General features: G+C 37.6%; 34 protein-coding genes (1 of these 34 running past the window's edge). 12 read left to right on the forward strand and 22 right to left on the reverse strand.

Going from position 1 to position 57671, the window contains the following annotated elements; genetic code table 11:
* Positions 1 to 710: 710 nt before the first annotated feature.
* The 7 genes from G5T77_RS17175 to G5T77_RS08155 all read left to right on the forward strand — a co-directional run bounded on the left by G5T77_RS17175 (position 711) and on the right by G5T77_RS08155 (position 7291).
* Positions 711 to 2240, forward strand: coding sequence for a hypothetical protein (locus G5T77_RS17175; protein ID WP_227557108.1), 1530 nt, complete (start codon positions 711 to 713; stop codon positions 2238 to 2240).
* Between the two features lie 122 nt (positions 2241 to 2362).
* The gene (locus G5T77_RS08130) at positions 2363 to 3268 is read left to right on the forward strand and encodes a hypothetical protein (protein WP_005005870.1); all 906 of its coding nucleotides are present in this window, start codon (positions 2363 to 2365) and stop codon (positions 3266 to 3268) included.
* Between the two features lie 12 nt (positions 3269 to 3280).
* Positions 3281 to 3955, forward strand: a complete 675-nt coding sequence (locus G5T77_RS08135; protein WP_032055049.1) for a hypothetical protein — start codon at positions 3281 to 3283, stop codon at positions 3953 to 3955.
* Between the two features lie 12 nt (positions 3956 to 3967).
* The gene (locus G5T77_RS08140) at positions 3968 to 4537 is read left to right on the forward strand and encodes a hypothetical protein (RefSeq protein ID WP_005005866.1); all 570 of its coding nucleotides are present in this window, start codon (positions 3968 to 3970) and stop codon (positions 4535 to 4537) included.
* Positions 4537 to 5094 carry a hypothetical protein gene (locus tag G5T77_RS08145; RefSeq protein WP_032055050.1) on the forward strand — a complete coding sequence of 186 codons (558 nt, stop codon included), beginning with the start codon at positions 4537 to 4539 and terminating at the stop codon, positions 5092 to 5094. Before G5T77_RS08140 ends, G5T77_RS08145 begins: the two co-directional genes overlap by 1 nt.
* 3 nt (positions 5095 to 5097) lie before the next feature.
* Complete coding sequence (locus tag G5T77_RS08150) at positions 5098 to 6654, forward strand: UvrD-helicase domain-containing protein (RefSeq protein WP_032055052.1); 1557 nt, start codon at positions 5098 to 5100, stop codon at positions 6652 to 6654.
* Complete coding sequence (locus G5T77_RS08155) at positions 6647 to 7291, forward strand: hypothetical protein (protein WP_032055053.1); 645 nt, start codon at positions 6647 to 6649, stop codon at positions 7289 to 7291. Before G5T77_RS08150 ends, G5T77_RS08155 begins: the two co-directional genes overlap by 8 nt.
* Positions 7292 to 7344: 53 nt before the next feature.
* Here the strand turns inward: G5T77_RS08155 and G5T77_RS08160 are convergent, their stop codons facing one another.
* Genes G5T77_RS08160 through G5T77_RS08170 form a run of 3 tightly spaced genes read right to left on the reverse strand, consistent with a single transcriptional unit; the run spans position 7345 to position 10230 of the window.
* The gene (locus G5T77_RS08160) at positions 7345 to 7770 is read right to left on the reverse strand and encodes a hypothetical protein (RefSeq protein WP_005005821.1); all 426 of its coding nucleotides are present in this window, start codon (positions 7768 to 7770) and stop codon (positions 7345 to 7347) included.
* Between the two features lie 14 nt (positions 7771 to 7784).
* Positions 7785 to 8195, reverse strand: a complete 411-nt coding sequence (locus G5T77_RS08165) for a hypothetical protein (RefSeq protein ID WP_005005820.1) — start codon at positions 8193 to 8195, stop codon at positions 7785 to 7787.
* A gap of 22 nt (positions 8196 to 8217) precedes the next feature.
* Positions 8218 to 10230: a peptidoglycan DD-metalloendopeptidase family protein gene (locus tag G5T77_RS08170; protein WP_032055054.1), complete on the reverse strand. Its 2013-nt coding sequence runs from the start codon at positions 10228 to 10230 to the stop codon at positions 8218 to 8220.
* 243 nt (positions 10231 to 10473) lie between these two features.
* Here G5T77_RS08170 and G5T77_RS08175 point away from each other — a divergent pair, with 243 nt between their 5' ends.
* Positions 10474 to 10968, forward strand: coding sequence for a hypothetical protein (locus G5T77_RS08175; protein WP_032055055.1), 495 nt, complete (start codon positions 10474 to 10476; stop codon positions 10966 to 10968).
* A gap of 61 nt (positions 10969 to 11029) precedes the next feature.
* On the opposite strand, the gene G5T77_RS08180 is transcribed toward G5T77_RS08175, so the two are convergent.
* Positions 11030 to 14038, reverse strand: coding sequence for a DotA/TraY family protein (locus G5T77_RS08180; protein WP_043041459.1), 3009 nt, complete (start codon positions 14036 to 14038; stop codon positions 11030 to 11032).
* Between the two features lie 266 nt (positions 14039 to 14304).
* Between G5T77_RS08180 and G5T77_RS08185 the strand changes: the two genes are divergently transcribed.
* Complete coding sequence (locus tag G5T77_RS08185) at positions 14305 to 14718, forward strand: hypothetical protein (protein ID WP_005028668.1); 414 nt, start codon at positions 14305 to 14307, stop codon at positions 14716 to 14718.
* Positions 14719 to 14767: 49 nt separating this feature from the next.
* Positions 14768 to 15169: a hypothetical protein gene (locus G5T77_RS08190; protein ID WP_005005811.1), complete on the forward strand. Its 402-nt coding sequence runs from the start codon at positions 14768 to 14770 to the stop codon at positions 15167 to 15169.
* Positions 15170 to 15217: 48 nt separating this feature from the next.
* Here the strand turns inward: G5T77_RS08190 and G5T77_RS08195 are convergent, their stop codons facing one another.
* The 18 genes from G5T77_RS08195 to G5T77_RS08280 all read right to left on the reverse strand — a co-directional run bounded on the left by G5T77_RS08195 (position 15218) and on the right by G5T77_RS08280 (position 54964).
* On the reverse strand, positions 15218 to 17074 hold the full coding sequence (locus G5T77_RS08195; RefSeq protein ID WP_032055060.1) for a hypothetical protein: 1857 nt from the start codon (positions 17072 to 17074) through the stop codon (positions 15218 to 15220).
* Between the two features lie 97 nt (positions 17075 to 17171).
* Complete coding sequence (locus G5T77_RS08200; protein WP_005005809.1) at positions 17172 to 17654, reverse strand: hypothetical protein; 483 nt, start codon at positions 17652 to 17654, stop codon at positions 17172 to 17174.
* Positions 17655 to 17662: 8 nt separating this feature from the next.
* On the reverse strand, positions 17663 to 18451 hold the full coding sequence (locus tag G5T77_RS08205) for a hypothetical protein (protein WP_043041460.1): 789 nt from the start codon (positions 18449 to 18451) through the stop codon (positions 17663 to 17665).
* Positions 18405 to 18977 carry a hypothetical protein gene (locus tag G5T77_RS08210; RefSeq protein ID WP_166139325.1) on the reverse strand — a complete coding sequence of 191 codons (573 nt, stop codon included), beginning with the start codon at positions 18975 to 18977 and terminating at the stop codon, positions 18405 to 18407. The genes G5T77_RS08205 and G5T77_RS08210 overlap by 47 nt, the downstream gene beginning before the upstream one ends.
* Before the next feature lie 272 nt (positions 18978 to 19249).
* Positions 19250 to 19681, reverse strand: a complete 432-nt coding sequence (locus tag G5T77_RS08215; RefSeq protein WP_005005806.1) for a hypothetical protein — start codon at positions 19679 to 19681, stop codon at positions 19250 to 19252.
* Positions 19682 to 19690: 9 nt separating this feature from the next.
* Complete coding sequence (locus tag G5T77_RS08220; protein ID WP_228731925.1) at positions 19691 to 26917, reverse strand: LPD1 domain-containing protein; 7227 nt, start codon at positions 26915 to 26917, stop codon at positions 19691 to 19693.
* Between the two features lie 265 nt (positions 26918 to 27182).
* Complete coding sequence (locus tag G5T77_RS08225) at positions 27183 to 27842, reverse strand: hypothetical protein (RefSeq protein WP_005028677.1); 660 nt, start codon at positions 27840 to 27842, stop codon at positions 27183 to 27185.
* 83 nt (positions 27843 to 27925) lie between these two features.
* Positions 27926 to 34900: an LPD1 domain-containing protein gene (locus tag G5T77_RS08230; protein ID WP_240904286.1), complete on the reverse strand. Its 6975-nt coding sequence runs from the start codon at positions 34898 to 34900 to the stop codon at positions 27926 to 27928.
* 520 nt (positions 34901 to 35420) lie between these two features.
* Positions 35421 to 36662 (reverse strand): hypothetical protein, encoded by a 1242-nt coding sequence (locus tag G5T77_RS08235; RefSeq protein WP_005028681.1) that lies wholly within the window; start codon positions 36660 to 36662, stop codon positions 35421 to 35423.
* A 12-nt stretch (positions 36663 to 36674) separates the two neighbouring features.
* Positions 36675 to 37865, reverse strand: a complete 1191-nt coding sequence (locus G5T77_RS08240; protein ID WP_005028684.1) for a hypothetical protein — start codon at positions 37863 to 37865, stop codon at positions 36675 to 36677.
* A gap of 5 nt (positions 37866 to 37870) precedes the next feature.
* A complete protein-coding gene (locus G5T77_RS08245) occupies positions 37871 to 38707 on the reverse strand; it encodes a hypothetical protein (RefSeq protein WP_005028686.1) in 837 nt (278 codons plus the stop codon).
* Between the two features lie 12 nt (positions 38708 to 38719).
* Positions 38720 to 39478: a hypothetical protein gene (locus tag G5T77_RS08250; protein WP_240904284.1), complete on the reverse strand. Its 759-nt coding sequence runs from the start codon at positions 39476 to 39478 to the stop codon at positions 38720 to 38722.
* A gap of 229 nt (positions 39479 to 39707) precedes the next feature.
* Positions 39708 to 40508 (reverse strand): hypothetical protein, encoded by an 801-nt coding sequence (locus G5T77_RS08255; protein WP_024160804.1) that lies wholly within the window; start codon positions 40506 to 40508, stop codon positions 39708 to 39710.
* Positions 40509 to 40517: 9 nt separating this feature from the next.
* The gene (locus G5T77_RS08260) at positions 40518 to 40946 is read right to left on the reverse strand and encodes a hypothetical protein (protein ID WP_005028693.1); all 429 of its coding nucleotides are present in this window, start codon (positions 40944 to 40946) and stop codon (positions 40518 to 40520) included.
* Between the two features lie 68 nt (positions 40947 to 41014).
* Positions 41015 to 41908, reverse strand: a complete 894-nt coding sequence (locus G5T77_RS08265) for a hypothetical protein (protein WP_005028694.1) — start codon at positions 41906 to 41908, stop codon at positions 41015 to 41017.
* A gap of 2 nt (positions 41909 to 41910) precedes the next feature.
* Positions 41911 to 46353, reverse strand: coding sequence for a hypothetical protein (locus G5T77_RS08270; RefSeq protein WP_005028696.1), 4443 nt, complete (start codon positions 46351 to 46353; stop codon positions 41911 to 41913).
* 312 nt (positions 46354 to 46665) lie between these two features.
* Complete coding sequence (locus G5T77_RS08275) at positions 46666 to 53298, reverse strand: strawberry notch C-terminal domain-containing protein (protein WP_166139319.1); 6633 nt, start codon at positions 53296 to 53298, stop codon at positions 46666 to 46668.
* A 31-nt stretch (positions 53299 to 53329) separates the two neighbouring features.
* Positions 53330 to 54964, reverse strand: coding sequence for a hypothetical protein (locus G5T77_RS08280; RefSeq protein ID WP_005005782.1), 1635 nt, complete (start codon positions 54962 to 54964; stop codon positions 53330 to 53332).
* A 1692-nt stretch (positions 54965 to 56656) separates the two neighbouring features.
* Here G5T77_RS08280 and G5T77_RS08285 point away from each other — a divergent pair.
* Together G5T77_RS08285 and G5T77_RS08290 are read left to right on the forward strand one after the other, a co-directional pair.
* The gene (locus tag G5T77_RS08285) at positions 56657 to 57133 is read left to right on the forward strand and encodes a hypothetical protein (RefSeq protein WP_005005780.1); all 477 of its coding nucleotides are present in this window, start codon (positions 56657 to 56659) and stop codon (positions 57131 to 57133) included.
* A 167-nt stretch (positions 57134 to 57300) separates the two neighbouring features.
* Positions 57301 to 57671: the 5' portion of a hypothetical protein gene (locus G5T77_RS08290; protein WP_005005779.1), read on the forward strand. 1420 nt of this gene lie beyond the right edge of the window; 371 of the gene's 1791 nt are visible here — the first part of the coding sequence; the start codon lies at positions 57301 to 57303; its stop codon lies beyond the right edge, outside the window.

A 57671-nucleotide genomic window follows, 5' to 3' on the forward strand; every position in this document is an offset into this window, starting at 1 on the left:
TTTTTCATTATCAGACTGATAACGGCTTTCGATTCTTAATCGTTGTTTTTCATTATCAGACTGATAATGGCTTTCGATTCCTAAGCGTGGTTTTTTTCATTATCAGGCTGATAACAGCTTTAGATTCCTTAGCGTGGTTTTTTCATTATCAGGCTGATAACAGCTTTCGATTCTTAATCGTTGATTTTTTCATTATCAGACTGATAACGGCTTTAGATTCTTAATCGTTGGTTTTTTCATTATCAGGCTGATAATGGCTTTCGATTCCTAATCGTGGTTTTTTCATTATCAGACTGATAACAGGGGAGTTGCCAAGAAGAGGGGAGGGCTTACTACTACTTACAGTTAAACAAATGAGTAGACGTAGTGAAATGCACAACTGAAAATGATCTATATTAGCTGAGTAGGGGAGTGCCCTATTCACTAAAAAGACTACCAACAATATTTATAGAGAAATTTATAATATAGGCGATTAATACACTTAAATGTCTAGTAGGGGAGGGCTTCTTATTCATTCTTTTTAGTATTTGACCAAGAATACTGGCTTAGTGTTGAGGTTGACCTGATTTAAGCTTTAAAAGGTATTAAGTGCCACTTTAGTCAACATCTTAAAACCACACTTAAAATCCTTAAAAGGTTTAAGGGGAATTAGATTAAAACCAATATTAACTATATAATACTCAACAATACACATATTAATAGGGTATAAAATGGCAGATCCAAAAGATAAGCTTGTACATGAGAATCATATTTATATATTTACTGTTGTTATGGTTTTAGTGGCTTTTTTGGCTGTATGGTTTGCTTATAAACCTCAAATTGTAGGGTTTTTAGTATACACAAAAGGCATTTTAATTATTCCTCTATGGTGGATACATAGCCTATTCAAAGCTATCGGGCTTAATTACGTACCTTTACTAAGTGAGTTGGTGTATTCAACAGAACACCTATGTAAACCAACAAACAATTGGCTTCCATTATTTTGTCAAAATAAGTTTAGCGAAGTCACTATTTTTCAAATTTCAAAAGCCAGTCAAGCATGGAATTTATTAATATTTTTGCTGGCAACACCTTGGATAAAGAAAGCTTATGACCGCTTCAACAGCGAGCATCCAGCACGGGGCTTTATCAAAAGCATGAACCTAGAAGAGTTCATAGAGGAACAAATTCCAAACCAAAGACACTTACAGGTTTTTGGTCCATTAGACTTGTCAAAATATGATACGAACAATGGTCATTTTAAAGCGCTTGATTCAACTTATGAGTTTGCAAATAGGCATGAGTTAATTACAGGAACAAAAGAGCGCCTTGTGAACATTACAATCAACGGAGTAACGAAAGAATATAATGATAAAAGCGAAACAGTACCTATCATAGATGAAGAGAAGTTTTTAAATGTCTTACGTGCACAACTAGGGGATCTTTGGATAACCCTTGATAGTTCAAAAGAAACAACACCCGATGAATTATCGTATTTATCCGATGTTGATACAATTTTGCTAGCTTTGTATTTACCAGTAGCATGTGCGACTGATGAATCTATGGATGATGAAGAGTTCCGTAAAATCAAAAAAGATTCAACAACATTAATTAATTACTATTGGGATATTTGCACAAAAAATATACCTAGCAACCCATTGTTTACAATTGAAAATCAGTATGTTGAGGGCGATCGTAAGCTTGTAGGGTTTAATTTTGACTTCCTTAGAAAAAGAATTCACAAATACATTAAACATCCCGTTGCTACTAAGATTTTTAATAACCATGCATATGTAAGAACTATTTTGTGTGAGGTTGTATTAACAGCAAGACAGCTAGGTGTAATGCCACCAACAGATATACGCTGGTTAAAACTATACAATCGAACTGCATACGCATTCATACAGAATATTGGTAGACCGTCTTTGTTTAGTGAGGGTTTAGGTCCAATCTCGCATTATCTAATTGAGGTGAAATTAGGGAAGCCATTAGAAGAGCCAGACTTTAACATTGGTCTTGTTGGTTTTGAATACGAATTATTGAGTTTTGCCATGACTGAAGCTAGACAAAAAGCTGCTGAAGATGTAAACAGTATTATTCGAGTAGTAGAGTTTACGGACAAGGAATTAAACAACGGATCTTATAACTCTAAAAACAATTATAAAGATGATTTTAAGTATAGTGATGATCATGTTTTTGATATGGTGAGTGTAGAAATACCACAGGATGAAATACAAAAAAACAAGCAAAAAGGGTTTTAGTCTTATACTTATAAGTTATAATTGACCGGTATTAAAACACCGGTCTTTTTTATTTAACTATTTTTTTAAAACCATATTTTAACTATACTATTAAAACATGGCTTAAAAGGTAATACTCTAAAATGCTTTTAAATAATTTCACTAAAATAGTAGCAAGTTGCGCTATTAGTATTATTACAATCTCTACTTACGCTGCACCATCTCAGGACCTTACTTCTAAGATGCAAAAAATGGGCAAAGTAAAAGAAGTTAAACCCTTTAGTGGAGGTTTAACTTCTTGGATTCTTGAGGCACCTAATGGGAAAAATGCGGTGTTTTTTACAACATCCGATGAAAAAGTCATCTTACATGGTACAGCTTGGGATTCTGCTACTAAAAAAAATATATCTGAGCCTCTTAAATTAACTGCAAAAAAAATGAATGCACCAGCACAACAACCAACAGCTTCCGTTGGGAATTTGGCCAGTGCATACAATCATCCAGTCTTTAAAGCTGTAAAAACGCTTTCAGGGTTTAAAGAGGGAAAAGCGAATGATAACAACACTGTTTACATCATTTACGATCCACGCTGTAAATATTGCCACGAAACATTCAACCTTTCTCGCTCATACGTTAAAAGCGGTGCAACTATTAAATGGATTCCAGCTTTAGTTCTAAACCAAAGTGAAAACGGAAAACAATTAGCTGCTGGAATTCTTCGTAAACCATCTGAAGATACTATTAATAAAACCTTTAATGGAACAGATGAAGAAATTAACTCAATTAAAGTGATTCCTACACCACAGGAACTTGCTGAGTTGGATAAACACTTAGGCGCTCTTCAATCTATCTTCTTCTATCACGAAGATATTGTTGCAATGCCAAAAGAAGATCGTGAACAGCGAGAAGCAATTCGTAGCGCTGGACAAAAGCCACAGCCACTAACTGCTGGTGTACCAGTTGCTATCTTTGTAAATAAAAAGACTGGAAAAGTTGAAGCTCGTAGAGGAACTTCAGAAACAGCCACTCTTGACTATATTTTCAAATAAGAGGGAATTGAGATGAACAAAACTCAATTGAAAGCTTTCCAATCGATTGTCGGTAACTTTTCACCTTATTTCTCTAAGATAAACAATGAGTCTATGTTTTTAGATTCTGACCTTTCTGGAGATACGGATAGAAATCGCCAGGTGAGCATCTTCAATATAGATGCAAAGGCCACAGATCTACTATTAACGATCAAAGGATTTGATCAGGTCGAGAATAATTTGTTTAGAGGACAAGTTTTCTTAAATTCTGACGAAAACACAGAAATTCTTATTAGTGAGCCATGCTATTACTTAAACAAAAGCAAGGTTCGTTTCAGTACAAATGAACTTCAAAGCTACATAAAGGAAGTTTGGCATCAAGCTCTAAATGAATATAAGGCTGATGTTACAGACAGCACTATACGTTCTAATGAAGAAAAATACAGCTTATCTTTAGCAGATAGATTCTCTAGTTTTAAAAAGTCTTGGCCAGCTATGGGCATTGTAGCTGCAGTAGTTGTTTTTGCTGGAGGCGGTTACTTTTTAGGTTCAGGTACTAATGCGAAAAATGCATCTTCAGAAACAAGTTCGCAACAACTAAGCACATCTGATAACCCTGAACTTGACGGTAAAGCCTTGGCTCTTAAAAACATGGGGTTAGATCCTAACTCAATGGCTTTTGATAACTCATGCTTTAAAGAAAAATAAGGTGAATTATCTATGAGAGCTAGACGAATAGAAAACCTTGAAGCATTACAGCTAAAGGCCTCAGAAATAGCACAAATAACCGTTAAAGAGTTGGAAGCACGACACTATTTAGTTTGGTGGTTGAGCTCATATGACCGAAACATGAAACGTGGCTATAACAATGAAACCATTTGTTTAAGCACCTATCAGGTGAATGAGTTTTGTTTTTCATATGCAATCACAAGCGAAGTTGAAAAGTTTTATTTACTAATACAACCCGAAAATTGGTTTTTAAATGATTTAGCTTTCGAGTCTGCTTCTATAGATGAAAAAGGCTTAGTTTTAAATTTAGCTGAAGTAAATGATCAGTTATTCAAGCTGTATATATCGCGAATGCAAATCAGATTTAATCTTGATGAAATTCATGCTGAACGTTTAACACACGCAAAGAAATATGCAAAAGAACTGGTCTTTATTCAATACAACCCACAGAAAAATCAGGTCATGAATGTAGGTGTTTCTATCAATTTAGAAAACAACACAATCAATCGAAAATCATCAAATCAAACGGCAAAAAATAAGCGTTTGAAAGGGGCATTCTAATGAAGAAATCAAACTATTTTAAGGTAATTGGTGCAGTAGCAGTTTCAACAGTTGTTTCACTTGCTTATGCTGGCTTTACTGAAATTAATAGTTCTGGAGACATTGTATCTAAAGACAGTGCAAATGCTTTACGCACCAGTTTTTCAACACCAAATCAAAATATACCAGCGCCATTACGCACATATTCACTATGGGATAAGATCTCAGAGACAACCAAATATAATGGCACAGTAGAACCGAAGCCAACACCTGTTGCAATTGCGAGTACATCTTCTCAAGCACAAAATATTCAAAGCAAAAGCAATATTAATGTGGCTAACATAGAGAGCCAACAGGAAATCAAAAGATTACAGGCAGCACTAAAAGAGAAAGAAACTGAGAATAACAAGCTCAAATATTCAAACCTTGACATGCAAGTGCAAGTAGTTGAACTAAAAAGCGATATAAACGAACTGAAGCAACAAGTTAACTTTTTAGCAAGCCAGATGCAAATTGTTGAAAGCGATGTGCTTGTAATGAAAAACAAAAAACCAAGTTCTTTTCTAGCACGAAATTAAGCAATGGTTGTGAAGAAAATTACTCAAAAACCTACCAGTGAACAGCAACGAGCAATTGATAAAGCAACACGACTAAAAACCAGTTTTAAATTGATTGCTTTTGCTGGTACTGGTAAGACTACGACATTGATCCACTGTAGTAGTGCTTTGCAACAACTAGGTAAGCTTGGACTATATCTATCATTTAATAAAAAGATGGCAGATGAAGCTAATCAAAAATTCGCTGAATATGGATTGAATTCAGTCACATGTTCTACATTCCATTCCCTAGCTTACAGAAATATACCCGGTTGGCTGAAAAATAAGATTAACAAGCCTACGTTACTTCCTAAAGATATTGTTCAAAAGTTTAAACTTGAAAACATTCGATTTCAGTACAACGGGAAAAACCGACAACTCACCGATCTAACATTAGCGCTGATTATCCTTAATACATTACGTTATTTTTGTATGACAGTGGATCAGACTGTTACCAATGATCATGCTTACATAGCATTAAAAGAACAAACATCAATTAAGCGCAATGACGTTCTTGAAGATAAAATCACTTCAATTGCGAAAATGATCTGGAATGATGTAGTTGATCCAAACGGTGATTATGGTATTACACACGATTACTATCTCAAGTGGTGGGTACTGCAAAAACCACAACTTGATTTTGATTACGTGATGGTAGATGAAAGCCAAGATAGTGACCAATTAATACTAGATGTACTCAAACGTCAAAAAGCAAAAGTTATTTTTGTTGGAGATCCATACCAAAGCATTTATGGCTTTAGGGGTGCGAAAGATATTTTACAGAACCTAGATCTTGAAGCATTGTACTTAGAGCAGTCGTTTCGGTTTGGTAATGCAGTTGCAGATATAGCTAATCTACTTCTCAATAAACTTTTTGGTGAAACCCGACAGTTAAAAGGTTTACCAAGTAAAACGTCAAAAGTTACCACTTTCAGTACATCAAGTTATGCACCATCTTCATTGAACGCGATTATTTGTAGAACAAATGCTACGGCTTTTGAATACTTTTTTAAGTTTCATAGCTACCTTAATGGCGAAAAGAAAATACGTCTTGAGGTTGATGGAAAGCGCAGTAAAGATATTTTCAGTGGTATTTTTCAACTGAGAGCAAATAAACGGCCAACGTGTAAAGAGCTTCAAAACTTTTCTTCCTACCAAGAGCTTGTGGACCATATACAAGTGTTTGGAGAAGTGGAGGGGGCAACTACAGAATTAAAAACCTTTCTGGATCTAACAAACCAATACTCATGGCAAGTGATTGAGTGGGCGTTAGAAAATAGTATGGCTGATGATGAAACTGACCCAAAAAACACTTTGGTCATTAGCACATCACACAAGAGTAAAGGTTTAGAGTGGGATAATGTCCTAATCGCAAAAGGGTTTAACTATAAAATTCTCGATAAAAAGCTAATGATTTCTGCAGATGAAAAACGGCTGTTGTATGTGACCGTAACACGAGCCAAAAACATATTATTTACAGATGGCATTAATGATTTATTGGAACACTTAAATTCAAAAAATATGGAGATTTCAAATGCCTAATCAAGTTGAAGTTCTGCAAAATAGAGTGTTTCAGGCATGTCACAATGCTAGTTATATTCGCGGAGAGTTTCATCACGAACCGTATATCATGGAGCTAGTTAAGAAAAAGGGCTCACAGGTCGCAGATATAATCACACCACTTCTTGAAATGTTTCATCTAATTGAAAAGGAAACAAAGTCAAACTTTAGTTTCACAGAAGATTTTAATTTCAAGCAACGCCATTTTGAACCAGGTGTTTTTCTCAAAACTAAAGAGATATTAAATGGTGTAGAAACGTTCGATGGCCTAGCTATCGTTGATATTCCTTCAGGATCTTTTAGAAGCATTGTCATAGATTCAGGCGGTGGAATTGCTTCAAGTAAACATACAATTGAGCAGTTTAAGGAATTAAAGGGGAGATATTTAATTCCATTTTATTTTGATGGAATCTACGTGCACCCTCACTGTTATACATATTTTTTCATCGAAAATGATATTAAGAGGGTGATGCCCCTTGAGGCTTATGATTCAAGCAAAGTAGGAAATGAGCAAAACATGGGCTTGCATTGGGTAGAAGAAGCAATTGAATACGGTAATCTTCACTTTGGGTTTGAAGTTGAAACACCAGATACCGAAACAATTATAGAAAAAGTCTAAAAATCAAACGACAAAAAAGGGCATCTTATAGATGCCCTTTTTATGTTTTGAAATTAATAAGAAAGGTCGATTGCCACTTGTGCTAAAGATGTAAAAGCAGAGGATTCACACATATAAGATTGACGAATAAAAAACGATGGATTGTATGAACTCACCATAGTTTGACTATCACAGTTTTGGCTAAATTTAATATGTTGTATATTGATTGCTTGCCAAGCTGCAGCATTCTTTTGACTTTCCGCACGAACGTCTTTGATGAAACGTGTTAATGATTGGTTGTACGGTGTATTGCACTTAAGTTCTGGTGAACCGTACTCAGAATCACGCGCTTCATTATAATTAAATACGCATTTTTGATACTCGGCTTGTACCTTGTTATAAGCTTGAATAGCTTCAGCTTTGGTCTTATAACCAGCGTTGGCAGATGACGTAATAATGGTAGCAGCACATATCAAAGCTAAACTTAAAAACTTTTTCATAATCTGATCCTTTATTACTTCATTAATGCCGGAATAAACATTGCCCAACCTAATTTGTTGGTCGCTTTACATTGCATGCTTAGTGTTTTGTACTTTGCAGTCTGGCCAGCGTATAACTGATCGCAGTTAGCAAGTAACTGAGTAAAGTTTCGATTGTGATCAGCTAGAACACGCGGAGCTTCTTCATTATTAATATATTTAGAAGCAAGGCTACCAAGCTGACTTGCGCGGTTATAAACATTTGTATAGCAATTTAGGTGTTTTGCATCAAATGGATCGTTAGAAACCGCAGCACATTTAACGTTTACTAAGCGCAGTTTTTCAAGTTCAGCACGAATAGAGTCTGAGCTAGTATTAGCACTAGCATTAAAAGATGCACATGCTAAAAGGCTAAAACCCAATAAAGACAAAAATCTGTTTTTCATAATATTTCCTTTAATTGCTCTATTAAGGGTATTCAGAATAGTAAGGGCATAAACGCATAACAATACCTTCAAATGTAACGGCTTCACCTAAAGTCACAACACCATCACGAGGGTTTCTATCAAGGTTTCTGTTCGCATTATATTCACGACTAGGACTTTTATATGGTCCACCTAAAACTAGAGCATAAAACCCAGCTATTGTTTTATTATTATAGTCGCTTTTACGTTGTCGTGCTTTTACTGCAAGGTATAAATCTAATAATTCGACTTGTTGTTGAGCACTCAGGGTAGTGATTTGCTTAGGGTTTGATTTAATTGAAGCTGGTATTCCTCTCGCTGTTAAATCTGAAGCATTAATATCTGTTATACCAATTTTAGTCCATTGACTTAAACCATATGCACCAGCGTTGTTATCAATTTTAAGATTAAAACCGCCAGATTCAAAACCAAGAATAGCTGCAACGTCATTAGGGTTATAACCATGTTTTAAAGCAACACGCTTAATACCATCTTTAACCGCACCAAAAGCACCTGGTATACCCCAACCACATTTACGATCTGGAGTACCTTGTCCACCTTTTAAGATTTGTGCATCTGAATAAACTTGCCCGTTTCCACCTTCATCAAAAAGCTGTTGCATTTCAACTACTGCTACTTCAGGAATAACAGTTGGTTGTTCAGCTTTCGTATAAAGTTCATCTACACGGCCAGAATAGCGTTGAGTTTCTGACGCTGTATAAGCTGCCAAAAGAGCCTCTAAGCGTTCATTTTGTTTATGGATCTCTTTAGTCAAATAGTTTTGTGCATTGATAATGTTTAGCTTTTCAATCAAAAGCCCCATCATCGACATGGTTGCTAATTCATTAAACCATTTAGAGTTGCCATAACGTCCAGTACCAATGTTTTCAATTAATTCTGCTGGCGTAGAATTAAGTGCACCAATATCAAAACCCACATCATCAGCCGTACCACCAAATATAGTTCTAGGCGGTGCATATTGAGCAACATCATTTGCATAAATGGTACCGCTTGCAGCTGCTTCAGGTGAGATAGTACCGTCAGCAATCATTTGAGCGACTTGCACTTGTGCAGATCCATAAGCATCCATCGAAACATCGCCACTAAATGCAAGTGCTGGAAGCTTTTTGCCTTGTTTTACTGCAATGCCATCTACCGATGAAGAAACGGGGAGGGTGATTCCTGTTGATGATGAATATAAGGCATTCCATTGAGTCCTAATGGTGTTACCCAAGTACGGTGTGTATTTGTTTTCTAATGCTTGTCCTTGTGGCGAGACACTAATCACAACGTCCTGAGGTAAATATGGCGTAGGATCTGTTAACTTATATTCAGAACTACCCACATATGGCGCAGATCCTTTAACGCGTTGCTGAAGTGCAATGGATGGATTTTTAAAAACTTGATCTAAGTTTTTATTCAGCCAAACATCTAGCCCACGTTTTGCCTTTACACCATATTCAATGTGCAAATGCACGGCACATGAACCACAGCCTTTATTTGACATGTGTGCGATGTTTTGACCAGCTTGAATACGTTGACCAGGGTAAGCGTTAAATTTTTTTTGATACGATGGATCAGTATGGCGATACATGATTCGATCGCCAGTATCCATCTGCATAATTAGTGGGTTAGTGGTTGATTGGTTGCTTGAACCAGATGAACGTGTGTCATAAGAGACAATAGAACCTGAACCAATTGCTTTAAGTGTAAGGTCATTAGGATTCGCACGACTAATATCAATACCGTTATGACTACCAGCAGCGCCCCCTCGCAAACGAAATTCACCAAAACGACCAGCACTACGGCGCCCATCATTCGGCATGATCGAATATTTATGGAAAATCATTTTTTGAGCGTTGTTAGGAACTTTTGCCGTATTAGCGTTTGTAGCGGTTACGTTTTCAGAAATAGGATCGGCGTTAGCGGTATAAATAAAAGCCGAGCAAGTCACTAAAATTGCGACTTTAATGCCACAGCTCAAGGGCTTTAATTGAAATGAGGGTCTAAATTTCATAAGTGAATCGCCAGGCTTAAAGGAAGTTCTTAAAATAAATTAACTTCTTATTAAATGTCCCTAATATCTAAGTGGACGGATTAAGTATATACGATTAAATACTTATTTTATACTTTAAAAAAAGTTTTTAGGTTTTGTTTTAAGATAGTATATACATATAGCGTTAATCTTATTGATAGGTTTAAGAATAAGGTTACATGGTTTTAATATTTTAATTTAATAAAAGTAGTGAGGTATCTAAATATGTTAAATCACGCACACGTTTTAAGCGCTACTTTCGACCAAGCGATTGACCGCGCTTCAATGGGATTAGACTTTTTAATCCAAAACAAAGTACACCTGAAGAATGAAAATGCCTTGTTAGCTCACATTGAAATGCTAGAAAACAAAATCAAAGGTATTACAAATCAGTATAACGAATTGGTTGCTGAAGCGAACGCACACATTGATGACGTTACAAGCAAGCACAATGAGCTGGCGAACAAGTACAACAATGTTTGCGCCCAAATGAAAGCAAAAGACATCGAGCTTAATAACAAGCAAATTGAGTTAGAAAAAGAGCGTATCAACAACTTTGACTTACTTGTGCAAAACCGTTCATATAACAATTTGAACCGTGCTTACAGTCATGCAGTTGGTCAGCTAGAGAAAGATCAACAGCAACTTGTTAATATCGGCGTTCGTAGATTTATTTTTAACTCTACAAGCAAAAACAACATTCAGAAAATTAACTTTTAATTATGAATATTTTGATAAAAAAAATGGTGCTTTTTGAGCACCATTTTTTATTGTCTAGATTTTAAGGTTTACCTTTAAACTTAGACAGAGTTGAGCTTAAACCTGAACGCACACGATTAGTCATAGAGCTACGGCCAGAAATATTAGATTTCTTGGTTGCACTAGAACTAGCACCAAAACGTGCATTAGGAGTCGAACCAGTACCATACGTATACCCAGTACTACTTGCAACATTCACACTACCGAAAGTAGAACCAGTCTTAGATGCTGATGCTTTAGCTACACCACGATTAAACGTAGAAGCTGTTTTTCCGTAAGCATTTGCACCATATAGACCACCACCAGTAGTAGGCGTATTATTTGTACCACTTACACTTGTAGCACCCATACCGAATGTAGATTGACCTTGGCTTGGGCTAGGTGATGTTGGTTTAGCACCAAGACCAGTTGTACCACCCGTACCACCACTGACACCACTTGGAGTAATACCACCTGTACCACCAGTTGCAGCGCCAAAAGAAGCGGATCTAGCTGGCATATTTACAGGGCTATATGCAGTCGTACTACCAGTACCGCCTAATGTATTACCACCTGTACCACCATTGCCACCACCACCACCTCCTTTCGGATTGTTTGGACCACCCTTACCACCATCAGGACGTCTACCAGGCGGTAAAGGACGGCGAGATGCTGGAGATGGACCAGACAACGTACTTGCAGCGCCACCAAACTTTTGTATAGCTTCTTTTGAGTTTGTTTCACCCCACTGACCGCCATTCAATCCAGAACCAATCCATTGTTGTACTTGGTCAGCAACACTAAATACCAACCCGTAAATCAGGTAGATCGCTGAAGTCATCAAGAATAGATATAAGAAGAACTTCCAGATAAACGTAATCAGCTCAGTAAAGATAACTGTAAACGTATTAGATGAATAAGCGATGCTCATTGCACCTTGGTAGCTAAAGAACATATCAGTAAGCGTAACGAGAGCTGGCCCGATAATAATTTCAGCCATCCAGAAACCAACAATGATAAATATTGGTCGCATGAACAACGTTAATACCGTGACATAACCTTGTGTTTGGCTACCGACAAAAGTACGCTCAGGGATCATGTGCATTAGCGCCCATAAAGGCAAACCACACACAGCGTATAGGATATGGATGATCCAACCCACACAAGCTAGACCAAAGAAGATCATTGGCATATATGGAATAACAACCGCCATCCACACACCAAGAATCGTCAAATACGTTACTAGCTGACCAAGGATAGGAGCAAAGATATTTTCAACGGCATATTCTAAAGCGTTGGTGCCTTCTTCAGTTACGCCCTTAAGCCCTGGTACCCATTGAACAAGTGCAGAACCAGAACGAGCAGTAAGCACGACTAATTTCATGCCGACAACAGTACCTTGAGCCACAGCTTTATAGACTAAGATTGCTTCACCAGTATCTTGAATATTACGGATAACATTCGTATTGCGGTGCAATGTAGTAGGGCTGATATTTGAGCTAGACGAATTATTATTTAATAATTCCGCATCGCCTTTTTCACCGACCAATATACCCATTACCAATGATTTAGTAATGTTTGTTGCCCAAGCAGAACCATACGCCGAAAACTTTTGATCGATGTTGGATACTTTGTTTGAGTCACCACCATCGGTAGACATTGATATTAAGTTGGTAGAGTCGGCAATATCGCCGTTTGCCACCCAATTATTGTTGGATGTAAGGCTACCAACAGCATTATCCATTGCAACATAAACGGTGTTATAAATTGCTTCACCTTTTGAGTTGCTCATGATTGCTGAATTCAGTGTAGGAGGGGTGAACGTCCACAAAGGTTCAGTAATATACTTCTCAACAATAGCGCGATATTGACCTACTTTAATACGAGCTTCAGGCGTCATCATCCAACCGCGCTGATTTAGCGTATTAACAACAGTTTGAACCGCAGTATAGCCATTTTCAGAAGTCAGAACATTATTCGTTACGGTATGACTCTTATTCACATAATCATCAACTAGCGCATTAAAGGCATCCATTCCAGCTTTACTAATAGGGAATGTGCCTTCTTGCTCAGTAGCATTAGCATTTACTTGATACGCGATATACCACTTTTCTAAATCGATAAAGAATTGACGATATAGATTGTTCTTTTCTTGTTGTAACTTAGCTTGAACATTTGCCAAAGCAACGTTGATCTTGTTTTGATCTGATTGGCGAAGTTTATAAACAGGAATGTCCATTAATTCAGCATTAACCGCAGCTGGATTAACAACGTTCATTGAAGCACCGCCACAAATCGGCTCTTTTTTGCCCCCAACTTCTAAACGGCTGTCAGCGTAAGCGAAGTTATAAGTAACAGATGTCCAGTTACTTGCAGTTTTAGCGGTTTTATCAATGTAGTTTTGCTTTTTCTCTACTGCAGTCATGCTAACACCAGGATTAGCATTCCCCCCATAAGCACCATCACTAAAATAGCGCCCGAATGCTGGTGGTAGAGTATAAAACTCTTGGTTTAAAACGTTAATACAATGCAGCTGGCGAAGCATAACAGGCGCATTTTTCCTAAATCCAAAGATGTCACGCTGATGATCGTGCGTATCTGACAAACTAGCCGAAGCCATTAAGGATTCGCCTAACGTTCTATTATTAATTGTATTGGATACATTATTTGACCATAGCACCATACCTAGCACGACTACTTGAATGAAACAGTAGCCGGACGCCGTAGGTAAAAGTAAAATAATCGAATATAATATTCGGGAAAACATCGTAGTGACTTTTGAATCTTTCCCGAAAGCTTCACCGTCCTGGGCGCTTTTCAAAAGTGCTGTTAAACCAATACCGATCGCAAAAACCAAAACCAACGACATTGCCACACTAGCTACACCGCCTAATAATATATTAGTGAGTAAACCTGATGATGGTACTGTCGAAGCTGGTCCAGACGCATTGATAAACGCATTGATGAAGTCGTGTCCAAAGATAGATGAGAGAAGAGTAACGGCTTGGTCGCCATCACAATTCGGATTTGTCGATTGACAAAATAAACTCATAGCTAACTCACCGTTTTTCTTAATGCTTCTTATACATCGCTTACTTAAGACGACTAAAAGCAAAGTGTTATAAATTACAAGTTAGACGTTTAACTAAAAGGCTTAATACCTTTTAACCAAAGAATCATTAAAACCATTTTATTACAAATAACAATGGTTTTTAAATTAGCAGTAATGTACCACAAAACTATTATTGGTATATACAGAAAGTTTAAACATGACTTGCTAATTGTTTTAATGATTTAGTTTAAATACAAGAGACTATTATGGATAAAGCAAAGTTTACATCTCACTTAATTTTACTGTCGGAAATTAAGAAATCTGTATCTAAAGATATGGGGAAAGATATAACTGTTTTAGAGTTATCCTACATACTCAACCAAAGCATAAACCCTTTAATGGCAATAACTTATAAAGAAAAACTAGATAAAATAAATACTTTTGAATTAGATCCTATTGAAGTTCTCAAAAAACGCAAGAACCTAAAAATATTAAAAGTATTAAACCTCATGCTTACGTTAAATCTAGACAAAACCATTAAAAAAGACGATATAGAAAGTTACAACGAGTATAAAGACAAGTTTTTAGAGAACATCGCAACAATAGGTTTAGACAGATTAGAGCAAGAAGCGTTAAAGGTACAAATTGAAAATTTATTGAAGTATAATTGGGTATCTTAATACATATCTTAATTTTAAGATTCTGACTTTAATAAAGGGTTTAAGCCAAATGGAAAACATTCAGAACGAAGAAGATATACTTCAAGACGCGACCAGAGCCGTTTTTAATTGTGGTGCTAGTTTTAGTGAAGCTAAAGTAGTTTCCCTTACTGACGAGTTTAACCCACAACCCACACTACAAACACAACGAACCAACCTAAAATATATCTACGACAATAAACTACCGAATGAAATTGGTCGTCAATTAGCGCAAGAACCAGAATACCAAGAAGAAACACGTTCATTACTTGTTGGCCACTTTAAAGAAATGGCTCTAGAAGATTTAATTGAGCAGCAAGATTACCAAAACCGCTACAAACAAACAGATCCAGAATTGGACCAAGACAATGAATCTGAAAACAATACGGATAACGAATACACATCACGCCCACCAGAGCCTAGACCTTGGTAAGCCTAACCATTAAAAAGAAAATGCCCGAATGATGGGCATTTTTTATATCTACGTAATATCTAGCTTCAAAAGTTCAGATGGATCTATGCGCTGACGGAATGAACATGCGAGTTCTTTTACAATTTGATTTTGATATTGTTTGCGGTCGAATGTATCAAAAGCTGAAACCTCAATTTCAGGATCAGTGATTGCATTTAGAAGATCCTTGGTTGCATTGAGTGATGCGGTAGGGCAAACATAGATAAGGTTAAGCACTGAAGTACGAAGCAAAATATCTAATAAGTGATATTTGGGCGGTTCCAGTTCCTTATCTACATTAGAAAAGTAGTTCACAAGATAAATGTCATTTGATAAATGCAGATTGATATTGTCAATGAGATCTTTGGTAACACCGTCAAGAATGCCATTCACCTTCAACAAAAGTTCAGTGTTTTCGATGTCTTTAATTTTTTGCGTATCGACACGTTCATTAAATAAGTTTTTTAGATTTCTCAAAAACTTTGGTTGTGGCGCTGTAGTTTCAAAATACATCTGATTTTTGATACGGTCCTTCATGTAAGTTTGGATCATCTTAGCTTCAGAAGAAAGAAACTCAATCTTAAACGTGTCGTATGACACTAGATCAATAAATACTTGCTGGCCAGCACCCGACTTAATATCAAACCAGTTCATAAAAATACTGGCTTTGAGTGATTTCAATTGTTTAAGAATAGCCGTCTTCTCAAAATCATTCATATTGAAGTAGCTACTTGAAAAAGTATCGAGATAAAACTTCCATTTATCTTGCACTATATTCCACGCTTGATTAATAGAAATGATTGGAGCATCTATAATTTCATCTTTGATGGATTTTGACAGCTCATACAATTCATTTAAACGTGCTTGATAGTTGAAGTCTTGAGTAATCACATTCTTTTCTGGTGTTGTGGACTCAGAATCCTCAAGATCCGCACCAACCAATAAATAAGCATCGGTTACTTTTGGTGTTTCCTTATTTGACGGTGCTGGTACTGGAGCACTAGAAAGTTCAGTGGAAAAAGTTTCATCATCTTCCGCTGGCGTATACGGCGGTGTAGTCTCTTCATTAGGAGAACGTGCGTCTGTACGTTCAGCAAAAAAGTAAAACAATTCTTCTTGCGGTGCAACTTTAAACGGCGTCACATTATTATTGATGATTGCTTTTACAACATGCTTTGCCAGTTTTAGCGTGTAGGATAGGGCATGTATATAAAGCTCTAATGTTGCAAAGTCACTGGTATCAACTTCATTAGCACCAAACCAAGATAGGTTACGCAGCTCAAGCCAGCTCGTGAAAGAATCGTGAGAGCTATTAAAACTTAGATCTATGGTCTTGGACAAATAGATAAAAACGCAATACAAAAACCTATTTTTGTACTCATACGTAAATACATCAGAATCGGTCCAGATCTTATTCTCAATGAGAGCAAGAATGTAATTTAAAAGCTCATGGTGTTTAATCGAATCGATTAAGTTGTCTGGGAATACTTTTAGTTGATTAAGGTGTGGTTTTACAGGTGCATCATTGGATGGTTTAAGGAAGTGGTAGAACAAGTTAAATGTTTGCGTATCATCTATATCAATTACAAGTTCATAATCATCTTCATCTACGTTATTTAGATCCTGTTGAATATCGACTATTTGCCCGGTGTGACCTTTTGAACGGTCAATCTCGCAGATACTAAAAAGAATAGGCAAAACCCCGACAATATTACGGTTGTCAATTGTTTGATAGTGGGTATCAAAAAATATCGTATCAGCTAAAAACGTACCTTTATGATAGTTGAGAAAGAAGAATAGTACGTTAATTAAAGAACGGTGATTTTCACCAGAAGAGGTGTTAGAAGTAGCGTTAAAGTCATCGAAAAAAACTAAATTTGTATCCATCTAAAAATACTTTAAACCACACCCTTAAACTATTACTAATAAGCATATAAGTTTTAAGAGAGGGTTTAAAGTTAATTTTAAATATATTTAATGGAGTTTAAGACATCGGGCTTTGTAAGCGCTCTACATTTGATGAAAGGTCAGAAACATCTTGCTCTAAAGTCATTGCCTGGTCTATCGCACGTTTCATTAAATATTCTTGATTAATTTCTTTAGGCTCTTTACGAGTAGCATTCTTTTGTTCTTCTTCTAATTTGAAACGTTCAAAAGCGAAAATAGAACGAATAATACATAAGCTATCTTCAAGTAGGTCTGAATGCACTTTAGGAAAAATTAGATCAGGATCTAAATCAGATGCGACTTGGTTAAACAGCATAAATTGATCGCGATGTTCGATAAGAAATTCATCATATGTACCGAACTCAGATTCGATCATATCTGGAATATTTGCGAGAGTAGAGACTTTCGTATCTTGTGATAACAGAATTGAATCACCTGATGGCGCAACTAAAGCATGAATAGGTTGTTCTGCAATAGGAGCCAACAACACTACAGTAAATGGGCGTGTTTGGTTTTTCATGGTTAGTCCTAATTAATATAAAAAAAGCTTTGGCCAAAAAGTCTATTTTGAAATTTTGGTAGGTTAATGGAATCGAATAGAAGGTCCGTTTCATTAGTACACTTCTGATTAATTAGATAAATGAGATTTTGAAGAAGTGCAATCAATTTAAATGGACTGTTGTATTCATTGAATATGGGTGCAGCAATGCAAAGAGTCTTTTTTCTATCGGTTGATAATGCCCATGGGTTCACCAGGTTAAAGCTCACCTTGGCATTATTATGTTCAATTGGTCGTGCATAAATATCAAGAACATCGGATAAAGTAGATACCTTTAATTCTTTTGAAATGTCAGTAAGAATCTCACTGACTTGAAGCGCTGTTTTATCATGAATATCGCTTATAGTGATGCAAACACCACTATTACTATTCATTAAATTTGCATAAAGAACTTCAATAACCATGGACTCGTCTTTGGATAAATCCTTTAAATTGGCATTGACTAAATCTATGATCCGATCTGATTTTTGTTCAAGTTTAATTTGAAGCAAAAGCGGTTCATTCTTTTTTGAAACAGGGAGTACTTTATAATCGTTAAGATTGTAATTTAACCGCTTCATTTCAGTAATCAGCGTTTCTTTGGCATTATCAAAAAGCTTCTGATCTCTCTTGGTTAAACCAATAACAAAATTTGTGGACATGAGTATATTCATGATCCACAAAGCAGTAGATAAGGATAAAACACTATCCTTAACAACTTCTGAATCTGAATCAGAAAACCCAGATATTTGCTTGATTTTGTCGGTTATCGAAATCATGTGAACCCTTGTTTAATTCGGCATTTTCATCTGAAACTTTGTCAAAAAGATTAGTTTGATTAAGTACGTCTTGGATATTTTTTTGTGGATCATCACTGAGTAAACAGTGGAATAGGGCGCTAATTAAAGTAGCAAGTGATGTGCCATAGTCATTGGTACACTTGATTAATTGGCCAGCATCTAAGCAAATTGGTGTTTCATCATCATAAAGCAAGTGTAATTCTGGTGATTCAGCATAAACCAACTTTACATGAGTATCCGTGATGATTAACTCAACTTCTAAGTACTCATTATTTTCAACAAAATATTTAAAGCGCAACATCAATGCATCATCGCCACGTTCTATATATACAATTTGTCGATCGGTCGTATTGGTATGGCTGACGAATCTATTCTCTTTTGTGATCTGATCAATGTAGTTCAAAAAGATGGTTTTGAGTGACGCACTTAAAATACCTTTGGCAGCGAGTTCACTTTTCAAGTAAGGCAGAAAGTTTTCAAGATTTTCATGCAATGGTTTTTGCATTCGATCATCTCCAATGGGATTAATAAAAGGGCATACACATCAAATGTACAGCGACTCAGTTATGACTATTTCGTTACAACAGTTACTTAAAAGACTGCAGACTGTTTGACTTATAAAACTGATACTTTCGCCACACTTTTAATTCAGAAATATCTAACTTGTTTCTAAATCAATATGGCTTTATTTGATTATAAAGCCACATTGAAAGTTTAAATATTTAAAAATTATTTTTAGTATATACCTAAATCTAAGATTTAAAATGGATCTAACTTTTAACTGGCAAACTTTGTTGCTTTGGTTAAAAGGGTTAAGTCTTCATGGAATTGATTTTTTAAAAACCCATAGTTAAAAACGTAACTAATAAAGGTGAAAAACTCTAATTGGTTCGGTATTTTGTCTTCAAGAATACTGACCTCTAATTGCAATGTTCCTGTTGCACGTTTCTTAGAATGAAACTTAAGACCATCAAATGTTTGACCGTAATAAGTTGATATTTCCAAGAAAACTAAACGGAAAAAATAAGGGAAGATTTGAGAAACAACACGCTCAGGATCATCAATTTGAGTTAAACGTCTACCGTTGTGATATTTAAACTTAATACCATCAGCCATACTTTTTTCTACCAACAGGCGAATATAGGCATGACTACGAGTAATCATGCTTTTAAGTGGCGTTTTTGCTTCATGAATATTTTCGTATTGCATTTAGTTATCTCACATCTCAAGTCTTAATTGGTCAGCTTCATTTTCTTTTTCAATCGAAACTTCAGCAATAATTTTTTGGGTATTTTCGTTTTGCAGATCTTGATCAAATATTTCATTCACACAAGTTTCGACTAATTGTTCAGTCAAGTTTCTGCAGATCTCAAACTCTAAACCTTTAGGTTGTACGGTAGGGTAGCCGTCAATTAAAAATGAGTTTTTCATTTCATTTTCATTTGAAACTTTAGAGTACAAATAAGTCTCAAAATAACGAGCAAACATTTCGGTACTGGTCGCGTAATACGGCGTTGCACGATTTTCAGCACTGTCGATATTTAAACAGTCCTTTTTATAACGCGATAGATTGTCACTAAAACGAATATCACCTACGTTAACTTCAACGTCTTGCGACTTATCAAAGAAGTTTTGCATTTGAGTATGAGGATTTTTAACTCCCTCAGGCATGTACTTCTCTACCAGGTTATAGAACTTGTATTTAGATGACTCTATCAAGTATTCAGATAGGTTTTGCGATAGTGTTTTTAAATCCACATTCGCTGCGTTCGCAACACCTGTAATTTTTTCTTCCAAACCGGTTGTAGGTAAATGATGTTCTGGCTGGCGCATATCATTAAGTTTTTGCTGATAGCGCTCAAACGACTTAAAGCTTATAGCATTAATGTCAGTGTTAATTTTAGAGACAATGACATCCACCTTGTCTTGAACTGTACTGAAGAAAGATAGGTTTGTATCAGCTTTATATTCACGCTCATACTTCTTCAAGTACTCTTCAATTTTCTCAAACTGACGGCGAATGAGATCTTCATAGTGCTTTTGGTGCCAGTCAAAGAAGCTGTTTAAGGTTTTGCGCGTAGAATTAGGATAATTCTCTTTATTCTTAATCACTTCATCATGCATTGAATCAGCAACAGTGTGGTACGCCTTGATTGCAGTCTCAGCATTCTCATGAAGTACTTGACCGTAATTTTTCATTGGCTGAACTGGCTCATTCATCATCGCACGATGTACCTTTTCAAAAGCACGACCGGACTCAGTAACAGGGGAGTATCCAGCATCCAACATATTTGATAAGAAGTGTCGTGCACCTGGTATCTCAAAATTAGGGATGTCTTCATAATAGTCCTGAAGTACAGAACGATTCATTTGAGCGTGATTTTTATATACTTCCGCTTTTTCCAACATTCCCAAGTGTGCATCTAGCGCATGGCCATACTCATGAGCCAAACTTCCAGATCCGCTATCACGAGTTAAGTTAACCACGTTCTTAGACAGTTCAAAATGCGCTGCAGATCCTTTAATTCCGCGTGAAGCCAAAGCAACACCCAAGTTCAATAAACCATTGTTTGATTTAAAGCCCATGAGTTGTTTTAAGTCAGCCAATGAGTCATACACGGCATTAACCAACTGTTGAGCCACAGGACTAACTTTATTGCCTACTTCAACACCACGGATAGAAAAGTCATCTTTAAGCTTGAATGAATCCACATCGGCACCTTGGCGATGATCAGGACCAGTACGAGAGTAATTTAACAATCCGTAAATACTTGATTGGACTTTTTCAGTCACAAAGCCATTTTCAAGTTTTTTCACTTCACTGGTAAATGACGGCAAACGTGGTGCTTTAGGTGTATTCACAGCTTCAGTCGTTGCTTCTATAACTGGTGCAACAGGATCTTTAACATAAATAGGTGCAGATTCAGCTTTAACTAAACCACTTTCAATCGCACTTTTCAGAACGTATGGTTCAAGCACAGTTGAATATAAGCCAGTACGTTGCATGTTGCTGATCGCATCGCTCACATCTTTAGTGACTTTCGACTTACCGTAAAAATCAAAGATCTTACCTGTTGATAGAATCTCACTGAGTTCTTTATCAATCGTTTTTTCGATGATTTTCTCAAGCTGAACACTGATACCGCCTGTATGTTCTGGCATAATGTAGTACTCATTCAAATTGCTAAGCAATTCGAAGTAGTTTTTGTAGTTGTTCTTGGTACCTTTACTATAAAGCCCGATATAGTCTTTACGTTGGCGATCAGTCATACCAAGACTTTCAGCAGATAAGCTTTTATTGTTTCTTACCGCATGAATCAACTCTTCTTGAGTATCTACCATCAAATTTCTGATGTTAGAAACAACAGCCACATACGCACGTAATTCTGTCGCTCGTTGGCTATCAAGCATCAACGCATTTTTAGAGAATAACGGTTTAGTTGGGCAGTAGTCATACATTGCCTTTACGAATATTTTGTCATCAATACCGAGTGGCGTATTGGTGTACCAAGCTTGGAATTCTTTATTTGCAACGATTTTTGCTTTTCGATAGTCCGTAGCTGTTTGATCGGCTGATGTCGCTGAAATATATTCCAATGAAATGTATTCACCGTAGCGATCTTTATGTGCACCGCCAAACTTGGCACCTACATCACCTAAGTACATAGCAGGGGAGTCACTTGGCTCTACCTTTACATCAACAGGCACATATTTGTCTTTTGGTACCAATTGATCGATAAACGTGAAGTCAGTAAACACACGGTTTTGAAGTTGTAAGACATCTTCAACTGAGCGCATACTTTTAACAGGAAAAACGCACAGAGACTTGTAATCACCGTGAATATCGGACTTATCACCAAAAAGTTTAACCGATGCATATTCATTGTCGGTCGATGGCTTGATGGCCAAAAACAATTTGTGATTTTCAGTTTTGATATACGGCTTTATGTGTGCGGTTTGATCGTATAGAGCACCAAGCGTATTCGTAATCAAAGTTTGGAAATGCAAACTTGCTAACTGTTTATTCTCAAAGTCAGTTTTGTGTTTAATCTGAATTTCAGGCAAGTTAGATAGTGCTAATTGCTCTAAAGTGGTACCGAAATTAACCTTAGATTCGATAGCATTTAAGATTTCGTGACTAAACTGGTCTACATCATCAAAACCAGTAATCAATTGATACTGATAGTCATGAGACGGTATACGAAGAAGCACGGCAGTTAATTGAGGCTCATAGTCCGTATCAACCATAAACAATTGCGGTGTTTCATCTTGTTGAGATGATTTGTTTAGCAACTTGTATTGGTGAACTTTAGGGTTGGAACCTACAAAATGCTCAGCATAAGCCTGTTTAATCGTATCTTGTAATGCTTTGACATGCTCAAGCATGACGGCATTGACTTCATTTAAAGCGGTTAAGGTTTTATATTTTTCTGCAAACGCCTCATTCACGGCGATCTGCTCTAACATAAATCTAGGCTGAATATCCTCAAGTTCTGGATTACCTACACGGTTTAATACAACACTAAATTTGAGCTTATTAATGAACGGATCAGGTTCACCATTGATACCATTGCTAAAAAGTTCTTTAAGATCACTTTTCTGAAGTTTAGAGTTCACCAAATCAAACGGATGAACTTCTTCAAATGCCTGAACATCAAAAACTTTGGTTAAGTTTTTAGGCATGATTGCTGTCTGGCCATCTACATGAGCGATAACATAGGTGTACGCTGGAGAGATGTTGCTCAGAAGCTCAGTGACTTCATTCGGTTTTTTATCGTAGCTAAGATCCTCAAACTTTTCGTATGTTGCAGAATTAAGATTGCTGATGAAATCTAATTTAGAGTTGAAATTAGATGGATGATCAGAAATGTACTGGAACATCTTGTTTGGTAAAGACGTAAACACTTTATTGATTAAAGTTTGCTGACTATCTTTAGCTTTGAAGAAGTTGAGATCTGACTCGTAATATTTTTCAAAAGTGAACTTAGCTGGAGGCATAAACGTCATGCTGTTGCGTGAAGTCGATAACTTAAACAAAGCATTCGCAGACGTTTTAACCGCATCTCTATCATTAAAGCCAGTAGCCTTATGTATATTGGCATCTAGGGAAACTGAATGCCCAATAAACGGCGCATTTTTGTCTTTATGATTGTAGAGGCGTATATACTGAAGATCATTCTTTTGAAACACAGTTATAAACAAATCATGATCAGGGATCTTGATTGCGCCGTGGTGATCTTCATAGTGCTTTACAGCATTTTCTAGCTGAGTGTTAAAGTATTCAGATTCACTATTGAACTGTACGTTCTCTTCTTCAGCTGTTAGAGAAAAATATTTAACGTTATTCTGAAAAGCTACATTAGGTTTGAGAAGATCCTTAATCACCTCAAATTCTTTTTGTACTTCAACATCAAATTTGCCAAAAACTGTACGCTGATTAATATCAATCAGGTTCAGATAGTTGAATAGCTGAATGTTGTTGTAGTTGTGGTTCGGTAGGGCAGTTTTGTTTAACTGGAGCTTACCATCTTCTAACTGCATGCTTTGGACTTGCTTCAAGTCATCTGCAGTCAGCTCTACACCAAAGACTTTCTTAGTTTCTTGTTTGAGCTCTTTATCTTCACCAGCAATCACTAAGGCAGCTAGTTTTTGTGCCTTGTCATAATCGCCATCTTCTAGATATAGGGTTTTTTCAACAAAATACTTGGCAATGTTCGCATACGCTTGATTTGTTGCTTTGTAGCCATCGGTAGACAATGAAAAATGTTTGTTTTCATCAAATTCATTTGATTTAACGGTTTTAACTTTTAAATCGTCAATGTCACCCGTTGGTTTAATCTGAACATAGATTTCATCTGCAGCGAGATCCATGTTCGAGACAAATAAGGTCGAATTTTTAGAATAAAACTGACGTTCGATACTCGACAACAGATCCTTTGCATCTTTACGGTCTTCTTCCATGTCAGACTGCATATCTTCAGCAATCGACTTGATGTTTTCGCCACGGTCATCCTTTGTGATAAATGACCAGTCTTGTTGCGGATATTTGGCTGTTAATGCCTTTTGGAAGCTTTGAACTTCAACAAAGCGATTGAACTGACGGTCCAGACTAAACCCATCTGTATGTGATGAAGTTTTAGCAAGAATATCCTCAGGAACAGAATCAGATTTAGTCTTACGATTGAAGTTTTCACTTGCATTTGGCACCAATAAATTACGGAATAAAATCTCATTTACACCGTTCTTTAAGAATGACGCACTTTTAGTTTGTGATAGAGATTGTTTTAAAAATGCTTCATCAAAGTTTGATTCATCAAGAAGCCGAGTAAACTCTTCAAAATACGCTGAAGCTAATTTATCGTTATTAGCAAGATCAGCCGTGCACAGATCGCTTAACTCTAAACGCTGTACATCTTGCTCTAGCTCTAAAGGCGCAGAAAAATCACCAGCAACAAAATCATTGATATTTTGCTCAACATAACTGTTCGTGCGTGACATCAACATATCAACTGCAGTTTCATTATTCACAAATTCCTGAAGCTCAGGCGTGTTAATTGAAACCAATTGATTGTCGAATTGCTTAGACAGTAATTTGAACAGATCCGCTTTATGTTGATTGCTTTCTACTTCAGATTCAAAACCTACAAATTTGCCGTTTTCATCTTTAGCGTAGTAGAAGCTGTTTTTATTAAACAAAAAGGTATTTGTTGCAGACGTAATGCCAGATACCAAAGTTTCACTTTGCCATAAGACTTTTTTAACTTCATTGTACTGTTTTGAGATCTCAACATTGTGTGTGTCGATTTCGTCAGAGATCGCTTGAATATCATCTACGCTGAATCTTTTTGTTTGTGTAGCTGAGCGCACGACATCTTGAATTTCAGCATATTTCTGATTTAGATAATCACTATATTGCTTCTCAATTTGTTGAGCTTGTTCAGTAGCCTTAGGAATGACATAGACATCCAAAATCTGTCTAATTTCAAGCATAGACGGCGCGAAATCACGCACCTTGTCATTGCCTCTTGCATCCAATAATTCTTCAGGAAACTTTAAGAGCTCTTTAAGTACGGCAACATCATCAATTTCTGGAGTAGGGAGGTCATTTGCAATGTTGAGTAGATCAGACTCAGTAATAGATGCCTTCTCAGTTGCCTCAAAATTAACATCAAGATTATTCAAGATCTCGTTAACATTTGATTCATTGAGTTGTTCTTCTAGTTTACGCTGTTTGATTTCAGCAGATTGGTGATCATAGAACGCATTAAACTTAGGAACGATGTTTACAGAGAATTCAGAGAACTCTTGGCTCAGATCGGCAAAGAAAACTTTACCTGTTGGCATCTGGCGTACCATTTGTTGTAAGACATCATGGCGAAGCATGGCAGCGTCATACACCATCTTATCTACAAGGCGTGTTTCAATACCTTGTTTAGACGCCATCCATGTGCCGTGTTCATCTTTATAAAAAGCTGGAATACCTTGTTTAGCTGATTCTAATAGCTTTGGATACGGCAATTGCTGTTGATTAAACACACGGTCTATCACAACAAGATCAGAAGCTAATTTTTGTACATAAGCATCAACATCTTTAAAGCTCATGTTAAACATTCTGTTGCCACGGCCATGCTCAATCAGCTGATTAAAAGTGGACTCGTATTCATGAGCAAAATGCACCAGGTTAATATTGTCATTTAACCCCAATGCTTCATACGGATCATGAGCAAAGATTTCAGGAATATGGCGCAAGTCATCAATAATCAGTAACGAACCATCTTTTTCGTAATTGACGGGTACTGCAAATGGAGACAACTTAATTTTGGCTAGATTATCTAGACTTTCGCCACTGGCCATCGCCGATTCTTCATCTAGATAGACTTTAGAGAAGATATTTTCATAGCCATAATCTTGAAGACGATTAAAAGGAATTTTTGAAGACTGAAATTGAGCCAAGTAGGATTTGTTCGATTCCTGAAGACTGGTTTTCAGCGTATCAAGGATATTAGATCCATTGTTTAGCTTACTGACATACACTTCAGGGAAAGCAGAAAGGCGTTCGGTCGCTGATGCGAAGTAACTTTTCCAGTTCGGAATGTTCTTCTTAAACGGTAGATTGGTGAGATAAATATCTTCTTGCTTAGTCGGTACTTTCATATCGTTGGTAAACGCTGGAAAGACCTTCTGAAGATCGTTTAGATCGATACCAGACTTTGCCGGGTTCTTATAGTAGTACGCATGAATACCATCATCATTTTGCACTTCATAAAAATGGGCATCCATTAACACTTGTTCAAATTGCTTAGAACTGTTTTGTTCAATAGATTTTTTGAATTGCTCAAATTCATTAACAACAAGCATCGCCGTTTTTGGGCGAAAATTGTTGGCTGGCGATACTACAAGACGCGCACCAAGACCAGTTAAATTAGGCCATTTAACTTCATTCACTTTATAGTCTCCTACTTGGTCACATAGCATGATCCAAGACTTTAAAACGACTCTTACGAGTACTTATATGTGCTTATATTAAACTAAAAAATTAACTTTGAGGGAGGGTTTAGGCGTTATTCTTTAAAATAGTATATACCGAGTAAATAGCACTGTTTAAATACCTATCATTTTTAATAAAACCATCTAAAACCGTGCACTATTCTTTCTTTTTTTATAAATAAAAATGCCACCGTATAGGTGACATCTTGCTTAAAGCTGATGGTTACATTTTAACAAATTCGTTTTTAGCGAGTTCGTCTGGTTGGGTGCCATCTTCTACACCTACAATAATTCCAGTACCACGAATAAAGTAGCCACTATTATTCGGATATTGGACCAAGGTAACATTATGCTCAAGGTTACTTTCTAAAAAGGTAGTGCCGTATCCCCAAAACTTATTTAATCCTTGCCATGGAGCATCCTTAATATAATTGTTTTGGGCATATTGAATGGTGTATTGACCAATTGGAAGAGATATATTGACAGTTTGCTTTTTGGGTACCTGAACAACGGCTCGTAACCTTTTAGTGGCCTTATCTCGAATGATAAACACAGTATCAACATTTTGAGATTCCATTGAAACAGGACCAAAATGTTGTGTGTTTTCCATACTGGAAACATTAATCACTTCTTTTTTAAATGGCATGGCTGCACTATTGGCTACCATTTTTTGATGTTCAGCATAGTCTTTTGCCATTTGTAGACCGTTTTCAGGTTCATTCGGTTGGCCTGGATTGGCTGACTCTACTGATTGAGCTTGTTTCGATATTGCCCGTGTAGCACTTTGAGCAAAGAGATCGACCAATCCGAAATGATTAGCCACAGATATAATTGCAACTGCTAGACCAAAACCAGCAAATTGCTTTGGAATTGCTATTGCCATAGTGCCCCCTGATTCCATTTATAAGATTTAAATAAAAAAAAGATGCCACCCACAGGGGATAGCATCCAAGATCTCAAAATTGCTTATAGTGCCAATTCAGGATCGCTATTCTTTTGTTTGCTTAATTCTGGATCTGCTTGTACTTCAATGTTGGTCATGAGCTTAGTCCAATATTCATCGTATTCAGCTTGTGACATCTCATTAATGACTTCATTCCATTTAACTAGGTTCTCATGTTGATCTGTACCCGGTTGGAAGAAGTGCATTGCATTTCTGACATACTGCTGATGATCAGCAAAACGCAGTTCAGCAATATTTTCCTGAATATAGTCCAGGCCTTTCACCGTAAATTCGCGAATCTCCTTCATGATTGCATCTTTTTCTATACCATGCGGTTGAGTTACAGAAGATGAACCACCTTCAGGACATGGGTAAACAAGCCAATCATTACGCAAGTTCATTTCTGCTAAGGTCACTTGTAAGTACTGCTCACCACTACGGGCAAACATTTCATGTGCGGTCGTCCAATACGGCTTCTTAGCACTTGTTAAGCCCTCTAATACCATCGCATTTTTGTAGAAATCAGTTTTTAGCTGAGATTGATTAGTTGATGTTAAGCGATCGTTCGTCTGTAAGCTTAAAGAAATTAACTTTAAGTGTTCATCTGACAATGGTTTAGGGCTGTTTTCTTTGATGAAGTCGAGTGCACATATCGCAAACTGACTACGCAACATTTGTCGATAATCACGGAATACAACTGATCTAAAGACTGTACTGTTCGCTGCACCAAGTACTTGCGCTGCAAAGACACGATCATGATCAATTTCAGAACGAGATTGCGAGATATATTTGTTGAGCTCAGTCCGTGGGATTGGATACTCATTTTCAGACAAGAACTTATGCAAGCCTTGGGCAACGTGCATATAACGTCTATGTTGTATGGCGTCCTTTTGGAAAAGTTCAGGATCTTCATGACGATTAGCGAAGTTAATCAATGAAGATAGTTCAGTATGCAACTTGCCACGTTCCGCAATAAACGTATTAATTTTCTCTTTTATGCTGTCTCTATCTGGCGTAAACAAATCAACAATGTCAGGTTGATCTACCAATGTTTTATCCAAAATCGTTTTGATGCTGGTTTCATAAAACTTGACTTGATTCTCAAGATTCGTGCGAAGTACTTCTATCGAGTCATCCTTTTTCATTGGCAAGTAATACATCGCTTGATTTACTTTGGCTGCAGCTTGCAACAAATCTTGGTTAATGTTGGCATACTTCTCAGACTTAATGTTATTCAATTCTGCAAAACGAGTTAGATAAGGCTGTACGTTTTCCATCATCATTTTTGGTTGATTGCGTGTCATCGCACTAAAAATGAGATGGTCATAGGCATGGAAAAATTCATGACCAAACGAGCCAAAACCTGAATTCTTGGTTAAGTTAATCACACGGTTAGATGGCTCATAATGTGCCATCGCAGCGGAACGTCCACGCGAACCAAAAGCAACACCCAACATACCGTTAAAGCCAACAAATTTCGGATCTATATCAAGTGCCTTAGCAAGAGCGAAACAACCGTCATATGCGTTATTTAACGCGATTTGACGATCGCTCTGGTTCAAGTACTCGCCAAACTCTACGGCTTTAAATCCAAAGGTCGCTTGCAAGGTATGTGCTGTAACATCTTGGCCATTACGTGAAGCAATGTTTTCCGTCACAACCACATCACTGAGCTTGAATGCCTTACGCATAGTACGAGGCTTAGCATACTCTTTGAATAGGGCATCTAAGGTACTCGCCGTGTCATCTACAATGTGCGATACATTCTTTTCAGATAACGAGACTTCTTGAGTATCATCATTCTCTGCAGTTGCGTCTTTGGTTTTTTTAGCAGTTAACAGATCCATGACCTGTTCAGATAGACCAGCATCAGATCTGCTAAATAGCGTACTCGAATCTATAATGTTGCCACTTCTAAAAGTAACAGTCGCTTTTACTTTGTCTTGGAACGGTTTGGCATCAATCGCACTACGTATTTTTTTATAGATAGAGTAGGTGCCTTTAACTGGCGGTAACTCTTTCCTTAAATGATGAAGTGCTTCAGTGAGCGTTTTACGTGCTTCACTACTATCGGTTTTCGCCAATTCAGAACTAATAATCATGTCAGTGGCAGCATATTCAGCATAGCTTTCTACCAATGAAAATAATGACCGATCTAATGATTTAAACGCCGTGAACAGATCTTTGTCTTCATTCAAACGAACGTATAAATCACATGCATTAGGAATAAATTCACGAACTGTTTTTGCTTCCATTAATGCATCACGCATACTTAAAACAGCGTCATAGTATCCAGCACCTACTTTTTTAAACTGTTCTTCAGTGGCATTTTCAAGCGGATAACGTGGCTGATCATTCGTCATCTTACGTACAGCGTCAGTCAGCAAGTGAATGTAAATATCTCGACCAGCTTCTTTTGCTTGTAAAACCGATTCCTTTTTCCAAATTTTGTCACGCGTAATTAGGTTTTTGACTTGCAAAAGCGACATATCTTGAATCTGACTGAGCGATAAACGTGGACCATACAGATCCTTTTTCGCACCAGGCATTTTCATACCCGTATCTTCAATAAGTCCAACTTCAGAACGTGGCTCAGTGGCTTTCGGTTTGGTTGTTTTTGGCTCTTTTGGTGCTTCAGCTTCAGGCTTACCCTCAGACTCAAACAGTGATGTTTGTTCTGGAGCAACTGGCTCAGTCGGCTCTACAACTTCTACCGTTGTTTCCTGTACTTCTGGTTCAGTAGGCTTTTGAACTTCAGGCTCAGTTACGGTCGGTTCTTCAACCAATGGTTCTTGGGCAACTTCTACAATAGGTGCGCTTTGAACCATATGTTCAGGTTTATATACTTGATCGCGAGACTTAAATAATTCTGCTTTTTTGAATGATTTTGCAAAATCAGTAATTAAGAAGTTCTTAGAGTTCGGGTGCTTTGGCGTAGGAAGAATTTTATAGCCTTGATCAACAAATTGCTGATGTTCGGCATTATTCACAATGGCCAGTTTTAACGGAGCTTGATCATCGGCAACTTTAATCGCGAGATCGAACCGGTCTTTAGATTCAAGTAGCTTTTCACCAAAGGCAAAATCAATTTTATTGACCAATGTTGAAATATTAACAGCCACAATCTCATTAAGGCCTTTAACATCAATATTTTCAAAACTTGGTGATAATGGCACCTTGATTGTCTGCAGTATGTTTTCACGTAACCCAAGATCATTTAATACTTGGTCCACAAGATGCGCTTTTATCCCGTTTAACTGGAAGTCTTTAAACAATCCACCACGCTCGTTGAATTTAGCAAACTGCTCAACATTATCAAAAACCCGTAATTGATCATGCTGTAAAACTGGTGTGTCTTTATCAATGACAGAAATCACTAAATCAGCACCGTCATTGGCCACAATAATTTTGGAGCCGTTTTCAAACGCTTGATCCATTTCTTTTTGATTGATGTAGTCGGTAAAGACGTTCATCAAATCAACATTGGTCATCACATCATTGCTTTTCACAAAATCGATTAGATCTTGTTTCGCCGTTGGATCGATGTATTGATTATCGGCATCACGTAAAGTTAATGCCTTGTAATCGTCCAACTCAGGGTTAAACAATACCTTTTCTTTAAGGTGTAGGTTTTCGATCGACTGGAAGATCTGATAGCGTTTTTCTAATGAGTCGATCAAGTACTGCATTTGCTCTTGCGTACTTAAAACTGAATCATTGCTAAGCGTCAAAGCTTTAAACAGCGCCTTATCGTCTGCAGCTAAGTCATTCAGACTTGATTTAACGATTAAGCGATCGGTAGACGGAATCTGTTCACCGCTGAAATATAAGTTAATCGCACCGTGCTTTTGTTCATCAGCTGGTGAAACCGTGAGATAAATATTTATCTCAGGAAACTCAAACTCTTTAATGCGTTCAGGATTGGTGATAATGCTTAAAAGAGATCCCGTTTTTGTCTCGAGGGATTTATTTTTTAGTGCCGTCCATTCTTCAATAGAACGATTTTCAAATGACTGCAGTAGGGCAGAATTGATTAAATCACGGTTGAGGTTAAATCCATTCTTGAGTGAGTCTGGAGTCGATTGTAATGCTTCAAGCACAAGCCCATGTTTAAAGAGATTGCCAAAGTCATTTTCACTGTTAACATCGGTCTTTTCAAGTGGCAAGAAACTTGATGCATGCTCATAGACATTCTTAACTTCAATATCAAGCTTTAAGCCTTTTTCATATTTCGGTACCGCTTCCTTGGTCAAAATACGATTAAGAATTACATTCTTAAGGTCATCATAGGTCAGCTTGTTTTTGCTGATCGGATTAGAGCTCAGGATATGTTCAAACGAAGAAGCACCATTAATCATAATGGTTTTTTGCTTTTGTAATGAACTAACCTTTTGACCTAGATCCATCGGCAGTAAGCGAATGAAGTTCTGATCAGATGCTATCGTACTGCTATACACCGCCAAAGAACGTGCGCTAACTTCAGGCTCAACCATCAAAGCGTTACCTTCAGCTAGGTAGGTTTTTACCGCTTCTTCAGTCAACGTGACGACATTTTCAATTTTCGAGTCTTTTGGCGCCGTGACTTCATTGTAGGTCGGTGTTAGATAACCTAGTGCCATCAAAATATGCTTGTGCTCATTATTAATAATGGCAGTAACCGCTTCAGATTTAGACTCTTCACCCACGGCATTTTGATAAAAGTCTTGTAGATAGCGCTTATACGCCATACTTACCGCGACCTTTTTATTTAAGGCAAAAAGCTGTTCTTGTGTATTTGAGTTGAAGTGGTCTTTATGTATCACCTTAGGCAGATAGTTTTGAAAGCTGTCTACCACATAGATTTCATCTTTTTCGAGTGTTTCTTTTAAAGACAAAACTTCATTGGTCGCAGCAAAAACAATCGCGTTGGCCAGTGCATTACCAGGATTCGTGCGTACACGTAATTCCTCATTTATCGCATGATTGAGTTGCGACCTAATATCAGGTAATCGGTTAAGGATAGGGGAGTCAGGATTGTTGCCAATATTGCTACTCAGCTCAGAAAGCACATGAGCCACATCGATACGCTTATTAAAACCCTTGTAGTTACCGTCCTGTTCTAACAGGTTATAGAATCGCTCTAAGCTTTCATCCGATAAATATTGTGATGCAATGCTATGGGCATCACCATCACCAAGCGCCGTAAATTGGCTATTAATACTATGCAGTTGTTGAAGAATACGAGGCATTTGCTGATGAAATGAAAAGTAGTTTTTACCTACATTTTCAGCACTGGTCGCAATCATGTCCTCAATACTGTTATCCAGCACTGATACAGCATTCGAGAACACCATATCGTTAAAATCTGGCATTGCAGATTCTTGAGATGGTGAATATCCCAAAATAGAATATTCAAACTTTTCGACTGCAGATAACTCTTGATCTTGTTCATCATAATAATGAACCACATCAAACTGGTTAACAGCTTCATTCCAAAGCCCGTTAGATTCTTCACCTAGATCAACGTTGAAATGATAAATGTCAATGTCATTTGAGGTGTGAGTAGCTTCAAACTCGTTCGCCTCATCCAATAGACGTTGCATTTCATCTTGCAATTCATCATCGGTGACAACGCTTTGTAGGAAGTTATCCAGATCCGTGCCGTATTCTTCACGGTCTATCACTGAATCAAAAAAACTATCATAAAGATTGTTCAGACGCGTAGAAGCAATGTTTAACTGACTTAATGCCAATTCCATTTCATAAGCTTGATCGTCATAGGCTTGCTGATCCAAAACATACGCATTTTCAGTAGCAACAGCGACTTGAATCGCAACCGCTTTTTCAATACGCTCACTGATGGTATGTGTTGCTTTCGCTTCAACAATCGCTTGACGTTCTTCTTTGAGCTTTGCAATTTTTTGTAGGTATTCTTGCTTAATTTTTCGCATTAAAGCGAGTTTAGTCAAAGAGTCCTTAATGACTGGTTCTGGAATGTTCGGCTTAAACTTGGTGTGTCTAAAAAAGTGATCAATTCGATTGAACAAACGTTTTACTGGAACCTTAGGTTCAGGCGGTATGGTTTGCTTAATTTGATTGAGATCCAAGCTTTCTAAACTTGTACCGATGTCATCCAAACTTTCATAAATTAATTCACGATCAAAACTGCTATCACCAATTGAGTAGGGATCAAATGTTCTTAAATTATTAATATTATTTTGAACGCTTTGGATCAGGTCCTTAATCTTATCGGCAAGGTCGAATTCTTCTACATCTAAAGTTTGGTTGTTGTATTCCCAAACTTTCCAATCATTGTCCACCAGCTGTAACGCAGTTGTTTCTATACCAAATGGTGCCAATGCTGACGGGATGCTGTTTTCTTCGTATGAATACAAACAGTCATTGATTTTCGTGACTAAGGTTTGAAGCTTGATCAATCCTTGGTGATTAACGGCATGATCATCCGATCTAAGCGCATTCACAATTGGATCAATGCTCGTATTCAGCCCCTTATTCAGCTCTCGAATATCAATAAATTGCTTCGGTAAGCTGTTATACGCTGGCCATGCTGGATGTGAAGATATTTTATAATTGGTCAGCTCAGGAATTTGCGTAATATCTTTTAGGGCAAGTACTTCACCGCCTGAATTAACCGAAATCACTAGCTGTTTGCTTAGTTCAATAGGCTCTATCGTATCTTCTATGAGTCCAGCATTTAGCGCTGCTTCTTTATCAACATAATAACGAGTCAGTGTTTTATCTGCTTGGTACCCGTAATTGTCTAAATCAGCCAACGGCAATGGATCTACGGACTGCAGTAATGTCGGTAGCTTATTCCAGCCTAAATCTGCTTTATTGAATTGTTTAACCGCACCCATAATGGTTGTATTTGGGGCAAACGGTTTTTGCTGTTTTGCTTGGTAAAGCACAACGGACTTTTGATTATTGAGTTCAAATAGGGATTGCCACTGGTTTTTTTCAGCACTACTCATTGGGTTTTGCAGATATATATCTGACATATCCATTTCAATGAGGTCATTTTTAGAGTCGTAAGGAAAAACAGATTTTATGTCAGCAAGAGAGAGACTATCTTGCGAACTCTTATACATAAAACTAAGGTCGTTATTTTGCTCATTGGTGATATAAACAAACTTTCCAGTCTTTTTTAAACCTGTTAAGAAGCTGTTTAAGGATGTGTTCAACTTTTTCTCTAAAAGCTCAACATCTTTAATCTTAATAATGGCTGCTTGGTTTCTTAAATCAGTTTTAGGGGTTACTACAAGTTGAGCGCCAAAGCTACTCAGATCCAACCATTTCTTTTTAGTTGACATATAAACTCCATGGCAATATGTATAAGCATCTTTTAATTAAAATATCAAAGCACCATCGGTTACTTTTGAACGGTATATACTAAAGATTATAAGAGAATTTATATAAAGAAACTATCTAAAAGGGTTTTAAACAAAGAAAGGGATGGCTTAAAACCATCCCTTTTTTTTAAGTTTTTTTCATTATCAGCCTGATAATGAAAAAATCAGGCTATTTACTTGCCATTGCTTGTGAAAGTGCAATCCTACGAATGTTACCCGTAGACTTAGAACGATCAGTCACTTCAATTGAGCCGTCAGTTAATTTGCTTTCAGCAGAAACTAGCGCAGCCAATACCGCTTCTTTACGTTCATTTGACTTGTATTGTTGATATTGCAAGTTCAAGCGTTCAGTACTTTGAATTAAACCATCGACCATCAAACCACGTTCATCTTTAATCGCTTGTGATTTAGCAAAGTCTTTGTAATCTTGCCCTGAACCTAAATAACGAGAGACACTTTTTTCCAAGTGTTGCATCGGTGCAAGTTTGGTACTTGAATCATGACTATTGGTACCACCACCAGCAACAGGGGAGTATTGCGCTTGAATTGCTTTCAAAGAGGTAATTGCTGGAGAAGTTAAAGCATCTTTCGCCAGTTTAGCCATCACATAATCTTGACCAGCAGATGTTTTCGCAATTCTACCGTCAATTGGAGCATCAGGTAGACCAACCATGTTGTTGATCAATGCATTTTGAGCACGAGCCATCGCCGTGTCTGGCGCTGCAGTCGTGAATAAAGTTGAAGCTTGTAAACTTAGACCAGCATTTTCACCAGCAGCACCACATAGTCCAGACGCAGCCTGAGAAGTGGTACAAAACTCATTATGAGCTTGTAACATAGCTTCTTGTGCTTTGTGAGGGTTCATGTAGACACCAGGCGCAGCAACCACTTCAGAGCCAACTTTATTTAAAATTGAACTATCAGCAGATTTATTGTCTTGTTGAGCTTGTTCACGATCGCCTAAAACTTCACACGCTTTAAATGCTTGGCCATGTGCACCAAACTCAAATTGAGCTTTTTTCATTTGCTCACTTTGTTTAACAGCTTGGTACGCCGTTACAAGACTTTGTGCGTTTTTATGTGCGTTATCTGAAATACCTTGAGCAGATACAGCCTCTTGTTTCGTCAGGATCTTAATCGCTGCCGTCACATCATCTTGTTGCTTTTTAATGCCCAAAGATAAGTTTGTGTCCAACGCACGTAACGCAGCGCTTTCCACCGCATCAGCCTGTTGAATAAGCATATTCAAGGTATTTACTGCCATCGGGTTGCCCACGGAAGCACAGTAATAAGCAGATGCAGAACCGCTAATAATGGCGAGGGTTAAACCGAGTGCACTAATTTTTGAACGAGAGCCGTGCGCTTGTGGCGCTTTCATAACTTTACGTGATGTTCTTTTCGGAGTACGCATTATTTAGTCTCCTTAAAATTGAGGCATAGTTTGTGAAAGCTTAACTTTCACTGACTGGCCGTATTTCGTTTTCACATCATCTTTTATCGGCTGAGATTTCGCTAAAAGTAATGCAGACAATAAACCTTCTTCACGCAAACTTTGCTTGTAAGTTTGAAGATCTAAATAAACAGAAACGCCGTTAATGATATTGGCTTCTTTAAGTAGACCGCGTGGATCTTGCATCGCCATCGCCATTTGCCATTTTTTAGCTTCAGGACCACCGTAGTAACGTGCGATTGTTTGGTCGATCAAATCGTTGGCAGACACCATTTTGCCGTCAATATCTTTGAATGATTTTGTATTTTGCGCGTCAATAACCGCCAAGCTATACGCTGGCATAGCAAGTAAAGCTGTTTTTTGGTTGGTTGCTTGCAAATAATCTCGACCAGCTGGAGTACGTGCCGTTGCATTAGACAATGATTTATCTGGTGTACCTAAAATGTTTTCACGCACGTAATGTCTTGCAAGAGCTTCTTTTGAGCCAGGTGCAACAGACTTAAACAGTAGGGAAGCATTGGTATCGCCACCCGGTAATTTAGACAACGTACATTGACCAGCTTGTGCTTCAGCAACCGTACAGAATTCAGCTTTATGCACGTTTAGGCGTTGATTAATCACTTCCTGTTGAGAGCCAACTAATTTACCGCCGACTTGAGAAGTTTGAGTCGCCATATCAGCTGCTTGATCAATCACTTGACCAGATGCACTCGACATATTTGTATTTTCAGCCAAAACCTCACAAGACTTAAAGCCTTGACCAGTATTGGCGCCATAAGCAAATTGTGCTTTTTTCATGGTATCTGACTGTAAAAGCGCTTGAATACCAGAGGCAATAGTTTGGGTGTTTTTAGTTGTCGCATCGGTAATTTGGTTAGCAGCTTGCGCCTTTTGCTTCACCGCAACTTTAAGCGCTGCAACGATGTTTTCAGTCGAATCATCTAACTTTCTACGGGTACTTTGAGATACTTGTTGAATATCATTTGCTTGGTTGCTTGCATGCTTAGGAATCTGAGAAGACATCTCGCTCATAATCGTACCCAAACCAACCGTAGCCCATTCAGCAAAAACAGGACTACTAATCACCAAAGTTGCACCTAAAATGACAGGTACAAACTTTGATTTTCCTTTAGGCTGTCTTAAAGTATTTTTACGCTTTCTCATAGTCATTACTCAAAGAATTTGGCTGAAGCATTGGAGTTTGGTGTAGTGCGTTGCATCACATTATTAGCCACCGAATAGTTAGCCAGTGATGAAAGAGTACTTCCAGCCATGTATTTATTTTGAAAATCAACGCAAGTTGATGAAGAGCATTCCATCAATCCGACTGGAACAACGTTGTTAGATGCAATTGACGAGTAGTTCAATGCAACAGTCGCTTGCTGTTCAGAAAGTCGAGAACGAGAAAAAACAAAAGCAGTATCAATGTCGCCATACTGCAGACCATTTGGAATCAAATTACAGACACCCATTTTTGCTTCTTCTACGCCACACGAGGTCGCCAAGTGAAACGCATATGGTGAGGTTGCTTCATCTGTTGAATTTGAGAAAAGTTTCCCTGAAACATCTTGCATGTATTTAGAAACGTTAAAGTCTTTTAAGTTTCTATTGAGATCGGTTTGTTCACGTTCTTCAAGAGCCGTACAAAAAGCTGAATCAGGGAGGGCAGCATTCGTACCAGAATTTAAAATCGCTTTTTTGATCTCAATATTTTTATCGACACTTTGAATACCAGCAACGATCATTTCTGAATCACGCGTTTGGTTATCAACAATTTGATTTGCACTGACCGCTGTTTGTTGAGTAGATACACGCACAGCAGAACGTACCATCAATTGCTGAGCTTGTATTGCAAGCTCAGAAAGGATAGTGCCAAGACTAAAAGCATTGGTAAAAAGTGGTACGGATAATAGACCAACCGTTAAAGTACCCACCGCAATTGCTTTAACAGGTGAAAACTGATTAACAGTAATTCTTCTTTTACGCAGATTATTTCTATTTTTCATACCACCCCCAACTTAAGAGAAAAAGTCTTTAATTGATTGGGTGACAGAAGTAGATTCTGAACTTGAAGTTTTTGCGTTAGACGGTGTGCTAGTACTGGCTTTTTGATCAGTTGAATAAGAAACTGGACTAGTCGAGCTACTACCATTGATTGTATAAGTATCTCCACCCTCAAAAGCACCGCTAGGCATAACTAGACCAGGATCAAGTTTACCAAGTTGACCATTCACAGCAGTACCAAGCGCACCCGATACATCAGTATATTGACCAGCTTTGTTGATTTCACCTATAACATCATTCAATGGGCCAACAAGTTCAGTACTTGCAGTTTTCATTGCGTCACACGCTTTTTTAGTCGCGTAATCGACAACCATTTGTTGCGCTGCATTGATGATTGTATCAAGTGATGGAATAGTCACAGAAAGGTCAATGATTTTACCGATGTCAGCAAAACAGCCACCTTGACTAGCTGGACTGAACATTTTGTTAATATCGATTGGACGACCCCAAACCGTCATTTGTAGATCTAAGTTGTCTTTAACGACTTTACCGATCCCATCAGTTGCACATGATTCAATATTGGTTTGAATGTTTTGAGCAGCTGCTTGTTCACCTTTTTTAACCGCCATGAAGTTGTTTTCAGCAGCAGTAGAGTTGAATGACGAATTAGAACTGGTAGACGAATAATATCCGCTATTTGAATTCGACAAAGGCGTATCACCACCAGAGCTACTTGCAATGGTCGATGATGTTGCGATGTTTAAGTTACCCATGTTTTGAGTATTACTGGTAACAGAAGCAACGGAACTTTGTTGAACTGCAATAGCACTTGAACACCCAATAACGGTAGCAACAAAAATGCTTAAAGCACTTTTAGTTTTAAAAGCTGGCTTAACATTTTGTAGATTAGGGTTAGTCCTTAAAGTCTTGCCCCGAACTTGTTGTAGCCTTTTAGCTTTCTTGTGATTGTTACGCATATCTAGCCCTTTAAAAGAGTTATGATTAATGTTTTTTAGAAGCAAGTTCGCAAAGCACTACAACATCTTTTACTACAGCTTCACTACTTAAATATAAGGTAGCTATAAGGTGTTTTAACTCATATATCCTTTTAGCGAACTTATATATAGAATCATAATACCATTCTTCACCATATTGTAGTATATACTTCTCATTGGTTAAACATAGTTTTATGAATTCTTTTAAAATAGGACGCTTAAAAATAATAGCTGTCGTAATATATATAAACTGAGTACTAACCAAACACATTAAAGTATTAATTAGCTCTACTTCCTCTTTTAAGCATTCCTGTAAAACCGATGGCTTTAGGGTTTTAGAAAAACCTTCCTCAGTCACAATATCTTTTAAAAAACCTGAATCCGAGTACTTATTTTTCAGAAAATTACTTAATTCATGCACGTTCTTTAAGTAAATATTGATCTGATCTTTAGACGCAGTTTTGAAATGTTCCTCTACACGTTTTGGATCGTTTAACGTGATGTCGAGCATTTCAGATTCATTATTTTTTTGATTTAAAAGCACAAAAGCGGTGAAGCTGGTAACTTTGCGTGTTTCGCCAAGATAGCCACTACTGCAAGCATTCAAAAAAACAAGGCAATGCTGTTCAGTAAGATACAAGCCGTATTCTTTTGGTGTACCTGGTTCAAAGAAATTGAGTGAACGCTTATCAAAATGAAAAGTGTTCTCTAAGGTCTGACAAAAGTAGTTAATAGAGTGTACAAAAGCTTCTGGTACAAAGGTTGTAGGCTCTTGAGACAATGCTATGTTTTGGCTTTCTATGCTCATTCCCACGATTTAGTCCTCTTTGAGAGGTAGGGCGTAATAGCCCATTTGACTTAAAACACGTAAAGGAATATCAAAGTTAAGACTTTGCGTTAGACCAGATTTAGGGTTAAAGGTTTTAGCTGAAGCTATAAACAAAGTTTGCTCATTAATAAACACTTGAATGCTATTCGTGACTTTTTGTTCATCAAGTATGACGCCACATACAATATCTAATTTCACATCAAACGTATAAGCATCCATTTGAACGTCTATTGATTCCCAATCGATCGTCATGAACAAGTTTTGGTTTTCAAATTCCAAATTACCTTCTTCAAGAGCTTTATGGATTAATCCCTTTTCTAATAATTCCAAGTAAAACGCATGTAAAGGCGTTGCATCTGCAAAACCATGAGGATTAAACGGCGTTCTTGTCGGTTCAGTGATTTTAGTTTGAATCATGTTTAACTCCATTAAAGGGTATTTAGATTCTATCTTAAAACACCCTAAATGTTTTTATTTAAAATTAATTAAAACCCATTGCTATAAGTTGAAGCGCTTTCTTTAGTTTTAACGTTTTCAAGATTGCTTTGCGTAATAGTATCTTTGTAATGCTGACTAAACGTATTTTTACCCGTTTCGTTTATGTTCTTAAGCTCATTTTTAATGACCTTAAGATAGTCTTGATATTTTGGTGACTGTTCTACATAAACTTCGGTCGCTGCAATTGAGAACATGTTCTTATCATTGGTTGCGATCGGAAATAGGGCAGTATAGGAAGCATCTTGCTTGAGCTGGTCTACAGTTGTTTGTTGCTCAATGATCTTCGCCTGATAGTCCAACAATGTTTTATTGATGTTTTCATGACTATGGATAACGAAATTCAACTGTCTGTCATTCGGACGTTCAAGGGTAAACGGCTGATCGATACCAGAAAGCTTATTACAGATCTCCATATTGTATCGGTAGGCTTCAAACGAGTCTGAAAAGTGATTAAAGTCTTTTCGGAGAGCATTATTGTTTTCTAAGTCTTGCTGAAAGTCTTGAAAGCATTGCAATACATATTCATCTTCATTTTTTTCAACGAATAATTGAGCGATGTTGGAGCACTGGTGCCGTTCGCAGAGATCCGCAAGCTTTTGAATGCTTTTAACCTCATTTTTCTTTTCTAAGATATTGCGTAAATGTAGCTGAGTTGCCCGATACTCTTGCATCAACATATTGTGATGCTCGACAAATAGCTCATAATCGCTTTTAAGGTACGGACTGGCACCTTCAATCTCACGCTCTACCTTTTCATGCTTAGAGTTGATTTGAACACGCTCACGCGTGGTATTCACTGTATTTTGACCAAAACCACCTAAGATTTTATCAAAAGTAATCATCGCATCGATGTCGCCAGTTACGTTTTTATAGAGATCCATGATTAACGCCCCAATGTTTGATCATTGTCATGATCGTTTCTACGTGCGACTTCTAAATCTATATGCTTATCAAGGTCACTCAAAAATTGAGATGTCGTATTTTTCTCAAGCTTTACTTGGTCTAAGTAGTTTTTAGTATTGAGATTCAAACCATCTTGGAGCGCTTCTAAGCGTAGGCCAGTTTTATCAAAATCAGCTTCAAGGATCTGATTCACTTCTTTGATTTTTTCCATGTCTTGCTGTTCTAGACGGTGTAACTTCACATCCTCATGAATCGCAGCGATATAGTGATCGGTTAAGATCTCTTGCTTTAAGTGCTGAAGCGCAATTTCCACGTTTCCTGTTTCGGCAATCACGGCGTTGAAGCTGTCAAAGATTTGACCTGTTTCAGCCGAGTTTCTAAATTCAACAATACGAGGCTCAACACTATTAAGGTTTACAAACTTGGCATCACCATACGCAGTAGGTAGTACTAGATGATCATCCATACATTCAAAAAGTTGCTTATATTCAGCATTCATAAGATTTGATGCTGCTTGAAGCTTTAAATCTTGTTGTAACGTGTCTAGGCGTTGGTTGAGATGTAGAAAGCTTTGAACATACATCTCGTTTTGAGAGTTTTCAGGCGCAACAACGGTTGAGGCCATACCTTTAACAACATTTTTCAGTTGCGTATTTTGAATCTGATCAGCAATTTGATTAAGCGCGTTAATGTGATCGGCTTTCACAAGGTTATTGTTTTTCAGTTGTTCAATAAATTGATTTTGTTCAATCACTTTTTCACTTTCCTTTTCGCTGAATAACGAATCTTTAATTTGTTGTTTCACCTGGTCCAAGTTAGAGAAGAGGTGAAGTACTTCTTGTTCATTGCTGTTATTGACTGCATTTAGCAATGTAACAAACACATCATGGCTGATTAGTTGTTGCTGATTATTTTCCGCATTCTGAAATTCAGCAATTTGACTACGGCTAATGACTTCAACACCAACATCATTGATATAGCTTGCGCCAATCGGGGAGAGTTGATTATCTGGAGCTTTTACGGCGTAGTACTCGCCTGATTTGCCATCATCTTTGGCGCATAGACCAATATATGTATTGCCATCTTGCGTAATGATTTTTGAACCGATGCTATTGAGTGCTGCAGAGGGTTGTAACGTACTCAAAGTTTGAATCAATTCTTTTTCGCGATTTTGATGAATTGCATTACTTACTGCCTGGTAAACTTCAGGATCTAAATAAGTCACCTGATTGGCAGATTCTTCATTGAGCGCCGTGACAGTATTCCACTCTAAAATATCTTTACGCGGTATCGTTGTAATACCGGCATTAATAATATCTTCCGTGGTAATTTGACGATCAAGGTTAGTAATGGCCACGGCGTTGTATTCGGGTGCAATTGATTTATGACCTTCCGAATCTGAAGTCAGTACCACGAATTGACCGTAATCCGTTTTCACCATGGCACCTACAACACTGAGCTTGCCTTCCAAAATCATTTTTGAAAGTTCAAGTTCACGTTCGGCAGATCTGGCATAAGTATTAGTCTGTTCTGCAGTATTGTTGATGGTATCGGCTTTGAGCTTGTCTAAATATTCACTTGAAAATTTACCAAGCGCATTTAACTCGTCTATCGGCTCGACAGACTCCAGCTCATACAGTGGAACGGTAGAGGATTCATTCACGATGTCTTTAAGATAAAGCACATCTTGTTCAGTGATATTTTCGAGATCTTCAATCACCGAAAGAGGCACAACGATCGCACGTTTATCCAGATTATCGGAAGCTATATCCAAAACAACCATATTGGTTTGGGTTGTTTCATCTTCATAAACCATACCGACAAACTGTTCAATTTCAGCATAAGAAACATTGTTGTGACGGTCTTTAAAGAATGCTTCTAAGTCAGAATCATGATCAACATAAATACTGTCATAAGGGTTCATTGGTTTACCGTCATTGTTTTGGTCTTGGCTTTGCGGTGCTGATTGAGTTGCCGACTGTTCTGCAGTATTGCCTTTAAACTTACCCAAAAGGTTTGAAAGTTTAGATTTGACTTTCTTTACTTGATCCGAAATTATTTGACCTGATTGATAGGCACGTTGAATAAACTGATCTTTGTATGAAGCTTTGGCTTCTTCAGTCATTTGTTCTGGATCTTGCCCTAATGGATATTCGGCACCAAGGAACATACGTGCTTGTTCTAAGTACTGAGAACAAATGGGTTCAAAAAAGCGACCTTCAAACTCATGGATCTTTTCAGACTTAATGCCTTCATGCAGTTCTTCAATTGAGAGAAACGTTACTTTGTCTTCAATCGCTTCTAAATAGAACGGCGTAATCGGGGTAGGTGCATCGCTACCTTCCACTTGAGGCGGTAAATCTGCTTCTTTAACTAGTTTGATAAATGGGGTAGAGGATTCAACACCTTCGACAGAATCCTTACCGACTACATCAATCACGATGTATTGTTCACCGTCAATGGCATAGACTTTACCGACATTTAGATCGAATTCTTCTAAGGTAACGCCGTCACGGTCTTTATTCAGTTGAGTGGTATATGGATCGTTTAAAAGAGGCAACATTTGCTCTTTAGAGATCGGTTTTAAAATATCGGCATTCTTACCAAGTTCAGTCAATTTTGATTTATCGGCTGTATTGGCAAGCTGTTCGGGTTGTTGTGCGTCTGGATGGTTACTTTTAACGGTAACATCAGGATTGATTGGTTTATCCCAAATGTTTTTCAGGTTATCAAGGCTTTTGTTCTTGTTGAACATGGCCATAATCGCTGCAATGATCAACTTGATTGTTTTCTTAACCAGTTCAATCATGACTGCAATCATTTTTGCACTGAGCGCAGCGAGTTCATCAGCGACCGTTCGTGGATGGCCGTGGCTATTTTCACGCGCTAAAGGAGGACGTTCGTTACCTTCCTCATTTCGCATATCCTTAAAGCTTTTAGAGGCAACGCTACTTGCAGCCAAACTTGCTTTGTCTTGTGGACCACCAGCAATGTTTAATGTGCTCTTTGGTGTACCTTTTGGTGCATTCGGATCAGCTGATTCAACATCTTCCTTTACTGTCTCTTTAGTCTTCTGATTTTCTTTATGTTCTTTCAAAAGTAGAGCAGCTTGTAACTGGTCGCTATGTTCACGGGTTTCTAATAACTGAATTACTTCCTTGGTTAACGTGTCCGTATTGAATTCAAGATAGTGAATCTCAAGTTGTTCAAGTCGAGCAGCTGTATGGTCGCTATTCACACGCCATTGATCCATGACGATAGATTTTGGCACTAAGCCAAGTTCTTCAGCTTCAATCCCACGAATTAAGCAAAAGTCACGCACTTGGCGCATCAATGCGTTAATTTGGTTTTTATCGGTTAATTCACCTGAAAAATAGGTATTCGGTGCACCCGTAACTTCGTTGTAGATCTGCTGTTTTGCTTCACGCACGACTTGGTTTTGGTTAATCAGGCCTTCAATCGCGAATTGACGATTACTCAGGAAGTTGAGGGCATTTTCTTTAGTTGCACCCTTCAGGCTTAAACCATAGTAGGGCTGAGTGATAAAAGATTTTGTCTCAAAGTTAAAGAGGGTTTTTTCAGCCACTTGAACGGCTTCAAATGGATTCTCTTCTTTGGAAAGGAGGAAATCAGGATCATTGTCTGATAGGTATAATTTAGAGTCTGCAGTTGTATAAACACGGTCTTCAACTGGCAATGAACTGTTATTTTCAGCAATATTGCCTAATCCTTGGTCCAGTGCGTTTTTAGTCTGGATTTTATTCAGAGCCGCAATAAACTTAAGATCATCATCATTCTGCAGATCAAGCCCGATGTCTGCAAAGAATTCTAATTGACTGGCTGGCTCTCTTTGCTCAAGTGCATCAAATACTTTACCAATCAGAACAGGATCAAGTTCAGCTAAATCATTGACAGTGACAGCGGAAAGATCAAACGTGTTTTCAGGAATGATGGACCGTTCATTCTCGTAATTCGGGTAACTACTACGCTCATAATCACCTTCGTCAAAAAACATCGGTTCATCATCGTTCAACCGAGTATCTTCAAGAGGGGGAGCGTAATCATAATCTGGGTGCCCAGGAGGTACAGAGTTACCGCCCATAGGCTGATCATATTGTTCATACTGATCATACTGATCATACTGATTATTTTGATACCCATCATCTTGCATGACTGGCGGTTCTTCCATTAATGGAGGTTCAGATAGGGGATCATTGGGATATGGTTCAGACTGGTATTGTTGCGATTGATCTTGTGCAACATTGTTTTGTTGTGGCGTAGGCTGGATGGATTGAAATTCCACGCCGTCCAAACTTAAATCATCCCACTGTTCCAGGCCCTCATTGAAAGTTAATGATTGGCCGTCTTGCAGTTGATCAAGTGTTTGCTCGTCAAAATTATCTTGTTTAGGGCTTTGGTCCATATTTGATCCTTATGACAGGTGGCCTTCCTGGTTTTAAGAGTCCTTTTTAGAATCTGTATCAACATTCCAAATAAAGTCTTCTTTAAAGTCAGAATTAAAACCAGTTGTGATGTCTAATTCACTGTCAAAATCCACTAAATCTGAGTTATTAGAAGATTCCTCTAAGGGATTAGAGTTGCACATAAAATACCTGTATTTGTTTTTTAAAACGTCAATGTGATCGTCACGGATATGATACATGGTATATACGAACTAGACCACACGTAATTGTTATTCACGTATGGTCTGGTATATACCTTTTAAGGGAGGGTTTTAGAAAGATAATTGCTGGATTTCTTGATCGTTATCTAAGGTTTTACCCTTAGGTAACTCAGCCTTATAAGCTGGCTCTTCTGGAGGATTAAGCATACGGTTAATTTCATTTAAAAAGTAATCATTACCATCAGGAAGCTTAGATTTTAAATCCAAAAAGGCAGCTTCAATTTTGGTTGTACTGTCCAGCTCGTCAACAAAGCGTTCAACATCCTTGAGATCAAGCGCAAATCTAAACTCATTACGGCCTGGCTCAGTAAAGTGGATGTTCAACGATTCATCTGTTTTACCGCCTTTAGGATCATGGAATACGTTGGTATTCGACATAAAGCGATTGAACTGTTTTGCAACAGATTTCACCGTCACATTAAAGCAGTCTGACCCGTTGTAGTAGAACTCAATACTTGCTTTCTTGTACGGGAAATTAACCTTAGTACCCACATAGTTATTGCGGTTGAAATCAATGTTTACAGGCAATTGATTAAAGAAGTTCGCAATCTCTTTAACTTGCTTAAACGTCACTTGGTTTTCAAGAGAGCTTTCAAACAAGTCAGTTGGTGTATTTGATGGCAATAATAACGCACGGTTACGCATACCATCAGCATCGGTAAATATAACGGTTGAATGTCGTAGATCTAGTGAGCTGACAATCTTATGTGCCTTGAACATATTGCCCGTTAAGGTAATCGCTTGTCGTGTGACATCACCAGACGGCGCTTTCTCAAAATAGGTACGCGTATAACGGGAATAATTGTTTTGTTCAGTAAATAAGTTCACCAAGGGTTGACGATCCTCAACATGACGTCTATTCACATCAGCATAAGAATAAAATTCAGGATTGAAGCGTTTTAGGATAATACGTCCTTTTTCACTCACTGGAGCTACCCAATCCAAGTCTTGCTTGGCATTTTGCATGGTGTAATTGATCAGTGGAACTTTAAACGACTTCTTATCACCAGGGTAAACCAAATCAAGCTTAACCGCATTCGGTGTGATTGCACCTACACGTAACGGCGGTAGGTCTAGACGTAGCAAAGCACCTGTTTTGTGATCTGGCGTCACTTCATCATCAAAAAGACTAGGTTTTGAGATAAGGAACAATAACCCATGCGCTGAATGACCTTCTTTTTCGTTCCTTTCCATAGAACGAGCCAAGAATTTTAGATCCTGAACAATTCGATACATGCGATCAAAGTTAGAGGTCAAAATAGGATCATTGGCAAGATAAACCGCTTCAGCTACTTTTTCAAAAGCATCTGCAGAGTGATCATCAGGTTTACGAAATTGAATATCATCAATGTGTTTTACATTGGCTTCAACAACACCGAAATGATCAAATACTTCGTGTCGATAATCACGAATCACTTCACCACGCATTTGCCCATTTTTGAAAAATAACTTTTGCTTAGCAAAGCCTTCATATTTTTGGTACATCAATGCCTCAAAGTTATAGGCATAGTGTAGTAGTCCGTGTACCGTTTCATTGATGTTTTCATTGATACGTTTAAATTGACGCACCAGATAATCATCACTTTCTTTGAACATGAGTTTTAGATTGTCAGCACGTAATGGCTCAACATGTTCAATGTATTGCAGACCTTCAAAACGCACAGGTAGATCAAAGGTATTGATCTTGGCTGCTTCTGTTTCTGAAGTCACGGTAAAGAAGTTGTCCTTCACTTCAAACTCACGGACTTTTTTAGCTTTCCAGTCTAAAAAGTTGGTCTTGAGAGGGTTACGACCCAACAAGTCTAATTCACGGATCTTATCGTTATAGTCAACAACCAAGTCTTGATAAACCTGTTCTTGCTGACTAATCGGCATCAAAATCAGTTTAGATAGCAACTGGTTCACATGATAGTTTTGCGCCGTGCGATATGATGGTCCTTTTTCATCATCCGAAATATCAATATCAAGTGTGTTCGCCAAGTTTACGTTATTTTTTAAATAGTCCAACGCTACCCGGTTACCAATGTAGTTGAGCATGTCAGGATAATCGTTTTCGTTAAACTTGGTTTCTGAGTTGGCAGAGACGTTCGCTGATAGGGTAGACAGTTTACGCATCATCATTAAGTGCATACGTGTTTCTGCTGGAATACCCGAATCTACTGTCGTCATAATCGGATGTGATTCTTCACCACGGCGACCCACACGACCGATCATCTGAATCGTATCGGTAGAGTTCTCAGGTTTTTGCAAGAAAAACAACTCACGTTGGCGCAAGTGATCCGATGGAATTGTAGGATCAGGGTTTTTGGCTGCATGTAGAGAAATACCCGTACAACCAGAGCGAGTCACAATAACAACATCGATTTCACCAGATTGGAATTTTGATTGAACCAAAATCTTACCTTGTGTCGTATTGTTCTCTTGTTTATTAACCTTCCATTTGCCGTCTCTTGTTTCCGTTAAGTGGATCTGACGGCCAGAGATTTCATCAATCTTGAAGCCAGCTTTTGTCACCTTGTTACGTAGTACGTCCAAAGGCATCAAAGGTAGGTCAGGGAACTTTTGAATCTTTTCTTTGATACGATCCAAAATGATTTTATACAGACTTACCACTGGATCGCCGTTTTCATTAAATGTCACTTCCGTACTGAGCTTCTTAACGAACGAGTTACCGTAGTTATCTTCAGCTTTCACCACATCGATGCGATCTAACATCACTTCAAGCAAGTCACGGAATTGTGGGAGTTCATCTAAAACAGAAATTTGACTTTGCAGATAGCTACCGCGCTTATATTCAAGCTTAGTCAATTCCTTTTGAATATTTTTCGCTGCTTTTTCATCGCCAGCGTCACGGTTTTCTTTGATCATGAGTTTTTGAAGCTCATTTTCAAGAAATTCAATTTCTGACGATACCGACTTGAAGTTATTAAACGCTTTTTCTTTTTCAGGCGAATCAGCGGTAACGTCTTGCGCCGTATCTGCTTTTAAAATCGCTTCCATGCGACTTTGCATCAAAATGTTGAATAGACTCTCACCCGTATTTTCCAAACCAATCACGGGCTTTCTACCCTCATGTAATGCCTGAATCACAGCATCACTTGTAGAGTCAGTTTTCAATGCCAATAGGAATTGCTTTTGGATCTGGTACATTCGAGATCCAAAGTTCATCACACTCAAACTTAAACGGTTTTTCGGATCGTCTGAATCCTGATGAAAGTCTAAATTGGCAACAGCATCATCATCATTGGCAATGTTTTCTAGCGCATCGAGGCGAATATCTTTAGAAAATTTCACCATGTCCGTCAAGATGTCAGAAAGAACATCTGAGTAATTGTGAAATTTCTTAATTTCCTCTTCAGTTGGCACAAAGGTTTGAATGGTAATGTGCGAGAGATCTTGCTCTCTACGAATCATGGCAGAGCTGTCTACCAAACCTTCAGAAATAAACTCCAAAATTGGACCATCTGCATTATCGATAACCTTTTGTAAGTCATTACGAGATACGGATCGAGGGAACAATTTATGGAAGAATTCAAGATTTTCAGGTTTCTTAATTGCCGATGCAGACTGGAAATTAATTAGATTGGTCTGATCAATAACATCTAAGAAAAATTGACTTGTAGCTGATTTCAAGGATGCTGCACGGTGCGTTTCATCCATCACCAAAACAGTGTCTTGATTAATAAAACGAGTCAATAACGCACGTTTCCGGTTTGGTCGGTTAAATTGGCTATACGTTGCCAATACCAAGTCATGTTGCGCTGGAATATCTTCAATTTCCTTAGGTAGATCTTGGCCAGTGAATAAAACCTCTTCAGTACCAAAGCGGTTAATCACAGCATCCGAGTTAAAGATAAACGGATCTTTAAAGAACTTGTCACTGTCTGTAGCAACAATATCACGCCAAATGTCGTTCAAGAGTTGCGTTGTATCTGTAAGGAAAACAGGGGGCTTTCCTCTTAACGCACTATATCGTAAACACGCAGCTGCAATACGACCTTTACCTAAACCCGTCTGGTCGCCAATAAGCACAGGTAAGTTTTGGTCAAAACGTAAAATGATATGGGCAACCGCATCGACCTGTTCACATGCAAAAGCGGACTTTAGTGCATCAAAATTGTCATATTGCAATTTCTTAGCGACATAGGCATCAACAAGAGTAGGGTAGTTACCATTATCGACTTCAGCTTGGAAATTGATACCCCCAAAACCTAATACATTTTGGATGTGTGTAGTCAATTGAGCATTTGCCTGATTAATCGCTTTAATCTGGTTTTTAGCCACTAAAGCAATTGGCTCAGATGCCATAGACATCGGTATATACTTAACTTGGTATATATTTTCCGGAGTTGGTTCTGTTGTGTTTTCAGCATTAGGAACAGGAACAATCGGCTGTAAATTTGATTGGTCAGATTCAACAGTCGGTTCTTCTTTTTGCTCAGTACCGATCGCTAATTCAGAATTTAACTTAGCAATCTCTTCAGCAGTTAAACCCGGTTCCTGTTTTACTTGCTCTACCGCTGGTTCTTCAGCTGGTGTTTGTTCAGGTGTTTCACCCTCATTGGTCGCCGTGGTATCACCTACTTGAAGATTAACGTCATCGTCAAGGTCTTCATCCAGATTTTGGTTCTCGTGCGGATTCTTTACCTCAGGCACGAAATCATTGTCATTTTCATTTTCAAACGTTGGTGTAGCTTCAGTTGGTGTAGGTACATCATCATCTGAACTGGTTGTTTGCGTACTAACTTCAACGGTTCCGAAGTCAAAAGAAACTTTATTCGGTTTTGATTTAGGTTTACGACCAAACATCGGTTTTGGTTTGACAGCTTCCTCTTGCTTAATCTCTTCTTCTTTAGCGACCACGACTTCATCAAACATAGTGACTGCAGACGTAGGCGTTACACTTGATGCAATATCTTCAAGTGGCGAAACAGGCTGTTCATCACCTAGACTGGCAAACAAATCGTCATTTTCTTTTTCAACAGGCTTAACCTCAACAACAGGTTCAACCACTGGTGCTTGTTGTGCTTGTTGCTCAACTGGAGTCGGAGTAGTTGGCTTGAAGTATAGATCCTTATTCGGATTCAAACGATTATAGATTACGTTATTAGCCCATCCCCAAAGTTCGTCATAGTCCGTAATGACTTTCAACTTATCTGGTACCACAGAAGATTGGTAAGTTTGTAGTAACGCTTGTTCGTTTTTACGATTGCCTACCACTAACATACGAACATTTTGATTAGCGCCGTTTCGTGCATATGCATTGCCGTGGATTTCTACAACCGCCTCAACTTCATAATGCTTATAGAGATAATTAAGTAAATTCTTTGATTTACGCTCAACCGTACCATCTGAAATCTGTTTATCTGAGCCAATAATGAAAACTGAACGCCCTTGATCGTTTCGTGCGTTTAGTGATTTAACCAGAATGGCATGGTCCAATTTATCCGTACTGAACCAGACGTTTTCTGATGGATCTACCAATAATGGGTTTGGATCTACGCCGTTACGCTGTTGAACCAAAATTGGTGCAACACGTTCTAGTTTATCCATAGCACCAAAAGGAGGGTTGGCAATCACATAGTCAACTTTTTGCTTAAACGTTTGCTCAAAATCAATTTGTGTAGCATCTGCAGTAACAACCGTGCATTCATAATTTTGAGTCAGTGCTTTTGTACGTTCAGCACGTTTGGGATCTAACTCAACCGCATAGACAGAAGCATTACGCTCTTGGGTTAATAAACCGATTAAAGATCCATTACCCACAGTTGGCTCGAGCACGGAAAAGTTTTGTTTTGTTCGGTTATCACCCTCAATCAATAAGCGCTGAGCCACAAGTGACATCGGGATTGGAGTCGAATATTGCTGTAACATACGAATCGTATTGTTTCGCATGGTCTTAGTCGGCATGCGATTGTATAACGCTAAACTCGTTTTAAATGAGCTCTCAGTAAAATCAAGCTCACCTAACTTTTCGACCATCACTGTTTCAAGCGCTTCTTCTGCAGTATGGATCTGTTTATCTGTTACCTTGGATACATCAACGTCAGCATTTTTGGCTTGCGTGATTAGAGCTAAAAACTTTAAAAAGTCCTGGTGATTATGGCTCTTTGTTTCATGTTCTAATTGATAGATATAGCCTCTTAAGCATTCTTTTAAATCTTTTTGCTTGGTCGCACGTAAGTACAGACTAGACGGCTGATCATTAGGACCTTCAGGTATTTGCGTACCTTGGGCATTCACGTAAAAACGGTTATGAGCTGAAGCATAGATTTTGTTGCCATCAGAGTTATAACCGAGTGGAGTTGCACTATTCAACGCAACGTTCAATCGTTGTGGCACCAATGTTTTTGCTTGGGCATTGAATAAATCATGCAATTCTTGGCGAGTCGCAAGCACACTACGGATAAATTCTTTTGGAATACCCAAAACTTCATGAAACAGTCTTGGTTTGATCGTTTCATTCAAATTGTATTGATACAAGTGACCGTCAAAGTGAGGATAAGCCTCAAACTTCATCGGTGTAAAACCAATGTTATTCAAATTTTCTTTAGATAGTTTTTTTTGAACGTCCAATAAGAGTAATTGGCTATCCGTCTGGCCAACACGCCGTACATCGAGATATACACCAGCTTGTGATAAGTCGATCCATTTAATTTTTTCGTTTAAATCATGAGTAGTCATAGCGAACCTGAAGAAGAATTATTAAATTTGATTAAAAAGTCATGTCGTTATAGACATCAGAAGTCGCAGCCTTTTCTTGGCTTTTCTTAACATCCATTTCTGGCTGTCTGACTTTCATCATTAACTCTTGTGGATCAGGTAAAAGATCGTGGTTGAAGTTCTTAGATAACGGACTATCGATTGAAGCTTTATGTTGCTGTACATGCTCTACCGTAATTTCTGAAAAGTTCAACGCATTCATACGGGTTTGAGTAAGTTCAACAGGCTCGATAAACGAGACAAAACAATTATTCGAGTTCCGTTGGTGTGGTTGAATAACAATAAACGCTTCAGCAAATTGCTGTTTTGCATGCGTCAATTTATTCATGGTCTGACGATCAACTTGACTTAAAAATTGAGGATTTAAGTCGTGCGGTTTTGGATTGCCGTAGTCATCGGTAAATTGATTCACTAGGGGAGGTGCACCAACACCACGAACACCCTCACCAGTACGTAAATCTATTTCTGGATCTACCTTGCGAAAACCAGCGTGAGGCGTTTTATTGTTGAAAAATTTCTTTAAGAACGTGTCTTTGTAAAGCGCACCTAGTTGTAGTTGTTGGCCATGATAAACCTCAGGCAGTAATTTTTGACTCACCAAGCCAGCGTAAAGACGTTTTAAATTTTGATTTTTTTCTTTGTCTACATCTTCATTGTAGAACACTTTAATTTGTCGATCGCCAAGTAATGCAAACAGGGCAATACGGGCCTGGTCCATAACATAAACGTTCTGAGCCTGTTTATCGAACTGGTCTTTTTCATGCTGGTTGGATGGTACAAAATTTGGATCAAAAGTTGCGGTGTGAAAGTCATTGCCGTTCAAAATATCTTTGATACTTTCAATCGGATCTTTAGCAACCCGATAAGACTTTTTAGTTTTATCAATACCGCCACGTTGCATCAACGGATCTGGCTTAGCGAATTGCTTAACACTTTCACGATCAGCACTGTCATAGGTTGGAATCAATGGGATTGTAGTTAATACAGAACCAGACTCATAGCGCACAACAATTTTTGAAAATGGAATGCGCTCAGGTTGGTTGTCAGTACTATTCGATAAAGATTTAACAAGAAGCTGTAAATTATTTTTAATAATAGCGTTATGAAGTGCTGGAGAATTAATTTTTACATTGGGCACTTGCATATGTGCTGCATCTTCAATGATTTGAGCTTTAACAAAGAAATCGCCGTTTTTTTGTTGATGCACATTGATAGAAGTGACTGCTTTGATTAATTGTGAATTCGGGTTGTTACTCATTACGTTGCACCACTGAGCAACATAAGTTTTATAACCGTCAAGAGATTCGTAGGGTGAGTCAACACATTTGTCAAAACAGATAATTCGACCACGGTTAGCACCGCGATTATGTGTGTCTAATGAAGTACGTTGGTTACGTCCAGAATCAAATTTTGCGTGGACTTCATCTACTGAAACATTCTCAGTATGATGCTTGTTGAGTTTATTAATGATCTTCGTGAATTCTTCAGATGAACTCATTCGTATGCGAACTGGTTCATTGGTAGACATATCAAAGCCGTATGCATACAGCTCGTCTTGTTCATCATGTTTGTAAAATTGATCTACAGTCATGACGATACGTTTAATCGTATTATCACTTTTACTCATTTCTTAAATTCCACGCTTTATATTTTTGATTGCTGGTCATTGACTCAAGCTATTTATAAAATACTACAAAACCTCATTGGTATATACTAAGGAGGCAAATAAAAAATTAAAAAATATATTAAAAAGTTTAAGAGTAAATTTTTAAAAAGAAATTTTTTGTTTATTATCTTTCTAATTAAGGGAAGTTAATTAGGGACATTTTTTATGCTTATTTTTCATGATATTACAGGATTAGTACGGAAAAACACAAATGGTACGAGCGAAAATCAAATTCATTTGAGCGCAAATTGAATTTGAATTTTTAGAAAATAAGGCGTTTTTAGCTGGTTTTTGATGTTTTTATCCACTTTCCTATTAAATTCTATCCACAAATTAAGTTCTTGTATATTAGAATGAATTTAAAAATATGAGTAAAATATTGTTCATTTTTTAGCTTTTTGCAATATTGGAAATTTGCAAACTAGCAAGTGTTGTAAGTCGCTGTTTATAATAAAATTAAATAGAATAAAAAATACTTCCAGCGCAAATTAAATTCATTTGAGCGCAAATTAAATTCAAAACGTTGCGGATAACTTCTCCAATTTCCTGAGAGCCTTGATAATAAAGACTTTCAGATTTTATGAGGAATAGCCCTTATATATGACCCAACGTTCGCTATTTAGCTTGTTTTACGACAAATCAATAACTTACGCCATTAGGACGGAAGAAAGTTTACAACCCATTTATAAAAAACTTTCGCTGAGTTCAGACTATAACAGAAAATCAATGAGTTACGCCATTAGGACGGAAGAAAGTTTACATCCACTTATAAAAAACTTTCGCTCGTATTTTGACACAACTATAAATCAATAACTTACGTCATTAGGACGGAAGAAAGTTTACAACCCATTTATAAAAAACTTTCGCTGGAAGTTAGGTACAGCCAAAAAGTTATAACCTAACCTTAAAACATACTAAACATACTATCTATGATAGTTGAGCTATTGGATCTGGACAAAAAAGTAAAATCAATAACTTACGCTATTAGGACGGAAGAAAGTTTACAACCCATTTATAAAAAACTTTCGCTCGTATTTTGGCACCACTATAAATCAACAACTTACATCATTAGGACGGAAGAAAGTTTACACCCACTTATAAAAAACTTTCGCTCGAAATTTGCCAGCAATATAAATCAACAACTTACATCATTAGGACGGAAGAAAGTTTACAACCCATTTATAAAAAACTTTCGCTCGAAATTTGCCAGCACTATAAATCAACAACTTACATCATTAGGACGGAAGAAAGTTTACAACCCATTTATAAAAAAGTTTCGCTCGAAATTTGCCAGCACTATAAATCAACAACTTACATCATTAGGACGGAAGAAAGTTTACAACCCATTTATAAAAAAGTTTCGCTCGTATTTTGGCACCACTATAAAACAATAACTTACGTCATTAGGACGGAAGAAAGTTTACAAACCATTTATAAAAAAGTTTCGCTGGGTGCCTATCTTGAGCACATATTTATTTGATCAAGTATTACATTGGTTAACTTACATTGTAATTGTGAATATTACTCATATAAGGCACTGTTTTTCATAGTCTTATTTATTAAGAAATTACTGTTAAAAATGCTTTTAATCGTAGTCTAATTAACGAATTGATGCTATAATGTCTACTCAGAATGCCTATGGGAATTCGAGATATGCAATATCAATCATTTAGTCTTAGACATCAAAAAATACTCATTGACTTCAATGTGTTTAGCTCTGGCTCGTCTGATATTTTGCTAAAAGGTGTTTTATCTGCCGAATTGCTTATTCTAGTTGATAATTTAAATGCATTTTATTCTGCAGAAGACGGTAGATACGTTGTATCAGCTGAAAAAGTTAACCACGTTACAGGTCTAGATTTTAATAAGAAAACTATCAACCAGATCATGCGTGAAGCTTGTGATTTATCATTTATGATTGATACAGATGCGAAGCAAGCTGCAGCACCTATGATTGACGAAATTCAAATCTTATCAAGTGGCGATATTACTTTTAAACTCACTAAAAGCTTTGATTTTTTTAGAAATTCTCTTAGTTTTAAAAGCATATATGAGAAGCTACCATACAGGTTCACTACTTCTAAACTAGAGTTACCGCAGATCGGTCAACAAATAATGTTAATTGCGTAATTAAGCCTCTGACGAGGCTTTTTTATTGTCTAAAATTTAGTTAGTATATACACAGCTTTAAAGCGAAAAGACTACAACGTTAGTTGGGTTGCAAATATATTTTTATTTTTATTTTTTAATTCAATCTCAGGCAATGTACGTTGTACGTTGTCTAAAGTGGAGCAGTTATGCAAGATTCTTCACAAGTCTGCATAAGTAAAGGAATTTCAGAAGATGAAATTTTTGGACTATCGCAGTCAATCAAAGACTCAATTATTAATGCCGAAACAAAAACCATGGATCTCTTGGGTTACGGCAACAAAATCAGTAATTTCATAGTCGAATGTTATCTAGATATTCCAGTTGTTGATCAATTCATTTTTTACTTAATGTTGGTGAATGCCAAAAATAAGTATGCACATCAGCTGCAGCGCGTTATCGCTGAAAAACCTGAATTATCCCAAATTGAAGCATTACAACTAGCGAACAACTTTGTTCTGAATTTTGAATACATCCGTCAAATTCTTTTATTCAAAAATAAAGCTAATTACCTTAGCAA

The sequence above is a fragment of the Acinetobacter sp. GFQ9D191M genome (genome assembly GCF_011174875.1).
In the GTDB taxonomy this organism is placed as follows: Bacteria; Pseudomonadota; Gammaproteobacteria; order Pseudomonadales; family Moraxellaceae; genus Acinetobacter.

Excerpts from the sequence above, each read along its gene's own strand:
- G5T77_RS08160 (WP_005005821.1), bottom strand. The coding sequence starts at position 7,770 with ATGAAAAAGTTTTTAAGTTTAGCTTTGATATGTGCTGCTACCATTATT.
- G5T77_RS08170 (WP_032055054.1), bottom strand. The coding sequence starts at position 10,230 with ATGAAATTTAGACCCTCATTTCAATTAAAGCCCTTGAGCTGTGGCATT.
- G5T77_RS08145 (WP_032055050.1), top strand. The coding sequence starts at position 4,537 with ATGAAGAAATCAAACTATTTTAAGGTAATTGGTGCAGTAGCAGTTTCA.
- G5T77_RS08280 (WP_005005782.1), bottom strand. The coding sequence starts at position 54,964 with ATGAGTAAAAGTGATAATACGATTAAACGTATCGTCATGACTGTAGAT.
- G5T77_RS08175 (WP_032055055.1), top strand. The coding sequence starts at position 10,474 with ATGTTAAATCACGCACACGTTTTAAGCGCTACTTTCGACCAAGCGATT.
- G5T77_RS08200 (WP_005005809.1), bottom strand. The coding sequence starts at position 17,654 with ATGAAAAACCAAACACGCCCATTTACTGTAGTGTTGTTGGCTCCTATT.
- G5T77_RS08205 (WP_043041460.1), bottom strand. The coding sequence starts at position 18,451 with ATGATTTCGATAACCGACAAAATCAAGCAAATATCTGGGTTTTCTGAT.
- G5T77_RS08260 (WP_005028693.1), bottom strand. The coding sequence starts at position 40,946 with ATGATTCAAACTAAAATCACTGAACCGACAAGAACGCCGTTTAATCCT.
- G5T77_RS08180 (WP_043041459.1), bottom strand. The coding sequence starts at position 14,038 with ATGAGTTTATTTTGTCAATCGACAAATCCGAATTGTGATGGCGACCAA.
- G5T77_RS08185 (WP_005028668.1), top strand. The coding sequence starts at position 14,305 with ATGGATAAAGCAAAGTTTACATCTCACTTAATTTTACTGTCGGAAATT.
- G5T77_RS08230 (WP_240904286.1), bottom strand. The coding sequence starts at position 34,900 with ATGTCAGATATATATCTGCAAAACCCAATGAGTAGTGCTGAAAAAAAC.
- G5T77_RS08250 (WP_240904284.1), bottom strand. The coding sequence starts at position 39,478 with ATGGGTAACTTAAACATCGCAACATCATCGACCATTGCAAGTAGCTCT.
- G5T77_RS08270 (WP_005028696.1), bottom strand. The coding sequence starts at position 46,353 with ATGGACCAAAGCCCTAAACAAGATAATTTTGACGAGCAAACACTTGAT.
- G5T77_RS08255 (WP_024160804.1), bottom strand. The coding sequence starts at position 40,508 with ATGAGCATAGAAAGCCAAAACATAGCATTGTCTCAAGAGCCTACAACC.
- G5T77_RS08135 (WP_032055049.1), top strand. The coding sequence starts at position 3,281 with ATGAACAAAACTCAATTGAAAGCTTTCCAATCGATTGTCGGTAACTTT.
- G5T77_RS08245 (WP_005028686.1), bottom strand. The coding sequence starts at position 38,707 with ATGAAAAATAGAAATAATCTGCGTAAAAGAAGAATTACTGTTAATCAG.
- G5T77_RS08190 (WP_005005811.1), top strand. The coding sequence starts at position 14,768 with ATGGAAAACATTCAGAACGAAGAAGATATACTTCAAGACGCGACCAGA.
- G5T77_RS08275 (WP_166139319.1), bottom strand. The coding sequence starts at position 53,298 with ATGACTACTCATGATTTAAACGAAAAAATTAAATGGATCGACTTATCA.
- G5T77_RS08195 (WP_032055060.1), bottom strand. The coding sequence starts at position 17,074 with ATGGATACAAATTTAGTTTTTTTCGATGACTTTAACGCTACTTCTAAC.
- G5T77_RS08155 (WP_032055053.1), top strand. The coding sequence starts at position 6,647 with ATGCCTAATCAAGTTGAAGTTCTGCAAAATAGAGTGTTTCAGGCATGT.
- G5T77_RS08240 (WP_005028684.1), bottom strand. The coding sequence starts at position 37,865 with ATGAGAAAGCGTAAAAATACTTTAAGACAGCCTAAAGGAAAATCAAAG.
- G5T77_RS08130 (WP_005005870.1), top strand. The coding sequence starts at position 2,363 with ATGCTTTTAAATAATTTCACTAAAATAGTAGCAAGTTGCGCTATTAGT.
- G5T77_RS08165 (WP_005005820.1), bottom strand. The coding sequence starts at position 8,195 with ATGAAAAACAGATTTTTGTCTTTATTGGGTTTTAGCCTTTTAGCATGT.
- G5T77_RS17175 (WP_227557108.1), top strand. The coding sequence starts at position 711 with ATGGCAGATCCAAAAGATAAGCTTGTACATGAGAATCATATTTATATA.
- G5T77_RS08210 (WP_166139325.1), bottom strand. The coding sequence starts at position 18,977 with ATGCAAAAACCATTGCATGAAAATCTTGAAAACTTTCTGCCTTACTTG.
- G5T77_RS08215 (WP_005005806.1), bottom strand. The coding sequence starts at position 19,681 with ATGCAATACGAAAATATTCATGAAGCAAAAACGCCACTTAAAAGCATG.
- G5T77_RS08235 (WP_005028681.1), bottom strand. The coding sequence starts at position 36,662 with ATGCGTACTCCGAAAAGAACATCACGTAAAGTTATGAAAGCGCCACAA.
- G5T77_RS08140 (WP_005005866.1), top strand. The coding sequence starts at position 3,968 with ATGAGAGCTAGACGAATAGAAAACCTTGAAGCATTACAGCTAAAGGCC.
- G5T77_RS08285 (WP_005005780.1), top strand. The coding sequence starts at position 56,657 with ATGCAATATCAATCATTTAGTCTTAGACATCAAAAAATACTCATTGAC.
- G5T77_RS08150 (WP_032055052.1), top strand. The coding sequence starts at position 5,098 with ATGGTTGTGAAGAAAATTACTCAAAAACCTACCAGTGAACAGCAACGA.
- G5T77_RS08265 (WP_005028694.1), bottom strand. The coding sequence starts at position 41,908 with ATGGATCTCTATAAAAACGTAACTGGCGACATCGATGCGATGATTACT.
- G5T77_RS08225 (WP_005028677.1), bottom strand. The coding sequence starts at position 27,842 with ATGGCAATAGCAATTCCAAAGCAATTTGCTGGTTTTGGTCTAGCAGTT.